General features: G+C 72.4%; 51 protein-coding genes (2 of these 51 cut by a window edge). 26 read left to right on the top strand and 25 right to left on the bottom strand.

The window, feature by feature from the left end:
• Positions 1-1,301 carry the 3' portion of a dihydrolipoamide acetyltransferase family protein gene (locus ACFVDM_RS01045; RefSeq protein ID WP_383631162.1) on the top strand. It extends 115 nt beyond the left edge of the window, so 1,301 of the gene's 1,416 nt are visible here — the last part of the coding sequence; its start codon lies off the left edge, out of view; the stop codon is at positions 1,299-1,301.
• A gap of 140 nt (positions 1,302-1,441) precedes the next feature.
• Positions 1,442-1,975, top strand: coding sequence for a hypothetical protein (locus tag ACFVDM_RS01040; RefSeq protein WP_383631159.1), 534 nt, complete (start codon positions 1,442-1,444; stop codon positions 1,973-1,975).
• A gap of 17 nt (positions 1,976-1,992) precedes the next feature.
• Here ACFVDM_RS01040 and ACFVDM_RS01035 read toward each other — a convergent pair whose 3' ends face one another.
• Positions 1,993-3,003 (bottom strand): peptidoglycan-binding protein, encoded by a 1,011-nt coding sequence (locus ACFVDM_RS01035; protein ID WP_383631156.1) that lies wholly within the window; start codon positions 3,001-3,003, stop codon positions 1,993-1,995.
• 258 nt (positions 3,004-3,261) lie between these two features.
• On the opposite strand from ACFVDM_RS01035, the gene ACFVDM_RS01030 reads away from it, so the two are divergent.
• Both ACFVDM_RS01030 and ACFVDM_RS01025 read left to right on the top strand, forming a co-directional pair.
• Positions 3,262-4,062 (top strand): glycoside hydrolase family 25 protein, encoded by an 801-nt coding sequence (locus ACFVDM_RS01030; RefSeq protein ID WP_383631154.1) that lies wholly within the window; start codon positions 3,262-3,264, stop codon positions 4,060-4,062.
• 79 nt (positions 4,063-4,141) lie between these two features.
• Entirely contained in the window at positions 4,142-4,711 is a 570-nt protein-coding gene (locus ACFVDM_RS01025; protein ID WP_383631151.1) for a hypothetical protein, read from the top strand.
• A 26-nt stretch (positions 4,712-4,737) separates the two neighbouring features.
• Here ACFVDM_RS01025 and ACFVDM_RS01020 read toward each other — a convergent pair whose 3' ends face one another.
• Positions 4,738-5,208: an ATP-binding protein gene (locus ACFVDM_RS01020; RefSeq protein ID WP_383631148.1), complete on the bottom strand. Its 471-nt coding sequence runs from the start codon at positions 5,206-5,208 to the stop codon at positions 4,738-4,740.
• Positions 5,209-5,485: 277 nt separating this feature from the next.
• Between ACFVDM_RS01020 and ACFVDM_RS01015 the strand changes: the two genes are divergently transcribed.
• Positions 5,486-6,316: a DUF5753 domain-containing protein gene (locus tag ACFVDM_RS01015; protein ID WP_383631146.1), complete on the top strand. Its 831-nt coding sequence runs from the start codon at positions 5,486-5,488 to the stop codon at positions 6,314-6,316.
• Entirely contained in the window at positions 6,313-6,492 is a 180-nt protein-coding gene (locus ACFVDM_RS01010; RefSeq protein ID WP_383631143.1) for a DUF397 domain-containing protein, read from the top strand. Before ACFVDM_RS01015 ends, ACFVDM_RS01010 begins: the two co-directional genes overlap by 4 nt.
• A gap of 28 nt (positions 6,493-6,520) precedes the next feature.
• On the opposite strand, the gene ACFVDM_RS01005 is transcribed toward ACFVDM_RS01010, so the two are convergent.
• Positions 6,521-7,015: a hypothetical protein gene (locus ACFVDM_RS01005; protein WP_383631140.1), complete on the bottom strand. Its 495-nt coding sequence runs from the start codon at positions 7,013-7,015 to the stop codon at positions 6,521-6,523.
• Between the two features lie 230 nt (positions 7,016-7,245).
• Here ACFVDM_RS01005 and ACFVDM_RS01000 point away from each other — a divergent pair, with 230 nt between their 5' ends.
• Together ACFVDM_RS01000 and ACFVDM_RS00995 are read left to right on the top strand one after the other, a co-directional pair.
• Entirely contained in the window at positions 7,246-7,608 is a 363-nt protein-coding gene (locus ACFVDM_RS01000) for a YciI family protein (RefSeq protein ID WP_383631137.1), read from the top strand.
• 47 nt (positions 7,609-7,655) lie between these two features.
• Complete coding sequence (locus ACFVDM_RS00995) at positions 7,656-8,921, top strand: RNA polymerase sigma factor (protein WP_383632115.1); 1,266 nt, start codon at positions 7,656-7,658, stop codon at positions 8,919-8,921.
• A gap of 115 nt (positions 8,922-9,036) precedes the next feature.
• Here the strand turns inward: ACFVDM_RS00995 and ACFVDM_RS00990 are convergent, their stop codons facing one another.
• The 3 genes from ACFVDM_RS00990 to ACFVDM_RS00980 form a co-directional block, all read right to left on the bottom strand.
• Positions 9,037-9,762, bottom strand: a complete 726-nt coding sequence (locus ACFVDM_RS00990) for an alpha/beta hydrolase (protein WP_383631134.1) — start codon at positions 9,760-9,762, stop codon at positions 9,037-9,039.
• Positions 9,763-9,858: 96 nt separating this feature from the next.
• Complete coding sequence (locus ACFVDM_RS00985) at positions 9,859-10,593, bottom strand: hypothetical protein (RefSeq protein ID WP_383631131.1); 735 nt, start codon at positions 10,591-10,593, stop codon at positions 9,859-9,861.
• A 124-nt stretch (positions 10,594-10,717) separates the two neighbouring features.
• On the bottom strand, positions 10,718-11,617 hold the full coding sequence (locus tag ACFVDM_RS00980) for a D-alanyl-D-alanine carboxypeptidase family protein (protein WP_383631128.1): 900 nt from the start codon (positions 11,615-11,617) through the stop codon (positions 10,718-10,720).
• 195 nt (positions 11,618-11,812) lie between these two features.
• On the opposite strand from ACFVDM_RS00980, the gene ACFVDM_RS00975 reads away from it, so the two are divergent.
• Together ACFVDM_RS00975 and ACFVDM_RS00970 are read left to right on the top strand one after the other, a co-directional pair.
• Positions 11,813-12,487, top strand: coding sequence for a GntR family transcriptional regulator (locus ACFVDM_RS00975; protein WP_383631125.1), 675 nt, complete (start codon positions 11,813-11,815; stop codon positions 12,485-12,487).
• On the top strand, positions 12,484-13,794 hold the full coding sequence (locus tag ACFVDM_RS00970; RefSeq protein WP_383631122.1) for a nitrate/nitrite transporter: 1,311 nt from the start codon (positions 12,484-12,486) through the stop codon (positions 13,792-13,794). Before ACFVDM_RS00975 ends, ACFVDM_RS00970 begins: the two co-directional genes overlap by 4 nt.
• A gap of 62 nt (positions 13,795-13,856) precedes the next feature.
• Here ACFVDM_RS00970 and ACFVDM_RS00965 read toward each other — a convergent pair whose 3' ends face one another.
• Positions 13,857-14,681: a maleylpyruvate isomerase family mycothiol-dependent enzyme gene (locus ACFVDM_RS00965; protein WP_383631119.1), complete on the bottom strand. Its 825-nt coding sequence runs from the start codon at positions 14,679-14,681 to the stop codon at positions 13,857-13,859.
• Positions 14,682-14,851: 170 nt separating this feature from the next.
• Between ACFVDM_RS00965 and ACFVDM_RS00960 the strand changes: the two genes are divergently transcribed.
• On the top strand, positions 14,852-15,625 hold the full coding sequence (locus ACFVDM_RS00960) for a carbon-nitrogen family hydrolase (RefSeq protein WP_383631116.1): 774 nt from the start codon (positions 14,852-14,854) through the stop codon (positions 15,623-15,625).
• 85 nt (positions 15,626-15,710) lie between these two features.
• Here the strand turns inward: ACFVDM_RS00960 and ACFVDM_RS00955 are convergent, their stop codons facing one another.
• Positions 15,711-16,202, bottom strand: a complete 492-nt coding sequence (locus ACFVDM_RS00955) for an LURP-one-related/scramblase family protein (RefSeq protein WP_383631113.1) — start codon at positions 16,200-16,202, stop codon at positions 15,711-15,713.
• 64 nt (positions 16,203-16,266) lie between these two features.
• On the opposite strand from ACFVDM_RS00955, the gene ACFVDM_RS00950 reads away from it, so the two are divergent.
• Positions 16,267-18,078 (top strand): NHL domain-containing thioredoxin family protein, encoded by a 1,812-nt coding sequence (locus tag ACFVDM_RS00950; RefSeq protein WP_383631110.1) that lies wholly within the window; start codon positions 16,267-16,269, stop codon positions 18,076-18,078.
• Between the two features lie 225 nt (positions 18,079-18,303).
• Here the strand turns inward: ACFVDM_RS00950 and ACFVDM_RS00945 are convergent, their stop codons facing one another.
• From ACFVDM_RS00945 to ACFVDM_RS00930, 4 genes are all read right to left on the bottom strand, one after another.
• Complete coding sequence (locus ACFVDM_RS00945; RefSeq protein WP_383631107.1) at positions 18,304-21,111, bottom strand: BTAD domain-containing putative transcriptional regulator; 2,808 nt, start codon at positions 21,109-21,111, stop codon at positions 18,304-18,306.
• Between the two features lie 112 nt (positions 21,112-21,223).
• The gene (locus ACFVDM_RS00940; protein ID WP_383631104.1) at positions 21,224-21,442 is read right to left on the bottom strand and encodes a DUF6458 family protein; all 219 of its coding nucleotides are present in this window, start codon (positions 21,440-21,442) and stop codon (positions 21,224-21,226) included.
• 104 nt (positions 21,443-21,546) lie between these two features.
• Positions 21,547-22,875 carry a M18 family aminopeptidase gene (locus tag ACFVDM_RS00935; RefSeq protein WP_383631101.1) on the bottom strand — a complete coding sequence of 443 codons (1,329 nt, stop codon included), beginning with the start codon at positions 22,873-22,875 and terminating at the stop codon, positions 21,547-21,549.
• Between the two features lie 143 nt (positions 22,876-23,018).
• Positions 23,019-24,845 (bottom strand): acyl-CoA dehydrogenase, encoded by a 1,827-nt coding sequence (locus ACFVDM_RS00930; RefSeq protein ID WP_383631098.1) that lies wholly within the window; start codon positions 24,843-24,845, stop codon positions 23,019-23,021.
• A 148-nt stretch (positions 24,846-24,993) separates the two neighbouring features.
• On the opposite strand from ACFVDM_RS00930, the gene ACFVDM_RS00925 reads away from it, so the two are divergent.
• From ACFVDM_RS00925 to ACFVDM_RS00915, 3 genes are all read left to right on the top strand, one after another.
• The gene (locus tag ACFVDM_RS00925; protein ID WP_383631095.1) at positions 24,994-25,431 is read left to right on the top strand and encodes an SseB family protein; all 438 of its coding nucleotides are present in this window, start codon (positions 24,994-24,996) and stop codon (positions 25,429-25,431) included.
• Positions 25,432-25,583: 152 nt separating this feature from the next.
• Positions 25,584-26,540 (top strand): pirin family protein, encoded by a 957-nt coding sequence (locus ACFVDM_RS00920; protein ID WP_383631092.1) that lies wholly within the window; start codon positions 25,584-25,586, stop codon positions 26,538-26,540.
• A gap of 98 nt (positions 26,541-26,638) precedes the next feature.
• Positions 26,639-27,733 (top strand): AI-2E family transporter, encoded by a 1,095-nt coding sequence (locus tag ACFVDM_RS00915; RefSeq protein WP_383631089.1) that lies wholly within the window; start codon positions 26,639-26,641, stop codon positions 27,731-27,733.
• Positions 27,734-27,745: 12 nt separating this feature from the next.
• On the opposite strand, the gene ACFVDM_RS00910 is transcribed toward ACFVDM_RS00915, so the two are convergent.
• A complete protein-coding gene (locus ACFVDM_RS00910; protein ID WP_383631086.1) occupies positions 27,746-29,836 on the bottom strand; it encodes a SpoIIE family protein phosphatase in 2,091 nt (696 codons plus the stop codon).
• A gap of 162 nt (positions 29,837-29,998) precedes the next feature.
• On the opposite strand from ACFVDM_RS00910, the gene aspS reads away from it, so the two are divergent.
• From aspS to ACFVDM_RS00890, 4 genes are all read left to right on the top strand, one after another.
• Positions 29,999-31,783: an aspartate--tRNA ligase gene (gene aspS, locus ACFVDM_RS00905; protein ID WP_383631083.1), complete on the top strand. Its 1,785-nt coding sequence runs from the start codon at positions 29,999-30,001 to the stop codon at positions 31,781-31,783.
• Positions 31,784-31,971: 188 nt separating this feature from the next.
• A complete protein-coding gene (locus ACFVDM_RS00900; protein WP_383631080.1) occupies positions 31,972-32,910 on the top strand; it encodes an intradiol ring-cleavage dioxygenase in 939 nt (312 codons plus the stop codon).
• A 310-nt stretch (positions 32,911-33,220) separates the two neighbouring features.
• On the top strand, positions 33,221-34,015 hold the full coding sequence (locus ACFVDM_RS00895; protein ID WP_383631077.1) for a L,D-transpeptidase family protein: 795 nt from the start codon (positions 33,221-33,223) through the stop codon (positions 34,013-34,015).
• Between the two features lie 67 nt (positions 34,016-34,082).
• Complete coding sequence (locus tag ACFVDM_RS00890) at positions 34,083-34,664, top strand: Uma2 family endonuclease (protein WP_383631074.1); 582 nt, start codon at positions 34,083-34,085, stop codon at positions 34,662-34,664.
• A 65-nt stretch (positions 34,665-34,729) separates the two neighbouring features.
• Here ACFVDM_RS00890 and metG read toward each other — a convergent pair whose 3' ends face one another.
• On the bottom strand, positions 34,730-36,334 hold the full coding sequence (gene metG, locus ACFVDM_RS00885; protein ID WP_383631071.1) for a methionine--tRNA ligase: 1,605 nt from the start codon (positions 36,332-36,334) through the stop codon (positions 34,730-34,732).
• A gap of 148 nt (positions 36,335-36,482) precedes the next feature.
• On the opposite strand from metG, the gene ACFVDM_RS00880 reads away from it, so the two are divergent.
• Together ACFVDM_RS00880 and ACFVDM_RS00875 are read left to right on the top strand one after the other, a co-directional pair.
• On the top strand, positions 36,483-37,136 hold the full coding sequence (locus ACFVDM_RS00880) for a response regulator transcription factor (RefSeq protein ID WP_383632112.1): 654 nt from the start codon (positions 36,483-36,485) through the stop codon (positions 37,134-37,136).
• Positions 37,133-38,341 carry a sensor histidine kinase gene (locus ACFVDM_RS00875; protein ID WP_383631068.1) on the top strand — a complete coding sequence of 403 codons (1,209 nt, stop codon included), beginning with the start codon at positions 37,133-37,135 and terminating at the stop codon, positions 38,339-38,341. Before ACFVDM_RS00880 ends, ACFVDM_RS00875 begins: the two co-directional genes overlap by 4 nt.
• On the opposite strand, the gene ACFVDM_RS00870 is transcribed toward ACFVDM_RS00875, so the two are convergent.
• Positions 38,275-39,795 carry a VWA domain-containing protein gene (locus ACFVDM_RS00870; RefSeq protein WP_383631065.1) on the bottom strand — a complete coding sequence of 507 codons (1,521 nt, stop codon included), beginning with the start codon at positions 39,793-39,795 and terminating at the stop codon, positions 38,275-38,277. The two genes, ACFVDM_RS00875 and ACFVDM_RS00870, sit on opposite strands and share 67 nt — an antisense overlap.
• Before the next feature lie 358 nt (positions 39,796-40,153).
• Here ACFVDM_RS00870 and ACFVDM_RS00865 point away from each other — a divergent pair, with 358 nt between their 5' ends.
• Together ACFVDM_RS00865 and ACFVDM_RS00860 are read left to right on the top strand one after the other, a co-directional pair.
• A complete protein-coding gene (locus ACFVDM_RS00865; protein ID WP_383631062.1) occupies positions 40,154-41,815 on the top strand; it encodes a hypothetical protein in 1,662 nt (553 codons plus the stop codon).
• A gap of 72 nt (positions 41,816-41,887) precedes the next feature.
• On the top strand, positions 41,888-42,292 hold the full coding sequence (locus ACFVDM_RS00860) for an RNA-binding S4 domain-containing protein (protein WP_383631059.1): 405 nt from the start codon (positions 41,888-41,890) through the stop codon (positions 42,290-42,292).
• Positions 42,293-42,299: 7 nt separating this feature from the next.
• Here the strand turns inward: ACFVDM_RS00860 and ACFVDM_RS00855 are convergent, their stop codons facing one another.
• The 3 genes from ACFVDM_RS00855 to ACFVDM_RS00845 form a co-directional block, all read right to left on the bottom strand.
• Entirely contained in the window at positions 42,300-44,264 is a 1,965-nt protein-coding gene (locus ACFVDM_RS00855) for an FUSC family protein (protein WP_383631056.1), read from the bottom strand.
• Between the two features lie 120 nt (positions 44,265-44,384).
• Positions 44,385-45,326 carry an NADP-dependent oxidoreductase gene (locus ACFVDM_RS00850; protein ID WP_383632109.1) on the bottom strand — a complete coding sequence of 314 codons (942 nt, stop codon included), beginning with the start codon at positions 45,324-45,326 and terminating at the stop codon, positions 44,385-44,387.
• A gap of 79 nt (positions 45,327-45,405) precedes the next feature.
• On the bottom strand, positions 45,406-46,326 hold the full coding sequence (locus tag ACFVDM_RS00845) for a hypothetical protein (RefSeq protein WP_383631053.1): 921 nt from the start codon (positions 46,324-46,326) through the stop codon (positions 45,406-45,408).
• A gap of 121 nt (positions 46,327-46,447) precedes the next feature.
• Between ACFVDM_RS00845 and ACFVDM_RS00840 the strand changes: the two genes are divergently transcribed.
• Positions 46,448-46,846, top strand: coding sequence for a hypothetical protein (locus ACFVDM_RS00840; protein ID WP_383631050.1), 399 nt, complete (start codon positions 46,448-46,450; stop codon positions 46,844-46,846).
• A gap of 85 nt (positions 46,847-46,931) precedes the next feature.
• On the opposite strand, the gene ACFVDM_RS00835 is transcribed toward ACFVDM_RS00840, so the two are convergent.
• From ACFVDM_RS00835 to ACFVDM_RS00820, 4 genes are all read right to left on the bottom strand, one after another.
• Positions 46,932-47,354 (bottom strand): universal stress protein, encoded by a 423-nt coding sequence (locus ACFVDM_RS00835; protein ID WP_383632106.1) that lies wholly within the window; start codon positions 47,352-47,354, stop codon positions 46,932-46,934.
• Between the two features lie 115 nt (positions 47,355-47,469).
• A complete protein-coding gene (locus ACFVDM_RS00830; RefSeq protein ID WP_383631047.1) occupies positions 47,470-48,123 on the bottom strand; it encodes an FMN reductase in 654 nt (217 codons plus the stop codon).
• A gap of 3 nt (positions 48,124-48,126) precedes the next feature.
• Complete coding sequence (locus tag ACFVDM_RS00825; protein ID WP_383631044.1) at positions 48,127-49,212, bottom strand: LLM class flavin-dependent oxidoreductase; 1,086 nt, start codon at positions 49,210-49,212, stop codon at positions 48,127-48,129.
• A gap of 135 nt (positions 49,213-49,347) precedes the next feature.
• A complete protein-coding gene (locus ACFVDM_RS00820) occupies positions 49,348-51,048 on the bottom strand; it encodes a SulP family inorganic anion transporter (protein ID WP_383631041.1) in 1,701 nt (566 codons plus the stop codon).
• Positions 51,049-51,200: 152 nt separating this feature from the next.
• Here ACFVDM_RS00820 and ACFVDM_RS00815 point away from each other — a divergent pair, with 152 nt between their 5' ends.
• On the top strand, positions 51,201-51,377 hold the full coding sequence (locus ACFVDM_RS00815; protein WP_383632103.1) for a DUF6126 family protein: 177 nt from the start codon (positions 51,201-51,203) through the stop codon (positions 51,375-51,377).
• 249 nt (positions 51,378-51,626) lie between these two features.
• Entirely contained in the window at positions 51,627-52,676 is a 1,050-nt protein-coding gene (trpS, locus tag ACFVDM_RS00810) for a tryptophan--tRNA ligase (RefSeq protein ID WP_383631039.1), read from the top strand.
• Here trpS and ACFVDM_RS00805 read toward each other — a convergent pair.
• From ACFVDM_RS00805 to ACFVDM_RS00795, 3 genes are all read right to left on the bottom strand, one after another.
• Complete coding sequence (locus tag ACFVDM_RS00805; RefSeq protein WP_383631036.1) at positions 52,673-53,311, bottom strand: exonuclease domain-containing protein; 639 nt, start codon at positions 53,309-53,311, stop codon at positions 52,673-52,675. The genes trpS and ACFVDM_RS00805 overlap by 4 nt on opposite strands.
• A gap of 70 nt (positions 53,312-53,381) precedes the next feature.
• Positions 53,382-55,376, bottom strand: a complete 1,995-nt coding sequence (locus ACFVDM_RS00800; RefSeq protein ID WP_383631033.1) for an NAD-binding protein — start codon at positions 55,374-55,376, stop codon at positions 53,382-53,384.
• A 74-nt stretch (positions 55,377-55,450) separates the two neighbouring features.
• On the bottom strand, positions 55,451-55,932 hold the end of the coding sequence (locus ACFVDM_RS00795) for a DNA repair ATPase (RefSeq protein WP_383631030.1). Its footprint extends 4,429 nt past the window's final position; only the last 482 of its 4,911 coding nucleotides appear in the window; its start codon lies beyond the right edge, outside the window; its stop codon occupies positions 55,451-55,453.

Genomic DNA, 55,932 nt, shown 5'->3' with positions numbered 1-55,932 from the left:
ACACCGTCTCCGACGGCCAGGTCGTCTGCGAGGTCGAGACGGCGAAGGCGGCCGTGGAGCTGCCGATCCCGTTCGACGGGGTCGTCCACGAGCTGCGTTTCCCCGAGGGCACCACCGTCGACGTCGGCCAGGTGATCATCGCGGTGGACGTGGCGCCGGGCTCCGGCGACGCGGCCCCGGCCGCCGCGCCGGAGCCGGAGGCGGCCCCGGACGCGGAGGAGCCCAAGGGCCGCCAGCCCGTGCTGGTGGGCTACGGCGTCGCCGAGTCCTCCACCAAGCGGCGCGCCCGCAAGGGCACCGCTCCGGCCACGGGCGCGCCGGCGGCCGCCGCGGCCGCCGTCCAGGGCGAGCTGAACGGGCACGCCGGACGTGTCCCCGACGCCCGTCCGCTGGCCAAGCCGCCGGTCCGCAAGCTGGCCAAGGACCTGGGCATCGACCTGGCGACGGTCACCCCGACCGGTGAGGGCGGCATCATCACCCGCGAGGACGTGCACGCGGCGGCGACGCCCGCGCCCGCCCCGGTGGCGGCCCCGGCCGAGTCCGTCGTGGCGGCGCTCGCGGACGAGGCGGCTCCGGTCGCCGTGCCCGTCGAGGCGGGTGCGCGCGAGACGCGCATCCCCGTCAAGGGCGTCCGCAAGGCGATCGCGCAGGCGATGGTGGGCAGCGCGTTCACCGCGCCGCACGTCACCGAGTTCGTGACCGTCGACGTGACGCGCACGATGAAGCTCGTGGCGGAGCTGAAGGAGGACAGGGACATGGCGGGGGTGCGGGTCAACCCGCTCCTGATCATCGCCAAGGCCCTCCTCGTCGCGATCAAGCGGAACCCGGACGTCAACGCCGCCTGGGACGAGGCGAACCAGGAGATCGTGCGCAAGCACTACGTCAACCTGGGCATCGCCGCCGCCACCCCGCGCGGCCTGATCGTGCCGAACATCAAGGACGCGCACGAGCAGACGCTGCCGCAGCTGGCCGCGTCGCTGGCCGAGCTGGTCTCCACCGCCCGTGAGGGCCGGACGTCCCCCGCCGCGATGGCGGGCGGCACGGTGACCATCACCAACGTCGGCGTCTTCGGCGTCGACACCGGCACCCCGATCCTGAACCCGGGCGAGTCCGCGATCCTCGCGGTGGGCGCGATCAAGCTCCAGCCCTGGGTCCACAAGGGCAAGGTGAAGCCGCGTCAGGTGACCACGCTGGCGCTGTCGTTCGACCACCGCCTGGTCGACGGCGAGCTGGGCTCCAAGGTCCTGGCGGACGTCGCCGCGATCCTGGAGCAGCCGAAGCGGCTGATCACCTGGGCGTAGTGACGCGCCCGGCAGGCGTTTAGCAGGAAAGGGGCGGGTCCGTGCGGTTTTCGCGCGGGCCCGCCCCTTGTGCGTGCGCGGGCCCCTACGCTGCGAAGCGGCCGGGCAGTTCACCCCCGCGACCTGAGGAGAGAGGCCCTGTGACATCGAGTTGCGATCCCGCGTTCGCGTCCGTCGGCGATGTGAGCGCGGCCCTCCTGCTGATCGACTCCCGCCTCAAGGGCGTCTACGACGGAGGGTCGAGCTCCCCCGAGCAGCGGGAGCTGGCCGAGCAGTACCTGACGTCGCTGGGTCCCGAGGGCGCCGCCGAGGTCCTGGACGGGACGTGCACGCTCATCTACATGTTCATGACCTGGCTGCGGCGGACGCACGAGGCGCACGACAAGGACGTCATCGAGTACGTGATCCCCGGTCTGGTGGTCTCGCTGGGCCGGATGCCCCGGAGCGTGAGCCCCGAGGTCATCCCCACGATGGCGGGACTGGTCATCGCGGCCGGCACCGGCCTGAGCCCGAACCTCTGGCGCAAGCAGTACGGGGAGTGGACGAGCGCCGAGATGAATCCGCTGGAGGCCACGGCGTTCCTGCTGGCGGAGCAGATCAACCGGATCACCGACGACCGCGCGTTCGCGACGCGGATGATCGCGGAGGCGCTGGAGCGGGCGGACGGCCTCTGAGCGGCGGGTCCCCGGGACTACTTGTGCAGGCCGGCGCCCTGGGCGTGGATCAGCGCCCGCCAGGTGTCCTCGTCGGCGGTGCCCGTGGCGGGCAGGGCGTGGGAGGACTGGAACTCCTTCAGTGACCGCATGGTCGAGGGGGTGTACGTCCCGGTGTTGTCGGTCTGCACCCCGGCGCGGTGGAGGAGGTACTGCACGGCGGTGACGGCGTCCGCCTGGGTGGTGCGGGAGTCGACCCGGATGATCAGCAGCCGCCAGGTGTCGGGGCCCACCCTGCCGTCCGGGTTCAGCCCGTGGGCGGTCTGGAAGCGGGTGACGGCGGCGGCCGTGGCGGGGCCGTAGTCGGCGTCGACCTTCACGTCGTACGCGTGGGCCCGCAGCAGCAGTTGCACGGTGCGGGCGCCCCAGAGGACATGGCCCTTGCTGATGACCGGCCAGTCCGCCGCGCTCGTCGTCGCGGCGGTGCCGGTGGTGGCCTTCGCGTCGTCGCCGGGTGCCGGTACCGCCCACCACACGAGCCCCCCGACCACCAGCAGGAACAGAGCGGTGACCGCCAGGCCGGGGAGGACGGCGGGGAGCCGGGTCAGGGGGCGGCGGGGGCGCGGCACCTCGGCGGCGGGGGCCGGTGCGGCCGTGGTGGTGGCGTCGGGGCCGGAGTCGTCCAGGGCTTCCGGGGCTTTCGGGTCCTGGGCCTCCGGGGCCGGGGAGGGGGCGCCGGTCGTACGCCGGCGGCCGGGCGCGGCCTCGGCCGCCGCGTCGGCCAGGGCGCACGCCCGCGCGAGGTCGTCCTCGGGGGCGTGCAGCACCTCGTGCAGGCGCTCGACGATCCGGCGCGGGGCGTTGGACGTGTGGCGGGGGTTCAGATAGCGCGACAGCGTGGTCTGGTCGATCCCGAGCCGTTTGGCGAGGGACTGCTGCGTGGGTTTGTCGCGGCCTTCCCGGGCCGACGCCTCCCACCAGGACCTCAGGAGTGCGGCGAGGGCCCGTCCGGGCTGCGTCCCCTGGGCGGTCCCCGTGGTCTCCGTCATGCGTGTCTCCGAAGCGTCCGTGTGCATAGTCGCAGGTCAACGCCGTGCATCAGGAGCATGCCTAGGCGCATCGACGTGCGGGACGCAGATCGTAGTGAAAGCCGCGTTCCGTGCGGCACAGTTGAGGAGCGGACGGCCCGAGAGCCCCGCGACCCCCACCCCGATACCGCCCCTTCGCAGGGGTGCTCCGGCCTGCGCGTTTCGTGACCGGCGGGGAGCCGTGGGGCCCGTTCACCTCAGAAGCAAGGAGTTCCGCGTATGCATCCGACATCACCCGTACGAGTGCGTGCCGCGCTGGCCGGAGCGGTCGTGGGAGCGACGCTGCTGACGCTCGGCGCCCCCGCGCCGGGGGCCCAGGCCGCACCACCCACGTCGTACGCCGTGACCGGTGTGGACACCAGCCACCACAACCACGGGAACAAGAGCGACACCGCGATCGACTGGAAGCGGGTGGCGGGCTCCCACCGTTTCGCGTTCCTCAAGGCCACCCAGGGCGTCTCGGTCAAGGACGGCTGGTTCGCCCGTGATTACGCCGCCGCCTCCCGGACCTCGCTGCTGCGCGCCCCGTACCACTTCTTCGACCCCCGCAGCACGGGCGACGGCGCCGCCCAGGCCCGCCACTTCGTCACGACCGTCCGGGCCGCCGGCTACAAGGGCGGTGCGCCGGGTGAACTCCCGCCGGTCCTCGACGTGGAGAAGCTGCCCGTCAAGGGCGGCAAGGAGGTCTGCCCGAAGGCGCTGCGCGCGGACCAGATCCGGGCCTTCCTCAACGAGACGAAGAGGGCCTTCGGCGTCACCCCGATCGTCTACACCCGCGCGTCCTTCGTGCACGACTGCATGAACGGCAAGGGCCAGGTGTTCGCCGGACACCCCCTCTGGCTCGCCCGCTACGGCAGCGGCGCGAAGGAGCCGCAGCAGGTGCCCGGGGCGGGGCGCGCCTGGACGTTCTGGCAGTACACCGACCGCGCCCGCGTGGCGGGGATCGACGGCCCGGCCGACCGCAACGTCTTCCGGGGCAGCGCGGCGGAACTGAAGGCCCTGGGCACCCGCACCAGCTAGCCACCACGGCTCGGGCGCCGACGTTGCACGATCCCGCCCACCCACCCCATCAACGCCACACCGTCACCGAGGAGTTCCCATGACTACGTCCCTCCCCGCGCACCGCACCGCCGCCCGCCTGCTGGCCGGCCTCGTGGCCGCGACCGCCCTGACCACGTCGGTCGCGGTGGCGTCCGACCGCCCCGCCCTCAAGGCGGACACCCGGGCGTCCCTCGCCAAGCAGATCCTGGCCCAGAAGCAGATCAGCCTCGCCACGGTCCACCCGGGCGGCACGCACGCCGGCTCGACGGTCCGCCAGAACGTCATCGACACGGCCAACGGCAAGGGCGCGCTCACCAGCCCCTGGGGCGACAAGCCCAACCGCCGCGTGGCGCTCGACCCGCGCATGCTGAACGGCCTGCTCAAGCTCCGTACCCAGTACGGCTTCCGCATCTCCGTCTCCGAGATGGTCGGCGGCGACCACAGCACCCGCTCCCGCCACTACGCGGGCATCGCCTTCGACCTCAACTACATCAACGGCCGCCACGTCGGCAGCGGCGCCCCGCACAAGCAGCTCATGGCCGCCTGCAAGAAGCTCGGCGCGACGGAAGTCCTCGGCCCCGGCAACGCCGGTCACAGCCGCCACGTCCACTGCGCCTGGCCCCGCTGACCCCCGGGGCCCCCTTCGGCAGGCCGTCAGCCCACGGGCAGGCGGCCTGCCGCCGCGTCCGCCGCGTGCCCCAGCACCAGTTCGGCGAACACCGTCTTCCCCACGCACCGGGGCTCGACACCCCAGCGGTCCGCGATCGCGTCCACGACCACCAGCCCCCGCCCGAAGCAGTCCGTGTCCCCCGCCTCCCGCACCCCGGGCAGCCGGTCCGCCCGTGGATCCGCCACCTCGATCCGCAGCACGTCCCCCACGACCGCGACCCGCACCTGAAACAGCCGCTCCCGCACCGATCCGTGCAACAGCGCGTTGGTCGCCAACTCCCCGGTCAACAGCGCCGCCTCCCCGGCCCGCGCCCCGTACCCCCACTCCCGCACCAGCCGCGCCACCCGCCTCCGAGCCAACGTGACGCTCCGCGCCGTCGGCGTATACGCGAGCGTGTCCTCGTGAAGCGGGGGGACGGGGTCGGGCGCGGGGATCTTCTCCTGGGCTGCGGTCATGGTCGCGTGCCTCTCTGGGTTGGGCGGTGGCAGTGCTGGGCCCTGCGGGGCAGGGTGGTGCGCTTCCGCCAAGGCGATGCCTCTGGGTGTTGCGCTCTGCACCGAACGTAGCGATCCGGCGACTCCGCCACAATCTCTCGGAGATAATTATCCCCGCAGGAGTGATTGTGGCTGTCCGATCGTCCGATGCAGACTGGTGCGACACGTGGGAGGTTGAACGGTGCGGAAGTCTCAAGCAGCTCTGGGGAATCGGGTTTCCACCGTTCTCGCGCGACAGTTGGGCGGGCAGTTGCTTGCCCTCCGAGAGGCTGCCGGGCTCAATCAAGCGCAGGCCGCAGAGGCTCTCAGCGCCCAGGCGGCGAAGGTTGCCAAGATGGAGCGTGGCTGGGTTCCCTTCCGCGATCCCGACGTTGTTGCCCTGTGCGGTCTGTACGGAGTGGAAAGCCCTCAGGCCGTGCAGTCCCTGCTGCGGCTGGCCAAGCTCGACCGGGAGCGCCGCAAGGCGAAGGGGTGGTGGGTCGGGTCGCTGTCGGCGGGCAATCTTCGGGAGTACATCGCCATGGAGGACGTCGCCGTAAAGGTACGGACGTGGCAACTAGCGCTCGTTCCCGGCCTGTTCCAGACGCCCGAGTACATGAGGGCCTTGGCCGTGGCGGCTGTGTCGCCGGACGAGATCGACGAAGTCGAACGTATCGTTGACGTTCGTGTGCGTCGCCAACGGAGGTTGCGCGGCGCTGAACCCCTCCGCGTGCATGCCGTGGTGTGGGAAGCCGCTCTCCGCCAGATGATCGGCGGACCCCAGGTCATGCGTCAGCAACTTGAGCACCTGCGGGCGCTGGCAGACGAACCGACCATCGATGTCCAGGTGCTCCCCTTCAGGGCAGGGGTACATTCTTGCGGTGGTGGGTCCTTCAATATCCTCACGTTTGCCGAGGAGGGGGCGGTGGACGTCGTGCACATGGATGGGCTGCGTACCACCAACTGGGTGGAGGGCGTCGAGGAGAGCGCTTCGTATGCCGAGCTGTTCGCCCGCACCTGTGCCATGAGCCTGTCGCCGTACGACTCGATGCGATTCATCGAGAGCATCGCCAAGGGGATGAACGAATGACTGACTTCCGCTTCACCAAGTCCAGCTACAGCGAACCGAACGGCGAGTGCGTCGAGGTCGCCCGCAACGTTCTCGCCACCGTCGCCGTCCGCGACTCCAAGCGGACCGACGGTCCCGTCCTCGTCGTCGCCCCCGCTGCCTGGGACGCCTTCCAGGCCGAGATCCGCCAGGGCTGAGCCGCGAGCGGAGGCGCCCCGCCACGCCTCATTGCATGCCGAAAAAGCGCGTCCACCATGTGGGTCGCTCCGTATGCCGGCCCAGTTCGCACGGGCCCTGGTAGTCGGTCTCCAACAGCTCCTCGGGGACGCTGACATAGCCGAGAGCGGCCAGGGCCCGTTCCACGAGGGCAAGGTCCGAAGGGGCGAGCGCCCCCTCCGAGCGGGCGTCCTCCGTACCGAAGTAGGCGCCCGGATTGTCGGCGCAGACCTCGGCCAGGAAGCCGAACTTGCTGACGCAGACGACGATCCGTGTGCCGCAGACGGTCGCCTCGGCCGGGACGTGGACGCGTCCGTACGCGCTGGTGTCCTGTTCGTCCTGGTCGAACGGGCAGGGCGCTCCGAAGTCCTTCTCAAGGCGGCGCACCAGCCTCTCGAACGTGGCGGCGACACGGGCCCGGTCATAACCCTTCGGCCACTCCAGATGGTGGGGGTCGTCCAGTTCCCGCAGAAGATTCAGGAGTTCCGCCTCACTCATCACCATCCGCACATCATGACCTGCGCTGCTCGCGGAGTTCCCTCAGGACAGGGAGACGTACGGTGCCCGAGGTCCTCCGGGAGTGAGGGGCTTATCGTGATCATCCGCAGCCGCACGGGGGGGGCGCGAAGAAAGTTCGGAGAAAGTGTCGGCCCGATGTCGAGGCCCGGCCGTCCGCTCCGACTGAAGGGTGACAGCGCGCCGGAGGGGTGCGCCGGAGCGGGAGGACACCCGAGATGAAGTACATCGCGATGATCTACGGCAACCAGGAGAAGTGGGACTCCTTCCCGGCCGAGGCGTGGCCGGAGGCGATCGCCGCGCAGGAGGCGTTCAACGCGAAGTACCGCGAGAGCGGGGAGCTGTTGGGGGCCTACGGGTTGGCGGACGCGGTCAACGCCAGGCTGGTGCGGCGGAAGGACGGGGTGCCGGCCGTGACGGACGGGCCGTACCTGGAGACGAAGGAGTACATCGCCAGCTTCTACCTGCTGGACTGCGAGAGCCAGGAGCGGGCGGAGGAGATCGCGGCGGACATGCCGTTCGCGTCGGAGGACCCGGTCGAGCTGTGGCCCGTGCTGCACGAGTCCGCGGCGGACGTGTGAGTCAGGCTGGTTGCGCCGAGGACGTCCCTGCCGAGGACCGCCACCGCGTGGAGGGCGGCCCCGCCGAGGACCTTCGCACCGAGGACCTGCTGCGTGAGCTCGCGCCGCAGGTCCTCGGCGCGCTGGTGCGCCGGTACGGCGGCTTCGACGCGTGCGAGGACGCCGTGCAGGAGGCGCTGCTCGCGGCAGCGGTGCAGTGGCCGGTGGAGGGGACGCCGGAGAACCCCCGGGGCTGGCTGGTCACCGTCGCCTCGCGCAGGCTGGTGGACCAGGTCCGCAGCGAGCGGGCGCGGCGGCTCCGCGAGGACCGGTTGGCGCTGGCGACCCCGCAGGCGGAGCTGCTGAGCCGGGCCGCCGACGCGGACGCGGCCACGGACCGGGACGACTCGCTGGCGCTCCTCTTCCTCTGCTGCCACCCCGCCCTGTCCGCACCGAGCCGCATCGCGCTGACGCTGCGGGCGGTCGGGGGCCTGAGCACCGCGCAGATCGCGGCGGCGTTCCTCGTACCGGAGGCGACGATGGCCCAGCGCATCAGCCGGGCCAAGCAGACGATCAAGGCATCCGGGGAACCGCTGCGGATGCCCGGTGCCTCGGACCGTGCGGAGCGGCAGCGGGCCGTGCTGCACGTGCTGTACCTGATCTTCAACGAGGGGTACGTGACGACGGACGGGGACGATCTGACCGCACCGGCCCTGTCCGCCGAGGCGATCCGGCTGACCCGCTGGCTGCACCGGCTGCTGCCCGAGGACACCGAGACCGCCGGGCTGCTGGCGCTGATGCTCCTCACCGACGCCCGCCGCCCCGCCCGCACGGGCCCCGGCGGCGATCCGGTCCCGCTGGCCGAGCAGGACCGGAGCCGCTGGGACCAGGACCTGATCGCCGAGGGCGTCGCCCTGCTCACCGCGACGCTGCCGCGCGGCGAGGTCGGGCCGTACCAGGTGCAGGCGGCCGTCGCCGCCGTCCACGACGAGGCCGCGCACGTGGACGCCACGGACTGGCCGCAGATTTTGCTCCTGTACGGACTCCTGGAGGAGTTGGCGCCGAACCCCATGGTCACGCTCAACAAGGCGGTCGCCGTCGCCATGGTGCACGGGCCGGCGGCCGGGCTCGACCTGATCGCCGGACTGGAGGACGACAAGCGGATGGCCGGCCACCACCGCCTCTTCGCCACCCGCGCCCATCTCCTGGAACTGCTCGGCGACACCGCCTCCGCCGCCGCGCAGTACCGGGACGCCGCCCGCCGGGCCACCAGCGCCCCCGAACGACGCCACCTCACCGCCCGTGCCGCGAGGCCGGCCGCCGAAGTCCGGTGAGCGGGCCATCGGTTCGGGGGTGAGATCGCGTCCCTCCCACGGTGCGGCAGCCATCTTGTGGCAGGAGGCGTGCGCGTAGACGTCGCGCGGCCCCGCCGTCGCGGGAACGGCCGCGCTACGGCCGTTCCGCCTCCGAGGCCCCGCTGTTGCCGGAGAGTTCCAGGAGAAGCCGGGCCGTGCCCTCGGGGTCGACGGTCTGGTGCAGGTGCTCGCCGGGCAGAAGCGCCGTCCGCCAGCCCCGTTCGCGTGCGTCCTCGGCCGTGTCCTCGTACGGCGGCCCGAACAGCAGATAGGAGCAGGGGTGGTCGTCCCAGCCCTCGGGGACCGGTACGTGCTGCTCGTAGTAGGAGAGCGGCAGCCTGGGCTGCTCCTCGGTGATCCGCCGGCGCAGGGCCGGGTCCGGGCCCGGGAACATCGGGGCCACGTCCGCCTCGTCCCACCAGTCCGTCCAGCGCGGCAGCGTCCCGTCCACGGCCAGGGGGCGGAGGAAGTCCAGGAGTTCGGGCGGTGCCACGGGGGTCGGGCCGGTGCGGGCCGGCAGCGCGGCGTCGACGAAGACCGAGGACGCCACCGGGTGGTCCAATTCCGCACGGACGGCCGGGAGGAACAGCCCCGCGTTGCTGTGCGCGACCAGGACGACGGGGTGGTCCGCCGGAATCCCGGCCAGCCCGTCCCGGACGGCCGAGGCGGCCCGGGGCCAGAACGGTGGTCCGCCCGCGCCCACATCCAGCAGGGACGGCACGCGCACCCGGTGCCCCAGGTCCGTCAGCCGTTCGGCCACCGGCTGCCAGGTGGAGGGCCCCACGGAGGGGCTGTGGACAAGGACGAGAACGGGGCGCATGCGGGCATCGTGCCGCCGTGCCGTACCGCGTGCCACCGGATCGGCCGACGGCGAAATCCTCTCGGCCGCCTCGCGAACCCCTCGCCCGGCGGCCGTTCAGCCGGCTGCCGTCTCCGTCCACGGTCCCGGGAGCGCGGTCAGGCTCTCGTCCAGCGCCTCCCGCGTCAGGGCGCGGACGTACAGCCGTCCCGCCTCCACCGCGTCGTCCGTGCGGTCGTGGTGCACCAGGACGTCGGCGCCCGCGTACCAGCGGCCCGCCCTCTCCGTGCCGCCCACGGTCAGCAGCGGTGGTACGAGGGCGAGGGACCGCTCCAGGCGCGCGGTGTCGCCGGGCAGCCCTTCCCGGGTCCAGCCGCCCCAGTCGCCGCACAGGGTGTTCTCCGACAGCACCGTTTCCACGCACGCGGTGGAGAAGCGGTCCGCGTACGGTTCCCAGTTCTCGTACGCCTGCGAGGTCCCGTCGATCACCACGGGCGGGTCGGCCTCCCCGCACCGGTCGAGCGGCACGGCGATCTGGTACAGCCAGAAGCTCTCCACCTGCCAGGTCAGGGCCTCGTCGTCCGCCTCCAGCTCGTCCGGGGGCAGCAGTGTCCTCGCCCCGTGCAGGAGGTCGTGGCGGCGTCCGAACCGGCCGTACCACTCGCGCATCGCCTCCGGCAGCCGTAGTCCGAGCCGGCTTTCGGCGGCGGCGAGTTCGGACTCCGGGAAGCCGTCGTCCGGTCCGGCCGGTGCGCCGAGTCGTGCGGCGAAGCGTTCGACGAACCGCCAGGCCGCCGGGGGTCCGGCGAGGGCGGCGGGCAGTTCGTCGCGGAGGTCGAAGGCCGGGGGCATCCGCCCACCCTAGGGTCTGCCGGTGACGGGGCGGTCGGGCCTCCCCGCACACGACGGGAGGGGCCCCGCGGCGTGCGGGACCCCTCCTGTGACGTGCCGGCCGACCCGTGCCGGGCCGAGCGGGCTACTTCTTGAAGCCGTAGTCCATGAGCTTCTTCGCGTCCGAGGTGCGGGCCGCCTCCGAGGTGGAGGCCAGGACGGTGCCGATGACCGTCTTGCCGTTGCGGGTGGCCGCGAAGACCAGGCAGTACTTGGCCGTCGGGCCGGAACCGGTCTTCAGACCGATCGTGCCGCTGTAGGTGCCGAGCAGCTTGTTGGTGTTGGTCCACGCCATGTAGCGGTAGCCGCCGCTCTTCGTGGTGACCTTCTGCTTCGTCGACTTCGTCTTCACGATCGTGCGGAACGTGGAGTACTTCATCGCACTGCTGGCGAGCTTCGTCAGATCGCGCGGGGTCGAGTAGTTGGACCCGTTCCCTATGCCGTCGAACGAGTCGAAGTGCGTGTTCTTCATGCCGAGCGACTTGGCCGTGCTGTTCATCTTGCCGAGGAACGACTTCACCCGGGCCGCGCGCGTGGTGCCGGAGCCGAACTTGTCGGCCAGCGCGTACGCGGCGTCGCAGCCGGACGGCAGCATCAGGCCGTACAGCAGCTGGCGGACGGTGACCTTGTCGCCCACGATGAGGCGAGCCGAGGAGGCGCCCTTGGCGACGATGTAGTCGCTGTACGCCTTCTGGATCGTGACCTTGGAGTCCAGGTTCAGGCCCTTCTGGGCCAGGACCACCCGGGCGGTCATGATCTTCGTGGTGGAGCCGGTGGAGCGGCGGGTGTCCGCGGCCTTGGTGAAGAGGGTCTTCCCCGTGCCGTTGTTCATCACGAAGCCGCCCTTGGCGACGATCGAGGGAGTCGGCGGCGTGGCGGCCTGTGCCGTGGAGGCGAAGGCGCCGCTCGCGACGACGGCCCCCGCGGTGAGCGCCACCGTGGCGGTGGCGGAAACGCGCCTTATGCCCTTAATGCCGATTTTCAAGTTGAACGCTCCAAACGCCCCTGGAATGCGGCCACATGAGGGTGCCGCGCGCTGATGAGACTTTTGGGGGGCATGAATGGTTGCGGTGCATGAGGGGTGATTTCTCGTGACATCCGGGGGCGGTGCTTCCGGTCGCCGGCGTCCGCATCCTGGAACGGTTCCGTCTTGCGTCCATGTTGTATCTATGCTGTGTGCATGCCTGCCCCAGCCCCGTCCCCCGCCCTGCCGCCCGTGAAGCCGCCGCCCGCCGCCGAGCGGGTCTACACCCACATCAAGGACGCCGTCCTGGACCGCCGCTACGAGGGCGGGACGCTGCTGACCGAAGGCCATCTCGCCGAGGCCGTGGGGGTGTCCCGGACGCCCGTGCGCGAGGCGCTGCTGCGGCTGGAGGTCGAGGGGCTGATCAAGCTCTACCCGAAGAAGGGCGCCCTGGTGCTCGCCGTCTCCGCCCAGGAGATCGCGGACGTCGTGGAGACCCGGCTGCTGGTCGAGGAGTTCGCCGTACGCCGGGCGGTGCCCGCCCCCGCCACGCTGATCGTCCGGCTGGAACAGCTGCTGGAGGAGCAGCGGCAGCTGTCGGAGGCCGGTGACCTGGCCGCCGTGTCCGTGAAGGACCGCTGCTTCCACGCCGAGATCGTCCGCCACGCGGGCAACGAGATCCTCTCCCGCCTCTACGACCAGCTGCGTGACCGCCAGCTGCGGATGGGCGTCGCCGTCATGGAGGCCCACCCCGGCAGGATCGCCGCCAACATCGCCGAGCACGGCGAGCTGCTGGAGGCGATCAGGTCCGGTGACGAGGAGGGCGCCGCCCAGGTCGTCCGCCGCCACGTCGGCCGGGTCAAGGTGCTGGTCCGGGGTGAGGACCGGTGAGTTCCGCCGCCGCCCCCACCCTGTCCCTGCCCGGTGATCCGCCCGGCGGCCGGCGTGCCGCCTGGGTCTGGGGCATCGGCGTCGCCGTCTACTTCGTCGCGATCATCTTCCGCACCAGCCTCGGTGTCGCGGGACTCGACGCGGCCGACCGCTTCCACGTCAACGCCTCGGCGCTGTCCACCTTCTCCATCCTCCAACTGCTCGTCTACGCGGGCATGCAGATACCCGTCGGCCTCATGGTCGACCGGCTGGGCACCAAGAAGGTCCTGGCCCTGGGCGCCGTGCTGTTCACCCTCGGCCAGCTCGGCTTCGCGCTCTCCCCGTCGTACGGCACCGCGCTCGCCTCCCGCGCCCTGCTGGGCTGCGGCGACGCGATGACGTTCATCAGCGTGCTCCGGCTGGGGGCGCGCTGGTTCCCGGCCCGGCGCGGACCGCTGATCGGGCAGGTCGCGGCCCTGTTCGGCATGGCGGGCAACCTCGTCTCGACGCTCGTGATCGCCCGCTCCCTGCACGGCTTCGGCTGGACCCAGACCTTCGTCGGCAGCGCCCTGGCCGGTGTCGTGGTGCTGGTGCTCGTCCTGCTCTTCCTGAAGGACCACCCCGAGGGCTTCGAGCCGCCGCCCGTCGAGCACGCCGGTGTCGCGTACGTCCGCCGGCAGATCGCCGCCTCCTGGCGGGAGCCCGGCACGCGGCTCGGGATGTGGGTGCACTTCACGACGCAGTTCCCGGCCATGGTGTTCCTGCTGCTGTGGGGGCTGCCGTTCCTGGTGGAGGACCAGGGGCTGAGCCGGGGGACGGCGGGGGAGCTGCTGACGCTGGTGGTGCTCTCTAACATGGCGATCGGCCTGGTCTACGGCCAGATCATCGCCCGGCACCACGCGGCGCGGCTGCCGCTGGCCCTGGGGACGGTCGGGACGACCGCGCTCCTGTGGGCGGCGACGATCCTGCACCCCGGGGACCGCGCCCCGATGTGGCTGCTGATCACCCTGTGCGTCGTGCTGGGTGCCTGCGGGCCCGCCTCGATGATCGGCTTCGACTTCGCCCGCCCGGCCAACCCGCCGGAGCGCCAGGGCACGGCCTCGGGCATCGTCAACATGGGCGGTTTCATCGCCTCGATGACCACGCTCTTCGCCGTCGGCGTGCTGCTCGACGCGACCGGTGACGACTACCGCGTCGCGTTCTCCTCGGTCTTCGTCCTGGAGGCGCTCGGTGTCGCGCAGATCCTGCGGCTGCGGCTCAAGGCCGCGCACCGGGAGCGCGAGCACCATGTGATCAGCCGCGTGGAAGCCGTGCACGTACCGGCCTGACCGGTCCAGCGCGTCCGGCGGTGCCCACTCCCCGACGGGGGCGGGCACCGCCGGACGACGCGTTACGGGGTGACCGCGAAGTTCCGCAGGATGGCCTCGGCCAGCTCCTGGTCGCCCTCGGCCTTGACCCGGTCCGCGACCGCGCCCGGCCGCACCCGCCCGCAGGCCAGCCGTACGTACGTCTCCCAGTCCATCGCCAGCGTCACCGCGGGGCCCAGCGACGGTGCGCCGTCCACCGAACCGCGGCCCTCGGCGTCCACCCTGACGGTGCGCAGGAACTCCACCGGACCGTGCACATCCAGCACGACCGCCGAATTGGCCGGGGCGCCCGCGTCCTTGGCCACCACCTTCGGCAGCCCCAGGAGCAGGATGTCCCGGGCGACCGCAGCACCGGGAGAGTCCAGATTGCCGGGCCGGCCCAGCGCGGTCCGCAGATCCTGCTCGTGCACCCACACGTCGAAGGCCCGCATCCGCAGCGCCACTTCGAGCGTCTGCTCGGCCCCGAGCGGCGCCCGCGTCATGGTCTCCGGGGCACGCGTCTCGTTGCGCAGCTGACGGGAGCGCCGAATGATCGTGTACTCCAGCTCGGAGGTCATCTCCGGGCCGGTGTGGTGACGGCGGACGTCGACCTGCATCTCCATGTAGCGGGCGAAGTCGCTCTGCACGTGGTAGAGATCGCGCGGCAGGGTGTGGATCGGACGCGGATCACCGAGCTGTTCGCACTCCATGCCGATGATGTGCGACACGATGTCGCGCACCGACCAGTTGGGGCAGGGCGTGCGGCCGTTCCACTCCCCCTCGGTGAGCGGGCTCACCAGCTCGGCTATCGACTCGATGGAGTGGGTCCAGGCGTCGGCGTAGGTCTGGAGGCTGGGATGGACGGTCACGGGACCCCTCGTGGCGGTTCTGCGGTGCATGGGCTGGCGTGCTGGGTGCGGGCTGCGAGCTGCGATGAGGTTCGGTCGCTAAGTTACGCTGCGATCAGGCACCCCGGCAGTGCTTTCGTGTGACGATCGTAGGCCGGTGTTGACGGCTCGAATGTCAGGACGGTGGTAGTGTGCGCGCCTCCCTCATCCAGATCGCAGTAGACCCGGACGAATCCGTCAGTTCCCGCAGGGACCGCGCGGTTTCCCTCGTCCTCGCGCAGCGGGGCGCGGATCTGGTGGTCCTGCCCGAGCTGTGGCCGGTCGGCGCCTTCGCCTACACCGCCTTCGAGGCCGAGGCCGAGCCGCTGCTGGGCCCCACCCACACCCTGATGGCCGAGGCGGCCGCCGAGGCGGGTGTCTGGCTGCACGCCGGCTCCTTCGTCGAACGCGACCCGGACGGCACGCTCTACAACACCACGCTCGTCTTCACCCCCGAGGGCGCGCGGGCCGCCGCCTACCGCAAGATCCACCGCTTCGGCTTCGACAAGGGCGAGGCCGTCATGATGGGCGCCGGCGAGACGCTGGTGACCGTCTCCCTCCCGGACACCACGCTCGGCCTCGCCACCTGCTACGACCTCCGCTTCCCCGAACTCTTCCGCGGCCTCGTCGACGCCGGCGCCGAAACCCTCGTCGTCGCCGCCGGCTGGCCCGAGCGCCGCCGCGCCCACTGGACCCTGCTCGCCCAGGCCCGCGCCGTCGAGAACCAGGCGTACGTCCTCGCCGTCGGCTCCGCCGGCACCCACGCCGGAATCGAGCAGGCCGGCCACAGCATCGTGGTCGACCCCTGGGGCGAGATCCTGGCCGAGGCGGGTTCCGGTGAGGAGATCCTGACCGTGGAGTTCGACCCGTCGAAGGTCGGTTCCACGCGCGAACAGTTCCCGGCGCTCAAGGACCGGCGGCTGTAGCCGGCCACACCGTCCCGCTCCGCCCGGTCTGCCGAAGGGCCCCTGTTTCACGTGAAACAGGGGCCCTTCGGGCGGTACGGACCGCTCAGTCCTCGTGTTCCTTCTCCGCGAGGACGATGACGCAGACCGCCACCGCGATGAGGAGGGAGGCGTCGGCGTCGTCGCGGACGATGTCGATGCCGTAGGTGTCGCGGACGGTGAGCCAGCGGCGGGAGATCTGGGCAAGGAGTTCGCCATCGTAGTCGACGGCGAACTCGCGGTCGAGGATCTTGCCGCTGACATCGAGCTCGGTGCCGTCGACGAGGGTCACGCGGTAGTGGTTGCGGAGCAGGGAGAGGCGCTTGCGCTTGACCTTGGCCAGTTGTTCGCCGTCGCGCTCGATCAGCATGGTGTCGCGGAGGCTGAGCAGCTTCTGCCGGATCTCCGCGACGATGCGGCCCTGGGAGTCCTTCAGCTCGAAGGTGTCGCGCACCCGCATGGCCTTGCCGTCGACGAGGAAGACCTTGCGGCCGTTCTCGTCCTCGATCCAGTAGTCGTCACCGATGCCGAACAGTCGCTCACGCACAAGAAGTCTCATGGCTCACAGGTTCCCCGAGCCCCTGGGGGAATGCGGGAACGCCACGGTGCTGTTGACTGTTCCCATGGCGACACGTGCACGCGTCCGGGCCCCCGAACTCATCGGCAAGGGCGGCTGGCTCAATACAGGCGATCAGCAGTACACCCTCTCCGACCTGCGGGGACGCATTGTCATCCTCGATTTCTGGACCTTCTGCTGTGTGAACTGTCTGCATGTGCTCGACGAGCTGCGCGCGCTGGAGGAGAAGCACCGCGACACCGTCGTGATCGTGGGCGTGCACTCCCCGAAGTTCGTCCACGAGGCGGAGCACCAGGCGGTCGTCGACGCCGTCGAGCGGTACGAGGTGCACCACCCGGTGCTGGACGATCCCGAGCTGACCACCTGGAAGCAGTACGCGGTCCGCGCCTGGCCCACCCTCGTCGTGATCGACCCCGAGGGCTATGTCGTCGCCCAGCACGCCGGTGAGGGCCACGCCCACGCCATCGAGAAGCTGGTCGAGGAGCTGGAGACCGAGCACGCCGCCAAGGGCACCCTGCGGCGCGGTGACGGGCCCTATGTGGCGCCCGAGCCGGTCGCCACGCATCTGCGCTTCCCGGGCAAGGCGCTGCTCCTGCCCGACGGCGGCTTCCTGGTCTCCGACACCACGCGCCACCGGCTGGTCGAGCTGGACGCGGACGGCGAGACGGTCCGCCGGCACTTCGGCTCGGGCGAGCGCGGCCTCACGGACGGCGGGCCCGAGAAGGTCCGGTTCAGCGAGCCCCAGGGGCTGGCCGTCCTGCCCGACGGGCGGATCGCCGTCGCCGACACCGTGAACCACGCGATCCGCGCCCTCGACCTCGCGACCGGGGAGACGACGACCCTCGCCGGCACCGGCCGCCAGTGGTGGCAGGGCGCGCCCACCAGCGGCCCCGGCCCGGAGACGGACCTCTCCTCGCCGTGGGACGTCGCCTGGTTCGACGGCAGGCTCTGGATCGCCATGGCCGGTGTCCACCAGCTGTGGACGTACGACCCCGAGGACGGCACCGTACGGGTCGCGGCCGGCACCACCAACGAAGGGCTGGTCGACGGGCCGGGCGCCGAGGCCTGGTTCGCCCAGCCCTCCGGGCTCGCCGCGACCCCGGACCGGCTCTGGGTCGCCGACTCGGAGACCTCCGCCGTGCGCTGGGTCGACCGCGACGGAGCCGTGCACACCGCCGTCGGCACCGGCCTCTTCGACTTCGGCCACCGCGACGGGGCCGCGGGCCAGGCGCTGCTCCAGCACCCGCTGGGCGTCACCGCGCTGCCCGACGGATCCGTCGCGATCTGCGACACGTACAACCACGCCCTGCGCCGCTACGACCCCGCGAGCGGCGAGGTCACCACGCTCGCCACGGACCTGCGCGAACCGAGCGACGCCGTGCTCGTCGACGGCGATCTCGTCGTCGTCGAGTCCGCCCGCCACCGGCTGACCCGGCTGCGGCTGCCCGAGGAGGCGGTACGGGTCGCGGACCGGGCCCACCGCACCCAGCGCGCGGCCACCGAGATCGCCCCCGGCACCCTCCGGCTCGACGTCGTCTTCCAGGCGCCCGCCGGACAGAAGCTCGACACCCGCTACGGGCCCTCGACCCGGCTGCTGGTCTCCTCCACCCCGCCGGAGCTGCTGGCCTCGGGCGAGGGCGCGGGCACCGATCTCTTCCGCGAACTGGTCCTCGCCGACGGCGTCACCGAGGGCGTCCTGCACGTCTCGGCGATGGCCGCCTCCTGCGACGACGACCCCGACAACGAGTACCCCGCCTGCCACGTCCACCAGCAGGACTGGGGCGTTCCCGTCACGGTGACCGCGTCGGGCACCGCACGGCTGCCGCTGGTCCTGGCCGGAATGGACGAGGAGGGCTGAGACCGGAGCGCCCGCGACGGGCGGGGGACGCGGGCCGCCCGCGCGTACCCCGTCCGGAGAGGCGGGCCCGCGCACCCGTACCACGGCCGCCCGGCCCGCCGTCGGCCGGAGCGGCGGTCCGTGCGCCCGTGCCCGCCGCCCGCCCCGCCGCGTGCACGCGTTCGGCCGGGCAGGGACGGCCGGAGCAGCGGGCCGTGTCCCCCGCCGCCCGTCCGGGCCCCCGGCTCATCCGTCGGCGGAGAGCCGCCTGACCGCCTTCTCGTACCGTCGTACGTGCTCCGGCGCCGCGGTCACCCGCAACAGCGCCTCCAGCGCCCGCACCGCGCCCTCGTCGTACCCGGACCGCTCGGCCTCCGAGGCCGCCAGATCCAGCAGCCGTGCCCCCTCGGCCTCCTCGCCCAGGGCGAGCCGCGCCTCACCGCTGACCGTCGTCAGCAGCACCCGGCGGGCCGTCTCCTCGGGCTCGGGACCCAGATCGAAGGCGGCACCGGCCGAGTCCAGGGCGTCCTGCGGCTGTCCCGCCGCGAGCTGCATCCGGGCGAGGTGCTGGAGGGCCAGCATCTCGGTGTGGGCGTCGGACTCCTTCCGGGCCAGCTCCAGCGCCCGTCCGCACCCCTCCAGCGCCAGATCGAGCCCGCCCTGCTCGGCCTGGACGAGCGCCAGGTTGATCAGCGCCGTCGCCTCGCCGAGCCGGTCACCGACCTGCCGGGCCAGCCCCGGCGACGGCTCCAGCAGCGCCACCGCCTCCGCCGTCCGGCCCTCCTCCGTCAGCACCCAGCCCAGCAGATTGCGCACCCGGGACTCCGCGTACGGATCCCCGATCGCCTCCGCCGCCGCCAGGGCCAGCTCCAGCATCGGCGCCCAACCGTCCCGCACCCGCCACACGACGTGCGGCCACTGGAGCAGGATGATCCGCCAGGCCCGGTCGTCGAGCCCGGCGCCCCGGGCGGCCGCCGCCGCCAGCGACAGGTCCTCGCGCTCGGCCGCCAGCCAGTCCATCGCCGCGGTCCGGTCGGTGAAGTCCCGCACGGCGGCGGGCCGCCGGAAGTCCCCGGGCAGCACGAAGCACGGCTCGCCGCCCGGTTCGGCGGTGTCCGCCGCGGCGAGCGCGGTGGCGATGTAGTGGTCGAGCACGCCCAGCAGCGCCCCGGGCCCGGCCGCCGGATCCAGCTCCCGCGCGTACAGCCGCACCAGATCGTGCAGTATCCAGCGCCCCGGCCCCGCCTCGCTGACCAGATGGGCGGTGGCGAGCCGCTCCAGCGCGGCGGCGGCGGCCACCGGATCGGTGCCGGCCAGCGCGGCGGCCGTGTACGGATCGAAGTGGCTGCCCGGGTGGTGGCCCAGCCGGGCCAGCTGGTGCACGGCCTCCGGCGGCAGATGCTGCACGGTCAGCCGCAGCGCGGCGGAGACCCCGGTGTCCTCCACGTCGAGATAGCTCAGCCGGCTCCGCTCGTCGGCCAGTTCGTCCGCCATCCCGGCCAGCGTCCACTGCGGGCGCCCCGCCAGCCGGGCCGCCGTGACCCGCAGGGCGAGCGGCAGCCCGCCGCACAGCTCGGCGAGCCGCCGGGCCGCCACCAGCTCCGCGCGCACCCGCTCCTCGCCCAGCACCCCGGCCAGCAGCGCGGTGCCGTCCAGGGGTTCGAGCACGTCCAGCGGGACGGGCACGGCGGCCTCGGAGGCGATCAGCCCCTCCAGCCGGTGCCGGCTGGTGATCAGCGTGACGCAGTCCGCACCGCCCGGCAGCAACTGCCTGACCTGGGCGGAGTCCCGGACGTTGTCCAGCACCACGAGCAGGCTGAGCCGGTCGGTCAGGGAGCGGAAGAGCGCCGCCGCGCCGGCCACGGACTCCGGGACCCGGCGCGGCGCGACCCCGAGCGCCAGCAGGAACTCCCGCAGCACCTCCAGCGGCGTCGGCTCGCCCGTGTCGCCGAATCCGCGCAGATCCGCGAAGAGCCGCCCGTCGGGGAAGGCGGCGGGGGAGCGGCGCGCCCAGTGCAGCGCCAGCGCGGTCTTGCCCACCCCGGCCGGCCCGGTGACCAGACAGACGGGCGCCTCGCCCGCGGCGGCCCGGGAGAGCGCGGTCAGTTCGGCGGCGCGCCCGTGGAAGCCCCGGGGGGCCCGGGGCAGCAGATCGGCGGGGTGCGCCGGGACCGGTGCGGGGAGGACGGGCCCGGTGGCGGGGCGGGGCGGGACCGGGCCGCGCCGGTCCCGTGCCCCGGGCACCGCGGCGGGTACCGGTGGCGGCTCCGCCGGAGCGGCCGCCTCCGCCGGATCCGCGGCGGCCGGAGGTTCCGGTTCACCGCGCAGGATCTGCGCGTACGCGTCGGCCAGCTCGCGCCCCGGATCGATGCCCAGCTCGTCGGCGAGCAGCCGGCGGGTGCGGTGGAACCAGTCCAGGGCCTCCGACTGGCGTCCCGAGCGGTACAGCGCCGTCATCAGGGAGGCGGCCAGGGTCTCCCGCATCGGATGGGCGACGGACTCCGCCCGCAGCACGGCCGCCGCCCGGTGGTGCTCGCCCTGCTCGCCGTAGGCACGGGCCAGCTGCTCCACGGTCGCCAGCCGGGACTCCTCCAGCGCCTGCACGGCCGCCTGGAGCGGGGCGCTGGGGTACGTACCGGTGAGCGCCGGGCCCTGCCACAGGGACAGGGCCTCCCTCAGCATGAGGACCGTGTCGGCCGGGGTGCGCTGCTCCCGGGCCAGCATCAGCAGTTCCTCGAAGCGGTGCGAGTCCAGGAGCGTCTCGGGCACCCGCAGCACGTAGGCGTCGCCCAGCGTGGCCAGCTCCACCCCGTACGCCTCGGCGTCCGCGCCGACCAGCAGCGCGCGCAGCCGCGAGACATGGCCCTGGATGACGGTGCGGGCGTGCAGCGGGGGCGCGTCGTCCCACAGGCAGTCCGTCAGCCGGGCCATGGAGACCGGGGTGTTGGCGCCGAGCAGCAGCGCGGCCAGCAGGCTGCGGCGTTTGGCGGGGCCGAGCGGCAGCGGCCCGGTCAGCGTGTCGACGCAGACCGGGCCGAGCAACCGGAACTCCACGGGCGGCTCCCTGACAGGCCTTGCGCGCCCGGTTCCGGGTCACGGACAAGTGCCCAGAATATCGGGGATCACCGGACATCGGAGCACACGGGTCGGCCGCTCCGGGGCCGGATCACAGCCGGCGGTCGTCCTCGGACACCACCGTGGTGGAGGGCGGTACGACCATGCGCCTGCGCCGCATCACCGACGCGTAGACGAACACCCCGACGACCCCGACGATCATCAGGATCCAGCCGACCAGTCCGACGTTGACGCTGTCCAGTTCCCAGTCCGTCGCGAAGGCCAGGATCGCCCCCACGCCGATGAGAATGATGCATCCTCCGAGTCCCATTGATTCCGCCTCCTCGACGGTCCGGAGGCTCCGGACCGTGTATGCGGCGGGTACCCGGCCCGGCCGATGCCATGCGGCGGGGGGCCGGGCCGCGGGACGGGCGGTCAGCCCTCCAGGAAGGCGGTCAGCGCGTTCGCCAGGTGGACCGGGTCCTCGGCGCCGCACAGCTCACGGGCGCTGTGCATGGACAGGATGGCCACACCGATGTCGACCGTCTGGATGCCGTGGCGGGCGGCGGTGATCGGGCCGATCGTCGTGCCGCACGGCATCGAGTTGTTGGAGACGAACGTCTGCCACGGCACGTCCGCCCGCTCGCACGCCTCGGCGAACACGGCCCGGCCGCTGCCGTCGGTGGCGTACCGCATGTTGACGTTGACCTTCAGGATCGGTCCGCCGTTGACGACCGGGTGGTGCGTCGGGTCGTGGCGCTCCCCGTAGTTGGGGTGGATGGCGTGACCGGTGTCCGAGGAGAGGCAGACGGTGCCGGCGAAGGCGCGCGCCCGGTCCTCGTAGCTGCCGCCGCGGGCGAACACGGAGCGCTCCAGGACCGTGCCGAGCAGCGGGCCGTCCGCGCCGGTGTCGGACTGCGAGCCGTTCTCCTCGTGGTCGAAGGCGGCCAGCACCGGGATGTAGGGCAGCTCGGCGTCGGGCAGACCGGCGACGGCGGCGAGCGCGGCGGTCGCGGCGTGCACCGACAGCAGGTTGTCCATCCGGGGACCGGCGACCAGCTCGCGGTCGCGGCCCAGGTAGGAGGGGGCCTCGACGGGGTGCGGCATCAGGTCCCAGCCGGTGATGTCCTCGGCGTCGACGCCCGCCTCGTCGGCGACGAAGCGGATGAGGTCGCCCTCGGCCACGTCACCGAGGCCCCAGATGGGCTGCATGTGCTTCTGGCGGTCGAGCTTGAGCCCGTCGGGATTGACCGAGCGGTCCAGGTGCACGGCGAGCTGCGGGACGCGCAGCAGCGGCCGGGCGATGTTCACGAGCCGGTGCGTGCCTCCCCCAGAGCCTTCGGCCTGGGAGGTGCCCCCTCGCAGCGTGATGCGCCCGGCGAGCCCGAGGTCGCGGTCCAGCCAGGTGTTGAGCAGCGTGCCCCCGTAGATCTCCACGGCGACCTGCCGCCAGCCGTACGCGCCGGTGTCGGGCAGCGGCTTCACGCGCAGGTTCGGCGAGTCCGTGTGCGCGCCGACGATCCGGAACGGGGTGTGGGCCCCGGCGCCCTCCGGCACGTACCAGGCCACGATCGCGCCACCGCGCAGGACGTACTTCCCACCCGTCGTGCCGTCCCAGGCGGCCGTCTCCTCGACCTGGCGGAATCCGGCCTTCTCCAGCCGCGCGGCGGCGGTCGCCACGGCGTGGTACGGGGACGGCGAGGCCATCAGGAAGGCCATCAGGTCATCGGTGTGCGTGCGGTCGAAGCGGGGGGAAGTGCTCATGTTCTTCACTGTAACGAGAAGCCGGTGTCCGGTATCCGGCGACCGGGGTCACGAGCCGGTCACCGTCCGGTCGTCGTGCGGCACCACGCACGGCACCGTCACCCGGACGCCGGTCCGGGTGACGGTGCGTGGGGGCGGGAAGGCTAGAACGCGGCCTCGTCCAGCTCCATCAGGGAGTTGTCGACGGACTCCGCGAGGGCGCGCTCGGTGCTCACGCCCGGCAGGACGTTCGCGGCGAAGAACTTCGCGGCGGCGATCTTGCCCTGGTAGAAGGGGACGTCCTTCGCGGTGGCGGACGGCAGCTTCTCGGCGGCCACGGCCGCGCCCTTGAGCAGCAGGTAGCCGACGACGACATCGCCGGAGGCCAGCAGCAGACGGGTCGAGTTGAGGCCGACCTTGTAGATGTTCTTGACGTCCTCGCCGGTGGCGGTGAGGTCGGTGATCATCGTGCCGACGATCGCCTCCAGGTCCACGGCCGCCTTCGCGAGCTGGTCCAGCGCACCGCCCAGCTCGGCGTGGCCCTGGTGGCCCGAGAGGAACTTCTTGATCTCCTCGGAGAGCGTGTTGAGCGAGGCGCCCTGGTCGCGGACGATCTTCCGGAAGAAGAAGTCCTGGCCCTGGATGGCCGTGGTGCCCTCGTACAGCGTGTCGATCTTGGCGTCACGGATGTACTGCTCGATCGGGTACTCCTGGAGGTACCCGGAGCCGCCGAAGGTCTGAAGCGACTGGGCCAGCTGCTCGTACGACTTCTCCGAGCCGTAGCCCTTCACGATGGGGAGCAGCAGGTCGTTGAGGCCGTGCAGCGCCTTGGCGTCCTCGCCCGCGGCCTCCTTCTCCTGGATCGCGTCCTGGACGGAGGCGGTGTAGAGGACGAGGGAGCGCATGCCCTCGGCGTACGCCTTCTGCGTCATGAGCGAGCGGCGCACGTCGGGGTGGTGGGTGATGGTGACCTTGGGGGCCGTCTTGTCCATGAACTGCGACAGGTCGCTGCCCTGGACGCGCTCCTTGGCGTACTCCAGCGCGTTGAGGTAGCCGGTGGAGAGGGTGGCGATGGCCTTCGTGCCGACCATCATCCGGGCGAACTCGATGATGCGGAACATCTGGCGGATGCCGTCGTGCTTGTCGCCGATCAGCCAGCCCTTGGCGGGGTGCTGGTCGCCGAACGTCATCTCGCAGGTGTTGGAGGCCTTGAGGCCCATCTTGTGCTCGACGTTGGTCGCGTAGACGCCGTTGCGCTCGCCCAGCTCGCCGGTGGTCCAGTCGAAGTGGAACTTCGGGACCATGAAGAGGGAGAGGCCCTTGGTGCCCGGTCCGGCGCCCTCGGGGCGGGCCAGCACGTAGTGGATGATGTTCTCGGACATGTCGTGCTCGCCCGAGGTGATGAAGCGCTTCACGCCCTCGATGTGCCAGGAGCCGTCCTCCTGCTCGACGGCCTTGGTGCGGCCGGCGCCGACGTCGGAGCCGGCGTCCGGCTCGGTCAGCACCATCGTCGAGCCCCACTGCTTCTCGACGGCGATCTCGGCGATCTTCTTCTGCGCCTCGTTGCCCTCCTCGAAGAGGATGCCGGCGAAGGCCGGGCCCGACGAGTACATCCACACGGCCGGGTTGGCGCCGAGCAGCAGCTCCGCGTAGCCCCAGATCAGGGAGCGGGGCGACGTCGTGCCGCCGATCTCCTCGGGCAGGCCCAGGCGCCAGTACTCGGAGTCCATGAAGGCCTGGTACGACTTCTTGAAGGTGTCCGGGACCGGCGCGGTGTGGGTCTCCGGGTCGAAGACCGGGGGGTTGCGGTCGGCGTCGGCGTAGGACTCCGCCAGCTCGTTCTCCGCGAGGCGGGTGACCTCTTCGAGGATGCTCTTCGCCGTCTCGACGTCCATCTCCGCGAACGGTCCGGTGCCGTACAGCTTGTCGCGCCCGAGGACCTCGAAGAGGTTGAACTCGATGTCGCGGAGATTCGACTTGTAGTGCCCCATGGGAAGGCTCCGTAATCAATAGCAGTGGCGCGCAGCGCCCCGTACAGGGGTGGCCCGGACGTATCAGCTGACCTCTATGATGATGCTACCCGTCAGTAATAAGACGCAACCCCTCTTGGGCCAGATGTGTCCGATTACTCTTTGTCCCATGTACGGCTACGACCAGAACCAGGGCGCACAGCAGCCGATGGGCGGCTACGGCGAGCAGCCGCTGTACCCCGAGCCCTCGCCGCCTTCGCTGGGGGACGCGGTCCGGGCCTTCACCACCGGTTCGCTGGCCGCCGAGGACTTCCAGCAGATCTTCGCGACCTCGAAGGTCTACTGCCCGCGGGGTGACAATCCGGGGTTCCTGGCGCTGCACAACACGCAGCAGCCGGTGATCCCGATGTTCACCACGCTCAAGGAGCTGCGGCTGTACGCGGGCAAGGAGTCCAAGTACTTCGTGATCACCGGGGCCGAGGTGATCGACCTGCTGCCCACCGGCTACGGCTTCGTCCTGGACATGGAGGGTGAGCACCGCATGGTCTTCGACGCCAAGGCCGTGGAGCAGATGGTCGACTTCGCGATGCGTCGGATGTACGGCTGACCACCGCCCTCCCGCGCCTCCGGAAGGGGTCCGTGCCGCCCGGCACGGACCCCTTCCGCGTGTCCGGGGGCGGTCCGGGAATGAACCCCGCCTTGCAGGATGTTCACCATTCAACTAAATTGGATCCCGAACGATCCCCGGAGGTGGCTCCCATGCCCGCAGTGACTGTCGAGAACCCGCTGACCCTGCCCAAGGTCGCCGCGTCGGCCGACGCGACCGCACGCCCCGTGCTCGCCGTCACCACGGCGCCGAGCGGCTTCGAGGGCGAGGGCTTCCCGGTCCGCCGCGCCTTCGCGGGGATCAACTACAAGTACCTCGACCCGTTCATCATGATGGACCAGATGGGCGAGGTGGAGTACGCGGCCGGCGAGCCGAAGGGGACCCCCTGGCACCCGCACCGCGGCTTCGAGACCGTGACGTACCTGATCGACGGAACCTTCGTCCACCAGGACTCCAACGGTGGCGGCGGCACCATCCAGAACGGCGACACCCAGTGGATGACGGCCGGTTCCGGCCTGCTCCACATCGAGGCGCCGCCGGAGTCCCTCGTCCAGTCCGGCGGCCTCTTCCACGGCCTCCAGCTCTGGGTGAACCTGCCCAAGGCCGACAAGATGATGGACCCCCGGTACCAGGACATCCGCGGCGGCCAGGTCCAGCTCCTCGCCTCCCCCGACGGCGGCGCGCTGCTCCGGGTGATCGCGGGCGAGATCGACGGCCACGAGGGCCCGGGGATCACCCACACCCCCATCACGATGATCCACGCCACCGTGCGCCCCGGCGCCGAGGTGACGCTGCCGTGGCGCGAGGAGTTCAACGGCCTCGCGTACGTGCTCGCCGGACGGGGCACCGTCGGCGAGGAGCGCCGGCCGGTCCACATGGGCCAGACCGCGGTCTTCGGCGCCGGCTCCTCGCTGACCGTCCGCGCGGACGAGAAGCAGGACGGCCACACCCCGGACCTGGAGGTCGTGCTGCTCGGCGGCCGCCCGATCCGCGAGCCGATGGCGCACTACGGGCCGTTCGTGATGAACAGCCAGGCCGAACTGAAGCAGGCCTTCGAGGACTTCCAGGCCGGCCGCCTCGGCACCGTGCCCGCCGTCCACGGCATGTGAGTCCCGCTCGTACGGGTGACGGGCCGCCGTATGACGGCCCGTCACCCGTACGGCGGCGCGGGCGGGACACCACCCGCACGGCGTGATCGGGTGGGAGGGTGCAGACCCAGAAGCCCCTCCTGCCCGAGGCCGCCCGGCGGACGGCCGCCTGGTGCGGTGTCGTCCTCCTGGTCGCCGGTGTGGCCGGTGTCGCCGTCTTCCTGTGCATCGTCCTGAAGACCGCGGTCACCCCGGTCCTTCTCGCCCTCCTCGGCACCGCGCTCCTGGGCCCCGTCAACCGCCGGCTCACCGCGCGGGGGGTGAACCGCTCGGTGGCCGCCGGCATCACCTGCGTGCTGCTGCTCGCGGTCGGCGGCGGCGCGGTCTACATCGTCGTCGCGGCGCTCATCGAGACCGGCGACCAGATCGTCGCCTCGCTCAAGGACGCCGGACAGTGGGTCATCGACCACTTCGGCCTCGAGGACGGCGCGAACGTGGACGCGCTCGCCGACAACGCCAAGAAGCTCGTCGAGAAGTTCGGCGCCAGCGCGGCGGGCGGGCTGCTCTCCGGAATCAGCCTGGTCGGCTCCTTCCTCGCCACCGCCGTCCTCTCCCTCCTGCTGACCTTCTTCTTCCTCCGCGACTCCGACCGGGCCGCGAACCTCGCCCACACCGTCGCCCCCCGGGGCACCGGAGACCTGGTCGAGGCGATGGGACGGCGCGCCTTCGAGGCGGTCGAGGGCTTCATGCGCGGGACGACGTTCATCGCGCTCATCGACGCCGTCTGCATCACGATCGGGCTGCTGATCCTGCGGGTGCCCGGGGCGGTCGGGCTCGGCGCGCTCGTCTTCGTCGGCGCCTACATCCCGTATCTGGGCGCCTTCCTCTCCGGTGCCGTCGCCGTCCTGGTGGCACTGGCCGACCGCGGCTTCGCGATCGCCCTCTGGGCGCTCGGGGTGGTGCTGGCCGTGCAGGTGCTGGAGGGCCACGTCCTGCAGCCGATGATCCAGAGCCGGACCGTGCAGATGCACCCCGCGATGATCATGATCGCGCTGACCGCCGGCGCGAGCGTCGCCGGGCTGCTGGGGATGCTCCTGGCCGTCCCCGTCTGCGCCGCCGCCTTCGGGATCATCGGCGAACTGCGCGCGGGCCCGCCCGCGCCCCCCGAGGAGCCGCCCGTCGCGCCCGGCGAACCCGAGCCCCGCACCCCGTAGCCCCCGGGAGTGTCACCCGGGCGGCAGCTCGTCCTCGTACAGCTCGAACCAGATCGACTTCCCCGCGCCGCGGGGGTCCACCCCCCACGCGTCGGCCAGCATCTCCATCAGGACCAGCCCCCGGCCGCTGGAGGCCATCTCGCCCGGCCGCCGCTTGTGCGGCAGCTCGTCGCTGCCGTCAGAGACCTCGACCCGCAGCCGCCGCTCCCCGTGCTCGCCGACCGCCTGCGCCACCATCAGGGCGTCGCCGTCCGTGTGGACCAGCACGTTCGTCACCATCTCGGACACCATGAGCACCGCCGAGTCGATCTGCTCCGCGTCCGCCCAGTCGTGCAGCATCTCGCGCAGCAGCTGCCGGGCCGCGGCGATGCGCTCCGGTTCGGCCTGGGCGATGCTCAGCGCGGTGCGCCGGGGGGCGGCCGGAAGCGCGGTGGTGGGCTCGCGCCGCAGGAGCAGGACCGCCACGTCGTCCTCGCGCCGGTCGGCGAGCGGGCCCGTCGTGTAGTGCGAATCGGGACCGTGGACCGCCTGCACCAGCGCGTCGGCGAGCTTCTCCAGGTCCTCGGTCCGCCGCTCCAGGATCGGCCGCAGCCGCACCCAGCCGGTGGCCAGGTCGTGCCCGCCGGTCTCGATCAGCCCGTCCGTGCACAACATGATCGTTTCGCCGGGTTCCAGGGTGACCCGGGTCGTCGGATAGTCCTCGTCCGCCTCGACGCCCAGCGGCAGCCCGCCCTCGGTCTGCCGGATGACGGCCGTGCCGTCGGCGGTCACGACCACCGGATCGGGGTGCCCGGCCCGCGCGATGTCCAGGACGCCCGTCTCCGGGTCCGCCTCCGCGTACAGACAGGTCGCGAAGCGGGCGCCCCGCACGGGGTCCTCGGACGCGTCCGTGAGGCCGGACAGGAAGCGCGAGGCACGGGCGAGCACCGCGTCGGGGCGGTGGCCCTCGGAGGCGTACGCGCGCAGGGCGATCCGCAGCTGGCCCATCAGCCCCGCCGCGCGGACGTCGTGCCCCTGGACATCGCCGATGACCAGGGCGATCCGGCCGTTCGGCAGGGGGATAAGGTCGTACCAGTCGCCGCCGACCTGGAGCCCGCCGCCGGTCGGGACGTAGCGCGCCGCCACCGTCATCCCGGGGATGTCCGGCCCGAGCGAGGGCATCATCGAGCGCTGGAGCCCCAGCGACAGCTCCCGCTCGGACTCCGCGGCCTCCGCCCTGGCCAGGGCCTGGGCGAGCATCCGGGCCACGGTCGTCAGCACCGAGCGCTCGTCCGGCGAGAACGCCACCGGATGGCGGAACCCGGCCATCCAGGTGCCCATGGTGCGCCCGGCCACGATCAACGGCAGAAAGGCCCAGGACCGCCGTCCGAACCGCTGCGCCAGCGGCCAGGTCGCCGGATAGCGGCCGCGGTAGTCCTCCGGCGAGGCCAGATAGATCGCCCGCCCCGTCCGCACGACCTCGGCGGCCGGGTAGTCGGTCTCCAGCGGCATGTTCGTGAAGGGGCCCTCGTCGCCCATGTTGTGCCCGTGGTGGCCGATGATCGTCAGCCGCTCGCCCTCGACCCCGAAGACCGCCAGCCCGTCCGGTGAGAAACCGGGCATGGAGAGCGCCGAGGCGACCCGCAGCACCTCCGCCGTGGACCGGGCCTCGGCCAGCGCCCGCCCCGCGTCCAGCAGGAACGCCTCGCGCGAACGCCGCCAGTCGCCGGTGATCGGGGTGCGCACCCCGGCCGCGCCCGGCTCCGGGTCCGCCACCTCCTGGAGGGTGCCGACCAGGACGAATCCCTCCTCGTCGGCCGCGTCCGGCAGCAGCGGCTTGGAGCGGCTGCGCACGGTGCGCAGCACCCGGCCGTGTCCGTCCACGATCCGCAGCCGGGCCTCGGCGAGGGTGCCCTCGGCGACCGCGAGGTTCACCACCCCGTTGATCTCGTTCCAGTCGACGGGGTGAAAGCGCGAGCGCACCTCGGAATCGCGGAAGGTGCTGTACTCGGCGGGCAGCTCCAGCAGCCGGGCGGCCTCCGCGTCGAGCGTGACGATGCCCGCCCGGTTGTCCCAGCGCCAGAGACCGGTCGCGGTCGCGGCCAGGACGTCCTCGGTGCGCATTGCCCCACTTTATGAAGATGTGCACCCCGGACGCCACCGAAGGGCCGGAGGGCGGGGGCCCGGACGATCTTGGCGCGGGCAATGACAATGAAACGGTCCGGTCGCGGGCGGTAGCCTGGGGAGGCTGAATCCACCCCAACCGCGAAGACTGGATGAACGACGATGCATCGGTACAGGTCCCACACCTGCGGCGAGCTCCGCGCCTCTGACGTCGGCACCGACGTCCGGCTGAGCGGCTGGCTGCACAATCGCCGAGACCTGGGCGGCATCCTCTTCATCGATCTGCGCGACCACTACGGTCTGGTGCAGCTCGTCGCCCGTCCCGGCACCCCCGCCAACGAGGCGCTGTCGAAGCTGACCAAGGAGACCGTCGTCCGCGTCGACGGCACGGTCTCCGCCCGTGGCGCCGACAACGTCAACCCGGAGCTGCCCACCGGCGAGATCGAGATCGAGGTCTCCGAGGTCGAGGTGCTGGGCGAGGCCGCCCCGCTGCCCTTCACGATCAACGCCGAGGACGGGGTCAACGAGGAGCGCCGCCTGGAGTACCGCTTCCTCGACCTGCGCCGCGAGCGCATGCACCGCAACATCATGCTGCGCTCGGCCGTCATCGCCTCCATCCGCTCCAAGATGGTCGCCCTCGGCTTCAACGAGATGGCGACGCCGATCCTCACCGCGACCTCCCCCGAGGGCGCCCGTGACTTCGTCGTCCCGTCCCGGCTGAACCCGGGCAAGTTCTACGCGCTCCCGCAGGCGCCGCAGCAGTTCAAGCAGCTGCTGATGATCTCCGGCTTCGACCGGTACTTCCAGATCGCGCCCTGCTTCCGCGACGAGGACGCCCGCGCCGACCGTTCGCCGGGCGAGTTCTACCAGCTCGACGTCGAGATGTCCTTCGTCGAGCAGGAGGACGTCTTCCGGCCGATCGAGAAGCTCATGACCGAGCTGTTCGAGGAGTTCGGCAACGGCCGCCACGTCACCTCGCCGTTCCCGCGCATCCCGTTCCGCGAGTCGATGCTGAAGTACGGCAACGACAAGCCGGACCTGCGCGCCAAGCTGGAGCTGGTCGACATCTCCGACGTCTTCGCGGACTCGGAGTTCAAGGCCTTCGCCGGCAAGCACGTCCGCGCCCTGCCGGTGCCGGACACCGCCGGTCAGTCGCGGAAGTTCTTCGACGGTCTCGGTGAGTACGCGGTCGAGCACGGCGCCAAGGGCCTGGCCTGGGTGCGCGTGGGCGAGGACGGCACGCTGGCCGGTCCGATCGCCAAGTTCCTCACCGAGGCGGACATCAAGACGCTCACCGAGCGGCTCTCCCTCGTCCCCGGCCACGCGGTGTTCTTCGGGGCCGGCGAGTTCGACGAGGTCTCCAAGATCATGTCGGCCGTCCGCGTCGAGGCCGCCAAGCGCGCCGGCCACTTCGAGGAGGGCGTCTTCCGCTTCTGCTGGATCGTCGACTTCCCGATGTACGAGAAGGACGAGGACACCGGGAAGATCGACTTCTCGCACAACCCCTTCTCGATGCCCCAGGGCGGTCTGAAGGACCTGGAGGAGAAGGACCCGCTGGACATCCTCGCCTGGCAGTACGACATCGTCTGCAACGGCATCGAGCTGTCCTCCGGCGCCATCCGGAACCACGAGCCCGAGCTGATGATCAAGGCCTTCGAGATCGCCGGCTACGACCGCGACACCGTCGAGCGCGAGTTCGCCGGCATGCTCAAGGCCTTCCGCCTCGGCGCCCCGCCGCACGGTGGCATCGCCCCGGGCGTCGACCGCATCGTGATGCTGCTGGCCGACGAGCCCAACATCCGCGAGACGATCGCCTTCCCGCTGAACGGCAACGCGCAGGACCTGATGATGGGCGCGCCCACGGTGCTGGAGGAGGCCCGTCTGCGCGAGCTGAACATCCAGCTCCGCAAGCCTGCCGCCGGCACGAAGGACGCCGCCGACAAGTAAAGAACGATGCGCCCTTCGGGTGCATCTGCCGTGTTTCACGTGAAACGGCCCCCGCGACGGAGCGCACGCTCCCGGCGGGGGCCGTTCCGCGTCCCGTCCGGAAGCGGGCCGGTCACTGCTGTCCCTCCCACAGGAACGCACAGCCCGCGCCCATGTCCCTGCCAGCTCGGCGGCCTAGCCTCCCCCGCATGACGGACAGACAAGAACCCGCGCACAAGCAGGACTTGACCCGCCGACGGATGATCCTGGCCGGTGGAGCGGCCGTCGCGGCGGCCGGGATCGGCGCCGGGGCGGTCGCGAACGCCTCGGCCGGGGAGAGCGGCGGCCGGGGGAAGAACCCGGCCGGCCAGGGCGAGGCCTGCTACCGGCTCACCTCGGAGACCACCGAGGGCCCGTACTACATCGACGCCGACAAGATCCGGAAGGACATCACGGAGGGCAAGGAGGGCATCCCGATGACCCTCCGGCTCAAGGTGATCGACTCCGACACCTGCAAGCCGGTCGCGAAGGCCGCCGTGGACATCTGGCACTGCGACGCGCTGGGCCTGTACTCGGGGTACGAGAGCATGAGCCAGGGCGGCGGCCCCGGTGGCCCCGGCGGTGGCGGCACCCCGCCGAGCGGTGCCCCCACGGACGCCCCGACCGGGATGCCCACGGACGCGCCCACCGGCACCCCTCCGTCCGGCGGCCCCGGAGGCGGCGGGCACAGCGAGCCGACCGACGACAAGCGCTACCTGCGCGGCACCCAGCTCACCGACAAGCACGGCCATGTGGAGTTCCGGACGATCTTCCCGGGCTGGTACCAGGGCCGGGCCGTACACATCCACACCAAGGTCCACGTCGGCGGGACGATGACCGACGCGGGCTACGAGGGCGGGCACACCTGCCACACCGGCCAGTTCTTCTTCGCGGAGCAGGCGGTGCTCGACTCGGCGGAGGTCGCGCCGTACTCGACCAGCACCACCACCCGCACCACCCTGACCGAGGACACCATCTACGACCGGAGCGGGGTCACCGGCGGGCTGATGAAGCTCTCGTACCGCAGGAAGCACATGGACCGGGGCGTCGTCGGCTCGATCACCATGGGCGTCGATCCGGACGAGACCCACGACGGCACGGGGATGTGAGCCGCCGGGACTGACCGCAGACCTCCCCACCAGCCTCCTCAGGCCTCCGTCCCCCCGCGGAGGCGAAGGGCCCGGCCACCGGACCGTCCACCCCGGTGCCGGGCCCTTCGCGCACGGTCCGCCGTCCGCCGCCCGTGCGCGGGCATACACATACGACGAATCACCCGAACGACGAGACCCGGATGGCCCCGGCCACGGATTGGCGGTCTCCGGCGGCGGCAAAGACTGCCTGGGACGACCCCGGCCCGGACCCGCGGCCCGTGCCCGCGACGGCCCGGCGGCCGCCCGCCCCACCGCTGAGGAGCTCTCCGTGCCCGTGTCCCGTCCACGCGTTCAGCTGCGTCTCCCGTACGTCGTCTGCGCCACCGTCCTGCTGCTGCTGGCCGGGTACGGGTCGGGCGCCTTCCGCGGGCCGGACGGCGGGGCCGCCACCCGGGCCGACGGGGCCGCGGGCGTACCGGGCCCGCCCGGTGCCGCCGCCTCCGCCCGTCCGCCGCGCCCGGCCCCGCCGCGCGAGATCCCCGGGCTCGGGCCCCTGACCAGGGCGCGGATCCCGGACGGAGCGCGCCAGGCCTTCGTCGTCACCGGCGAGTCCCCGGACTCCAACCGCTCCACGGCCGTCCTCTACACCCGGGACGACCCGGCCCTCGGCTGGCAGGCCGCCCTGGCCCCTTGGCCCGCCCACAACGCCCTGAACGGCTGGACCCCCGAGCACTACGAGGGCGATCTGCGCTCCCCCGTCGGCGTCTTCTCCCTCACCGCCGCCGGCGGCCGCCTCGAACCCCCGGCGACCACCTTCCCGTACGACCTCAGCCCCGACTTCACGGCCTCCGGCGACGGCTTCCACGGCGAACCGCTGGAGGGCTCCTTCGACTACGTCATCGCCATCGACTACAACCGCCTCCCGGGCACCTCGCCCCTCGACCACACCCGCCCCCTCGGCGACGAACGCGGCGGCGGCATCTGGATCCACGTCGACCACGGCGGCCCCACCCAGGGCTGCGTCTCGGTCACCGAGGACCGCATGAAACAGCTCCTCACCGTCCTCGACCCGGCGAAGGAGCCCGTCATCGTGATGGGGGACGCGGCGTCGCTGAGCGCCTGAAAGCCCCGCTCGCAGGGCCCTTCGGCCCGTAATCTGGTCACCGCCCGACCACTTCCAGGAGGCGGACATGAGCGTGGCCGACGAGAGGTTGCTGTCCCAGGAGATCTTCGAGGACCTCGCCCGCCATGCGGTACGTGCGGAGGAATCGCTGCGTCTGGAATTCGTGAACGGGAGACTCGGGGTCAAGGCTGTTCCGGACGGGAGCCATGGACGGATCATCGTCTGGCTCACCCAGCAGTGCGTGCAGGCGGATTCCAGCCTCTGGCTCTACGCCGGGCAGGGGCTGCGGATCGAGAGGCACCACAGGGGGAACGCCCGGCCCGACGGGGCGCTCGCCCGCAGTGGCACCTTCGTCGGCCAGGGCGAATGGGCCAGCCCGGACGGCGTTCTGATGGTCGTCGAGGTGACCTCCTACGACGAGGACACGGACCGCCGGGACCGGGTCGAGAAGCCGCGGGCGTACGCCGAGACCGGCATTCCCGTCTATCTGCTCATCGACCGCGAGACCTGCGAGGTCAAGGTGCACTCGCAGCCCGACGGGGTGCGGTACGAGACGGTGGTGACCGTGCCGTTCGGCAAGAGCGTCCTGCTCCCCGACCCGGTGGGCATCGAGCTGGACACCGAACCGCTCAAGGACTGGACGCGCTGATCCGGGAGACGCGAAGAGGGGCGGGACCGTCGTGCGGTCCTGCCCCTCTCGTGCGGATGATCCCGTTACGCGGGCTTCTCCTCCAGGCGCGGGAACAGCACCGCGCCCTTCGTGACCGTGGCGCCGGCGGGGAGCAGGCCCCAGGTGCCGGCGTCCTGGACGTGCTGGTCGGACAGGGCGCCCAGGGACTCCTCGGCGCCGAGGGACTCCCACAGCTTCTGGGAGGTCTCCGGCATGACGGCGTTGAGCAGGACCGCGACACCGCGCAGGGACTCGGCGGCCGTGTACAGGATCGTCGCCAGGCGGGCGCGGCCCTCCGGCGAGTCGTCCTTGGCGACCTTCCACGGCTCCTGTTCCGTGATGTAGCCGTTGACCTGCTTCACGAAGTCGAAGACCGCCAGGATGCCGCCCTGGAAGTCCAGCTCCTCGCCGATCTTGCGGTCGGCCGTGGCGACGGCCTTCGCCAGTCCGTCGCGGACCGCCTGCTCGGCCTCGCCCGCGGCCGTGGCCTCGGGGAGCGCGCCGCCGAAGTACTTGCCGACCATGGCCGCGACGCGCGAGGCGAGGTTGCCGTAGTCGTTGGCCAGCTCGGAGGTGTAGCGGGCGCTGAAGTCCTCCCAGGAGAACGAGCCGTCGCTGCCGTACGCGATGGCCCGCAGGAAGTACCAGCGGTAGGCGTCCACGCCGAAGTGCGAGGTCAGGTCCTGCGGCTTGATGCCGGTCAGGTTGGACTTCGACATCTTCTCGCCGCCGACCATCAGCCAGCCGTTGGCGACGACCTTGCCGGGCAGCGGCAGGCCCTGCGCCATCAGCATGGCCGGCCAGATGACCGAGTGGAAGCGCAGGATGTCCTTGCCGATCAGGTGCACGTTCGCCGGGAACGTACCGTCGAACTTCTCCTGGTTGGCGCCGTAGCCGACGGCCGTCGCGTAGTTCAGCAGCGCGTCGACCCACACGTAGATGACGTGCTTGTCGTCCCACGGGACCGGGACGCCCCAGTCGAACGTCGAGCGGGAGATCGACAGGTCCTGGAGGCCCTGCTTGACGAAGTTCACGATCTCGTTGCGCGCGGACTCCGGCTGGATGAAGTCCGGGTTGGCCGCGTAGAACTCCATGAGCTTCGGGCCGTACTCACTGAGCTTGAAGAAGTAGTTCTCCTCCTTGAGGATCTCCACCGGCTTCTTGTGGATCGGGCACAGCTTGACGCCGTCCTCGTCCTCGATCAGATCGCCGGGGAGCTTGTACTCCTCGCAGCCCACGCAGTACGGGCCCTCGTAGCCGCCCTTGTAGATCTCGCCCTTGTCGTACAGGTCCTGCACGAACTCCTGCACACGGTCCGTGTGCCGCTTCTCCGTCGTCCGGATGAAGTCGTCGTTCGCGATGTTCAGGTGCTCCCAGAGGGGCTTCCAGGACTCCTCGACGAGCTTGTCGCACCACTCCTGCGGCGTGACGCCGTTCGTCTCGGCCGTGCGCATGATCTTCTGACCGTGCTCGTCCGTGCCGGTGAGGTACCACACCTTCTCGCCGCGCTGGCGGTGCCAGCGGGTGAGCACGTCGCCTGCGACGGTCGTATAGGCGTGGCCCAGGTGAGGAGCGTCGTTTACGTAGTAGATGGGGGTCGAGACGTAGAACGCCGTCGCCGCCTGCTTCTCGGATCCAGTGGCCGCCATGGTCGAAATCCTAACGGTCCGGGGGAGAACCGCTCGCACGGATAAACCCCGCCCCGGGGACGGAGACCTTTGCGAAACATCCCTTCCCGTAGCAAAGACGCATCCTGGGAGGGAGTGGACACGCATGCACGAGGCAGGGGACATCACGATGCGGGTACTGGTCGCCGAGGACGAGGAGATTCTGGCGGAGCTGGTCGCCACCGGGCTGCGACGGGCCGGGTTCGCCGTCGACACCGTGTACAGCGGCGACGCCGCCCAGGCCTACCTGGGCCTGCACGACTACGACGTCGTCGTCCTGGACCGCGATCTGCCCCGGGTGCACGGCGACGACGTCGCCCGCCAGCTGGTCGCCTCCGGCTCCCGCACCAGGATCCTGATGCTCACCGCCGCCGGCAGCATGGAGGACCGGGTCTCCGGCCTCGACCTGGGCGCCGACGACTACCTGGGCAAGCCCTTCGAGTTCCCCGAGCTGGTCTCCCGCGTCCGCGCCCTGCGGCGGCGCAGCGCCCGCCCCGTACCGCCGCAGCTGGCCCGGCACGGCATCCGGCTCGACACCGTGCGCCGCACCGCGAGCCGGGACGGCCGCGAGCTGGACCTCTCGCCGAAGGAGTTCACCGTGCTCCAGCTGCTGCTGGAGGCCGACGGCGGGACGGTCAGCGCCGAGGAACTGCTGGAACGGGCCTGGGACGCCAACGCCGACCCCTTCACCGGGGCCGTCCGCGTCTGCATGAGCAAGCTCCGCGCCAAGCTCGGCGAACCGAACGTCATCCGCACCGTGCAGGGCGTGGGGTACGCCCTGTGAAGCGCCCGCCCCTGCCGCGCCTCACCATCAGGACCAGGATCGCGCTCGTGTACGGCGGGGTCTTCCTGGTGCTCGGTACGGCGCTGCTCGCGACCGTCAATCTGGCCTCCCGCTCCGGAACGGACTCCCAGGCCCGCGCCATCGCCCGCAGCGCCGCCGTCGTCCAGCCCGGCTACGCGGTCAACGGCCCCCTCGTCACCCGCCGCAGCCTCGGCCCACCGACCGTCTACGACCTCACCGACCACGTCAGCGACGCGGCCGGGGACCAGCTCCTGTACTGGTCGATCGCCGCGCTGCTGGTGATGACGGCCTGCGCGGTCGCGGTCGGCTGGTGGACCGCCGGGCGGGTCCTGCGGCCCGTGCACGCGATGACGGCCAAGGCCCGCCGGCTCTCCGCGCACACCCTCCACGAGCGGATCGCCTCCCAGGGCCCCGACGACGAGCTGAAGGAGCTGGGCGAGACCCTCGACGCCCTGCTCGCCCGGCTGGAGAAGGCCTTCGACGGGCAGCGGCGGTTCATCGCCAACGCCTCGCACGAACTGCGCACCCCGCTGGCCACCCAGCGGGCCGCGATCCAGATCGGTCTGGACGACCCGACCCCGGAGGACCTGGTCCGCACCCGGCAGACGCTGCTGGACAACAACCGGCGCAGCGAACGGCTCATCGAGGGGCTGCTGCTCCTCGCGCGCAGCGAGCGGGGGCTCGGCGAGAGCGAGCGGGAGGCCGTGGACCTGGTGCGGGTGGTGGCGGAGGAGGCGGCCTGCCGTCCGGGTGTGACGGTCGACGCGTCCCCCTGCGAGGTGCGCGGGAACCGGGTGCTGCTGGCCCGGCTGGTGGCCAATCTGGTGGCCAACGCGACGACGTACAACGTGCCCGGCGGGCGGGTGGAGGTGTCCCTGACGCAGGTCGGCGCGGGGGTGCTGCTGGAGGTGCGCAACACCGGGCCGGTGGTGGACGCGGCGGACGTCCCCGGGCTCTTCGAGCCGTTCCGGCGCGGTGAGGGGCGGGACCGGATGGGGCCGGGCTCGGGGCTCGGCCTGTCGATCGTGCGCTCCATCGCGGTCGCGCACGGCGGTACGGTCACGGCGGTGCCGGGCCCGCAGGGCGGGCTCGCCGTGACCGTACGCCTGCCGGTCGGTCAGGCGCCGGCGTCGGGCTCGCGGGCGGCGAACCAGGCGGCCGGGGCGGCCAGGACCTCGCGGTAGAACGCGGCGTCCGCGACCTCGCGGGGCGCGGGGCCGGCGTGGAAGAAGCCGGCGTTCGGGGCGTCCAGCTTCCGCAGGAAGTCGAAGCCCTTGGCGTCCTGCTCGCCGAAGGCGACGAACTGGAAGAACAGCGGCAGCCGGGCCGCGTCCGTCAGCGCCTGGCGGGCGGCCTGCTTGACGTCCGGCGGGCCGTCGGTCTGGAAGACGACCAGCGCCGGGCCGGTCCGTCCGGACGCCTCGTAGTGCGAGACGACCTCCTCGACGGCGCGGTGGTAGTTCGTCCGGCCGAGGCGGCCGAGGCCGGCGTTCAGCTCGTCGATCCGGCCCGCGTGGCTGTCCAGCTCCACCGTGCCGGTGCCGTCGATGTCGGTCGAGAAGAACACGACCTGGACGGTGGCGGCCTCGTCGAGGTGCGCGGCCAGGGCCATCGTGCGGTCGCCCAGGTGCTGGGCGCTGCCGTCCTTGTAGAACGGGCGCATCGAGCCGGAGCGGTCGAGCACCAGGTAGACGGCGGCCCGCGTACCGGTCAGGCCGTGGGCCTTCAGCCCGGCCTGGGCGGCCTTGTACATCCCGGCCAGCTCGGGCGCGCGCGCCTTGACCTTGGCCGGCGTGAGCGCGGACTTGCCGGCGGGGGCGGCGGGCGCGGGGGCCTCGGTGGTGGCGGCCGGGGCGGGCGCCTCGGCGGGGGCCGGTTCCGGCTCCGGGGTGGTGGCCGGCGTCGGCTCCGGTTCCGGGGCGGTGGCCTCGGGCTCGGTGGCGGGGGCGGGTTCCTCGGCGGCGGGCTCTGCGGCGGGTTCTTCGGCGGCGGCAGCCGGCTCGGCCTCGGTCGGCTTCGGCTTCGCCTCGGCCTCGGGCTTGTCGTCGGCCTCGGGCTTCCCCGAGGCCTCCGCTTCCACCGTGGTCTCGGTGGTCTCGGCGGTCTCGGCCGTGTTGCCGGCCTCAGTGACCGCCGCAGTCTCGGCCGTGTCGCCGGTCTCAGCAGCCTCCGCGACCTCGGCCACTTCCGTGGCCTCCGCTGCCTCAACAGTCTCCGGCTCAGCAGCCTTCGCGGCCTCCGGCTCCGCAGCGTCAGCAGTCTCCGGCTCAGCGGCCTTCGAGGCGGCCTCCGGCTCCGTGGTCTCCGGCGCCGACGTGCGCTCGGTCTGGGCCGGGACCGTGGGGGCGGGCTTCGGGGCGGGGGCGGCCGGGTTGTCGAAGGCGGCGGCCACCAGGTCGGATGCCGCGTCCCGCGATGACGTGGAGCGCTCCGGCGACGCGGGCGCGGGCACCGTGGCCCGGGCCGCGGCCGGGGCGGGCTCGGAAGCGGCCTCGTCCGCCGGCTCCGGCGCGCCCGCGGACTCCGGCTCCGTGGCCAGGGTGCGCTCGCTCTGGGACGGGACCGTGGCCGTCGTCGGCTCGTCCTGCTCCGTGCGGTCACGGCCGAACACCTTGCGCAGCAAGCTCCGAATGCCCATGGGCGAGGCCTTTCGCATGAGTTGGGTGCGATGAATGTCCGTACTGCGGGAATTGATCCCTGGCCAGGGCGGATACGTAAGGTTAGCGGCCGGATCCGGCCCTCCGGTGGTGCGGCCCGCCCTGCGGGGGAACCGAGCCGCAACCGATCCCGGACCGATCCCTGACCGACTCCGGACCGATTCCGGACCGAGTCCTGTGCGGGTGGTGTGCGGACCTTGTGGGTGTCGTCGACATGTGTCCGTTGTCTGCCGCAAGGTGCTCGTTCCTGTTGCTAGCGTGATCGAACGGTGTGTCTGACGATCAGTCAGGCACACCGATTTCTTTGGTCCTCCCATGTGCGACAAGAAGGGCTCTCCCATGCGGAACCCATCCCGCCGAATACGGCTCGCGGCCTGTGCCGCGGCGGCCGGGGCGATGCTTTCCGGCCTGGTGCCGGCCGCCCACGCCTCGGCTCCCGCCGCCGGCCCGGCCGCCGCGGCCCCGGCCGCCGACGACCCCGTACCGGATCACGAGAGCATGCCCGACGACGGGTTCGACGACGAACCCGAGGGCGAGCAGGACGATTCGGCCGGACCCGGCACCGCCGCGGCGAGTCGAGGAGCGCTGGCGGCGGCCGCTCCGGCGCCCGGCCGGCCCGCCGACTTCGCCCTGGCCAAGGGCGCGGATCTGTCCGGGCTGGTCGCGAAGCTGACGGCGAGCCTTCCGAGCCAGGGCCTCACCGAGTTGATGACCCAGGCCAACCGCGATTCGCCCGGCTGCGGCGCGGCCACCGTCTACGGCCCCGACCTCACCGCCGACCAGCGCTTCTGCTGGAAGTCCGACGACGCCACCTCCACCGAGTGGGTGCCGCAGGCCATTTCGGGCGTTTCGGACGCCCAGGAGGACGAGGACTGGGGCACGTCGGACGCCGAGCCCGTCGCCGTGGCCGGGTACGACGCGAAGAACCCGGGCCGCAGCGACTACGCCTCCGGCCGAGACAACTGCCTCCAGGCCTCCGCGTCCGACGCCTGCAACGAGAAGGGCGTCCGGGTCACCTTCTTCAACCAGAAGACCCGGATGTACCGCCATGTCCTGCTGGCCTGGCCGTACATGAACTCCAAGGACCACATCTCCTTCGACGCCCTGCACGCCTCCGAGGGCAGCTGCACCTCCACCGTCACCCCGAGCTGCGCCGCGCAGAACGGCATCCACGCGGGCGGCATGGTCTGGTACGGCAACTACCTGTACGTCGCCGACACCGCCAACGGCATGCGGGTCTTCGACTTCCGCCGGATCCTGGACCTCAACCCGGACAACGACGCGGCCGTCAACGACCCGACCCCGGACGGGCTCGTCAGCGACGTCCAGGACAAGAAGCGGATCGGCCGGCAGAGCAACGTCTGGTACGCGTACGGCTACCGCTATGTGATGCCGCAGGTCGCCACGGTGAACTTCACCGCCGCCAAGAACGGCGGCCCGACCTCCGGCAACCAGTGCTACAACACCGGCCGCCCGAAGGCCTCGTACCTCTCGCTGGACCGTACCGGCACCGACCACATGATCATCGGGGAGTACTGCAACACCAACAACGGCGGTGACCCCGGCCGGGTCGCCACCTACCCGATGGCCTCGCTCGCCGCCGCGGTCGAGGGCGCGACCGGCACCGCCGTGAGCGCCGACGAGGCGTACGGGCTTCCGGTCGGCGCCACGTTCAACGGCGAGGCACTGTGGCACAAGTTCCAGGGCGCGATGCGCTACGAGGGCTCCTGGTACTTCCACCGCAGCAACGCCTCCTCCCACGGCCTGCTGCTCCAGGCCACCGTGGGCACCGTCGACGGAGCCGCCCGGCTCGTCGGCAACACGAAGACGCTGAAGTCGACCATCGGACCCGAGGACCTGTACCTCGCCCACGGGCGCGGCGACAACCTGCCGCCGAGGCTCTGGTCGCTGAGCGAGCACGCCACCACCGCCGACTGCTCCGCCTGTGCCCGTGAGGTGTACAGCTACCCGATGGCGGACGTGGTCTCCTCCTTCGGCTGACGGCTGACGGCTGACGGCTGACGGCCGCCCGCCGCTCACCGGAGGCCGCCGGCCCGCACTACAGTCGGGGCCATGGTTTCCGGTGAGGCGCCGCAGGCGGCGGGCAGTGTGCGGGTCGATGTCTGGATCTGGTCGGTCCGGCTCACGAAGACCCGCGCACAGGCGGCCGCCGCCTGCCGCGCCGGACATGTGAAGGTCGCCGGCGAACGGGCCAAGCCCGCCCAGGCGGTGCGCGTCGGGGACGAGGTACGGCTGCGGCACGCGGGCCGGGACCGGATCGTCGTGGTGTCGAAGATCGTCAAGAAGCGGGTGGGGCCGCCGGCCGCCGCCGAGTGCTTCATCGACAACAGCCCGCCCCCGCCGCCCCGCGAGGCCGCGATCCAGATTCCGGTACGGGACCGGGGCGCGGGCCGGCCGACCAAGCGGGACCGCCGCGAGATGGACCGGCTGAGGGGCGGCGGAGGCCCCGCCGACTGACCGCCCGCTACGGCGCGGGCGAGGCGATCGCCCGCGCCGCCGCCACCTCCTGGCGCAGCGGCGCCAGCACCCCCTGCTCGTCCCCGGGGAGTTCGGCGCGCACCTCCACCAGGACCTCGCTGGCCCGCAGCCCCTCGGCCAGTTCGCGCAACTGGGTGGCGACCGCGGACACCTCCGCCGGTTCCGGTTCCGGTGCCCCGTGGTCGACGCGGACCCGTGCGGCGGTCGTGGCGTCCACGATGCGTTCCACGGCCACCACCAGCGGCCACCAGGCGGCGGCGCGCGGTCCGGTGGGCGGCGGTTCGGTCAGGGCACGCTGGAACTCGGAGCGCACGGACGACAGATCACGGTAGAGACGGCGCCGGGCCCGGACCCGTTCCGCCTTGTCGCCGCCCGGTTCGAAGGCGTACGCGACATAGCCGGCGGTGTCCGCCACCGCGTCGGCCAGCCGGTGCCCGATCCGGGTGTGCCAGCTCTCCGGCCAGAGCAGATATCCGGCCACCAGCACGATCGCGCAGCCGATCAGGCTGTCCAGCAGCCGCGGCCAGACCAGGTCGACGCCCTGGTGGTTGAGCAGGTCCGACAGCAGCAGGATGACCGGGGTGACGGCCGCCGTCTGGAAGGCGTAGCCCTTCGCGGTGAGCGCCGGGATCAGCGCCGCGAGCACCATCATCACCGGCACGTCCCACCACCCGATCGGCACCTCCGCGAGCACCGGGGCCGCGACGACGAGCCCGGCCGCCGTGCCCACGGCGCGCAGCACCGCGCGGGAGAACACCGAACCGAAGTCCGGCTTGAGGACGAAGGTGACGGTGAGCGCCACCCAGTACGAGCGGGGCACGGCGATCAGCGACGTCAGCGCCTGGGCCAACCCGATGCAGAGCGCGAGGCGCAGCCCGTACCGCCAGGACGTCCCCGAGAGCAGCACCGTGCGGGTGGCGCGCCGGATCCGGACACCGAGCGCGGCCGGCCGGCCCAGCCGGTCGTCGACGTTGAACGGGTCGGGGTCGGTCTTGTGGACGACCACGGCGGCGTGCCGCAGGGCGCCGTCCACGGCCCGGGTGGCGGGCGAGCCCGGGGCGGGCAGGTCGGGTTCGCCGCCTCCGGTGCGGCCGGCGGCCATGTCCGCGGCCAGGGCGCGCACGGCCGCCGGGATCGCGTCCGGCAGCCGGATCCCGCGCACATGCACGGCGGGCGCGGCCTCGACCAGCGGGATCACCACGTTGAGCTGGGAGAGCAGCCGGACCCCCGTGCCGCTGCGGCCGTGGTAGCGGCTGCGGTGGGCGAGGATCAGGTCGTACGAGGTGTTCAGGGACTCGGTGACCGCCTGCCGCTTCTTCTCGTACGCCGGGCCGCCCGCGGCGGCCAGCAGATCGGCGACCGCCAGATAGGTGGACACGACGGCGGCCCGCTCGGGACGTTTGCTCCGCAGCGGCCAGGCCAGCAGCGTGAGGGCCAGGACGAACAGCCCGCCCACGGTCAGCAGCAGCGGGGCCACCCACCACGGGTCCGGCATCGGCAGACCCGCGCCGACCACCGCGTTGAGCAGGAGCAGCAGACCGGACACGGAGGCGACCGCGCCGATCGTCGACATCATCCCGGAGACCAGGCCGATGAGCGTGAGCACCAGGACGGCCGTCCAGCCCGTCCCGTACACCAGGGTGCCGGTCATGATGCCGAGGGCGCCGAACACCTGCGGCACGGCGATGTTGAGGACCCGCATCCGGTACGCGTCGGCCGTGTCGCCGATGACCCCGGAGAGCGCGCCCATGGAGACCAGCGCCCCGTAGACCGGCCGGTCCGCGGCGAAGCCGACGGCGAGCGGGGCGGCCAGGGCGACGGCGGCGCGGCCGACGGCGGCCCAGGGCACGGGGGTGGGGCGGGGGCGCAGTCCGTAGCGCAGCCAGACCGGCGGCGTGCCCCGGCGCTGCGCCGGGGTGGTGGACGGCGTTCCCTCGGCCCCGGTGGTCACCGCATCCCCCTCGTCCGTGCTCCGTGTGCGGCGGTCCCGTGTGCCGCAGGTCCTGTCCGCGGTGGACCCGTGTGCCGCGGGTCCCGCGTTCAACGGGTCCGTGGGCACCGGATCCCGCGTTCAGCAGGTCCCATGTTCCCGCAGGACGAAGACGGTCTTGCCGCGTGCCCCGCCGCTCCGCCCCCGGCCCAGCTCCCGCGGGGCCTCCGCCAGCGGGAGTTCGGCCTCGATGGGGACGCGCAGCACGCCCTCGGCGGCCCCCGCGGCCAGGACGCCGAGCAGGACCGGGTTCGGTTCGAGGCGGAAATCGACGGGCCGGACCCCTTCGGCGGAGGCCGCGACGCCCCGGGTGGAGAGCGCGATGCCGCCGGGCCGGACCGTCGCGGCGTACGCGGCGAACGCGGCGGGCGTCGCGGAGGCCAGGTCGACCAGCGCGTCCACCCCGTCCGGGCAGGCCTCCCGGATCGCCCCGGCGACCCCGCCCCGGGTGGTGTCGACGGTGACGGCGGCGCCCAGCGAACCCATCCTGGCCCGTTCGTCCCCGCGCACCACGGCGATCACCCGGACATCGCGGGCGCGGGCGAGCTGGGTGAGGCAGCTGCCGACGCCGCCCGCCGCGCCCACCACCAGCAGGCTCTCGTGGCCGCGCGGCGCCACCGCCTCCAGGATCTGCGCGGCGGCCATCCCTGCGGACGGCAGCGCGGCCGCGATGCGGGCGTCGAGCCCGCGCGGGACGAGGGCGATCGCGGAGTCCTGGGGGACGCACACGTAGTCGCTGTAGGTGCCCGCGCCCGCCGCCGGTCCGCCGGACCGGCCGAAGACGTGGTCGCCGACCCGGAAGCGGTTGTCCCCCGGGCCGATCATGTCCACCCGGCCCGCGTAGTCCACCCCGACGACCAGGGGAGGGGCGGGCGGCGGGCGGTGGCCGGGCGGCTCGCGGTCGGGCGGGTTGAGCGCGGCGTACTCGACGCGCACCCGGACCTCGCCCCGGGCCGGATCGGGTTTGGGGAGTTCGACGAGGGCGGGATCGGCGCTGGGCGTGCTCACGGCGATGGCGCGCATGCGGAAGACCTTCCAGTCGCCCCCGGCAGTCACCTCCTCCACTGTTGCCCGGCCGGGTCCGGTGCGCACCTCGGCGGTGTCAGGCCCCGGCCGGCGCGGTCGAGGAGGCGGGGGCGGCCGGGGCGGGGGGCGTCGGCCCGTACCGGATCCGGGTCGCCAGCGCGCAGACCGCGCAGGCCAGTCCGACGCCGAGGACGATCCACACCGTGGTGCGCAGCGAGGCGGTCAGCGCGTCGTAGACGGCCGCCGCCGCGTCCCGTTCGGTGCCGTTCACCTCCGCGAGGATCCGGTCGCGGGCCAGGGCGAGGGCCCCGCGCAGCACCAGCGCGCCCAGCGCGTAGCCGGCCCCGGCGACGGCGGTGGCGGCGAGCAGGGCGCGGACCCGGCCGCGCCGGGCCGGTCCGCCGCGCAGCCATGCCGTCACGAGACCGAGCAGGGTGAGCACCAGGGTGCCGACGGCCGGCCACACACTGGCGGCGCGCAGCCAGCGGAAGCTCTGGCGCAGTTGGTCGGCGCGGTCGGCGGAGATGAGCCGGATGTCGGTGTGCTCGACGGGGATCTGGTCGGCGAAGGGGACCCCGTTGTCGACGAGGTTCTGCCGCACCTTCTCGGTGACGGGCGCCAGATCGATGGTGACGCTCTCGCCGGTCTGTCCGTCGAGCGCGGCGGTGACGGCCTCGTGGGCGGTGCGGTTGGCGGCGTTCCACGCGGCCTGGAAGGCCTCGGTGGTGGTGAAGGACTCGACGGCCTGGTGGAGGAAGTCGCGGACGGGGTCCTGGAGCGGGCCCACGTCGATCTGCTTCATCGCCTCGTCGGTGATCAGATCCGCGACCGTGTTCCGCACATCGGGGTCGGAGGCCAGCGGCGCCACCGCCGCCACGTACCGGTCGGTGTCGTCGATCTCCAGATCGACCCAGGCGGAGAGCGCGCTCAGCGGCACCAGGACGGCGAGCAGCACCAGGAAGGCCGCCGAGAGCACCGCCGAGAAGTAGGTCCGCACCCCACCAGGGAATCCCGGATGCCCGGGGCGTGCCGGGGGCCGTAGTCCATCCGAGTTGCCGGGGGACCCGGCCGGGTGTGCCCTGGAGGGAAAGCGGGGGCGACGGAAGGAGCTCTCAGCCATGGCCACACATGCTTCGGTGCCGGCGCGCGGAGCGCACGCGCGTCCCCGGCACCGTTCGACGCTCAGCTGGGCGGTGCCCGTCACCCTCGGGGTGATCCTCGGCTGGTACGCCACCTCCATCGTCCGCGGCGGCGGGGTGCTCACCGGTACGCAGCTCGCGCTCGGCCTGGTCTCGGGCGCCGTGCTCGCGGTGCTCTGCTTCGGGCTCGGCCGGGTGCAGAGGCGTCTGCCGCGGGAACTGAGCGCGGGTGCCTACGGCGCGCTGTTCGGCGGCTCGATCGGCTTCCTGTACAGCCTGTCCGGCAAGAGCGTGCTGGCGGCCTCGGTGCTGGGGCTGCTGACGGGAGCGGCGATGCTGCTGGCTTCGTACTACATGTTCTACACGCGGGAGGACTGAGCCCTCCCGCGACCGCGTCCGCGCGTCCGGCCCGTGCCCCCGCGGGGACGCGGGCCGGACGCGTGCCGGGGACCGGAGGCGGATGTCAGTCGCGGACGACGGTCACCGGGCAGGGCGCGTGCTGGGTGACGTGCAGACTGACCGAGCCCAGCAGCGTGGCCTTGAAGCCGCTGTAGCCGCGCGCCCCCACGACCAGCAGGTTGGCGCCCTTGGCCCGGTCGAGGAGGGCCTGCGCGGGGTTGCCGATCACGATGACCTTGGTGACGGCGGCGGCGCCCTCCGCGCCGAGGGCCTCCTCCAGGGCCTCGTTGAGCGAGACCGTGGCGACGGCCTGCGGGTCGAAGTCCTCCGGCATGCCCGGCATCATCGACGCCCAGCTCGTCGTCGGGTACTCCCAGCTGTTGACGGCCTCGACCGTGTCCCCGGTCAGCTCCGCCTGGCGCACGGCCCAGTGCAGCGCCTTGATCGACGACTCGGAGCCGTCCACGCCCACCACGATCCTGCCCATCTCTGCCTCCAGCTCGGTTGTGGCTCGCATGTGCGGGCGTGGTGCGGACACCCGCACCACGCGCCTTCCCGACTCACTGTAGTCAAAACGGACAAAACCACAGTGTTCGGGGTGATCAGGCCGGCCGGAGCCCGGCCAGCTGCTGCTCGAAGGGGATCACCTCGTCGTCCAGGCCCGGGGCCTTGGAGGCGCCGGAGACCGCCCCGCCGCCGGAGACCGCCCGCGCCAGCTCGCCGCCCGCGCGCCGGATCCGGGCCGGCAGGCCTTCGGTGTAGTCGTCGCCCGAGGCGCCCCAGTCCTCCGAGGCGGCGTACACGGACGTCGGCAGCGTGACCGCCCGCAGATAGGCGAAGAGCGGGCGCATCGCGTGCTCCAGCACCAGCGAGTGGCGGGCCGTGCCGCCGGTCGCGGCGACGACCACCGGCTTGCCGGTCAGCGCGGTGTTCTCGACGAGGTCGAAGAACGACTTGAACAGTCCGCTGTACGAGGCGGTGAAGACCGGCGAGACCGCGATCAGCCCGTCGGCCCCGGTCACGGCCGCGATCGCCTCGGCCAGGGTCTCCGGGGGGAAACCGCTGACCAGGTGGGACGCGATGTCGTGGGCCAGGTCGCGCAGTTCGATCACCCGGACCTCGACGGCCCGGTCCTGGTCGGCCTCCAGCCGTTCCCGGGTCGCGGCGGCCAGCCGGTCGGCGAGCAGCCGGGTCGAGGAGGGGTTGCTCAGCCCGGCCGAGACGGCGACGATCCTCAGCGGTTCGGTGGCGAACACGGTTCAGCTCTCCTTCGGGGTGGTGGCGGTGACGGCCGGGTGGAGCGGCGCGGACTCGGGGACCCCGGCCGGCCGCAGCGCGGCGAACTCCTTGCGCAGCACCGGGACGACCTCCTCGCCGAGCAGGTCGAGCTGCTCAAGGACGGTCTTGAGCGGCAGCCCGGCGTGGTCCATCAGGAACAGCTGGCGCTGGTAGTCGCCCACGGCGTCCCGGAAGGACAGGGTCCGCTCGATGACCTCCTGCGGGGAGCCGACGGTCAGCGGGGTCTGCCGGGTGAAGTCCTCCATCGAGGGGCCGTGCCCGTAGACCGGCGCGTTGTCGAAGTACGGGCGGAACTCCCGTACCGCGTCCTGGGAGTTCTTGCGCATGAACACCTGGCCGCCGAGGCCGACGATCGCCTGCTCGGCCGTGCCGTGGCCGTAGTGCGCGTAGCGCTGCCGGTAGAGCTGGACCATCTTCTTCGTGTGCTCCATGGGCCAGAAGATGTTGTTGTGGAAGAAGCCGTCGCCGTAGTACGCGGCCTGCTCGGCGATCTCCGGGGAGCGGATGGAGCCGTGCCAGACGAACGGCGGGACGCCGTCCAGCGGGCGGGGGGTCGCGGTGAAGGACTGGAGCGGGGTGCGGAACTTGCCCTCCCAGTCGACGACGTCCTCGCGCCACAGCCGGTGCAGCAGGGCGTAGTTCTCGATGGCGAGCGGGATGCCCTGGCGGATGTCCTTGCCGAACCAGGGGTAGACCGGTCCGGTGTTGCCGCGGCCCATCATCAGGTCGACGCGGCCGTCCGCGAGGTGCTGGAGCGTGGCGTAGTCCTCGGCGATCTTCACCGGGTCGTTGGTGGTGATCAGGGTCGTCGAGGTGGAGAGGATCAGCCGCTCGGTGCGGGCGGCGATGTAGCCGAGGGTGGTGGTCGGCGAGGACGGGACGAACGGCGGGTTGTGGTGCTCGCCGGTCGCGAAGACGTCGAGTCCGACCTCCTCGGCCTTCTGCGCGATGGCCAGGGTCGCCTTGATCCGCTCGTTCTCGGTGGGGGTCCGCCCGGTCGTCGGGTCGGTGGTGACGTCTCCGACGGTGAAGATCCCGAACTGCATGGCGCCCGCCTCCTTGGTGCTCGCCGCTGTGGCCGAAGTCGTTGTGACCGAAGCCGGGGACGGCCGGGTGGCCGATCCCTTGTTGTTGAACGTTGAACTATCTGGACACACCCTACAACGGAGTGCCCCGCCGTCCTATTCCGGCGCGTCCGCATCCGCCGCGCGCCGTTCCGCCACCCAGCGCTCGGCCCGCTCCACCGCCTCGTCCTGCGCCCCGAAGATCTCCTCCCGGGCGGGCACCACCCGGTCGTCGCCCAGCTCCGCGGTGAGCCCGGTGCGCCGCAGCACCGCCAGCAGCCGGGGCTGGACGCCCGCCAGATAGAGCCGCCCGCCGTGCGCCTCCAACTCCTCCGCGTACCGGCTCAGCAGCTTCACCACCGCCGAGGAAGGCACCTCCGGGGCGGTGCGCAGCGTCAGGACGACCGCCGAGCCGCGCGCCCGCGACACATCGGGCCACTGGGCGTCGATCCGGGGCGCCTCGGCGAACAGGCTCGCCCCGCCGTAGAAGAGGACCCGCACCTCACCCGGTCCGACCCGGTCGGGCGGATCGGTGAACCGCCAGCTGCCGGGGCCGGGGCCGCGCTCCAGACCGCGCAGCCCGCTCTGCCGGGCCGCCTGCACGCAGTACAGCAGCAGCGAGAGCAGCGCCCCGATCACGATCGCCTGCTGGAGCGGGAGCTGGGTGGTGGCGACGAAGGTGACCACCATCGCGGCGGCCGGCAGCGGGGACGTACGGACCACCAGCAGGATGTCCTTGCGGCGGCCCCAGATCAGCTCGCAGCCGATCACGATGATCAGCCCGCCGATGACGGGCATCGGGATCCGCTCGGCCAGCGAGCCCAGCGTGAGCACCAGCAGCGCCAGCCACACCCCGGCGAAGATCCCCGTCCACCGGGTGCGGGCCCCCGCGCTCACGGCGACCCCGGTCCGCGACATCGAGCCGCCGGCGGGCAGCGCGCCGAAGAGGCCGCCGCCGATGTTGCCCAGACCCTGGGCGACGAAGTCGCCGTCCACGGACGACTTCGAGCCGTCGGGGTTGCGGACCGTCGGGCCGATCGAGGCCGCCTGGGCGAGCGCGACCAGCGCCACGGCGAAGGCCCCGGGCAGCAGCGTGCCGACCGTGGACAGGTCGGGGGCGGTGAAGTGCGGCAGCGAGGCCGGGATGTGCGCGATGTCCCGGGCCAGCTTCACATCGACGGAGAGCAGCCCGACGCCGAGGCCGACCGCGACCAGCGCGATCAGGATCGCCACCGGTTCCAGCCGCCGCACCAGCCGGACCAGTGCCCAGACGGCGACCGTCACCAGGGCGGTCAGGGTGGTGGTGAGCCTCCAGTCGCCGATGTGCACGAGCCAGTCGCCCACCTGGGTGAGGCGGTTGTGGCCACGTGGCTTGTAGCCGGTGGCGTCGTCCAGCGAGCCGGTGATGATCTGCAGGGCGATCCCCGTCGAGAACCCGGTCATCACCGCGTTCGAGACGAAGCTCATCACCGCCCCGAGCCGCAGCAGCCCCAGCACCACCATGACCAGCCCCGCGAGCACGGAGACGGTCGCGATGTTCCCCGCGTCCAGGGGATCCAGATCCGCCCCCGACAGCACGCTCTGCGAGGTCAGCGCGATGGCCGAGGTCAGGGTGGTGACCATCAGCACGGTACGGGCGAAGAACGAGCCGAGGATCGTGGGCACGACGCCCGCGTAGATGCCGCTGACCGGACTGAAACCGCCGATCGCCGCGTAGGCCATGCCCTCGGGGATGGAGAAGAGCCCCGTGACCAGACCGGCCGACACATCGGAGGGTGTGGGCCGCCCCAGCCCCGGTTTCCTGCCCGCCTCGCTCATGGCACCCCAGTAGAACCCGGTCGGGTGAGTCCCGCACCTCGTCGCTCCGCCCGCCCGCCCGCCCCGCGGTGCGTACCCTGGAGAGCGGTGGCCGCACGGGCCCCACCGGACGGAGGCGGACCATGAGCGGCACCGGAACGACGGGCGCGGACATCCCCCGTGCTGCGGACACCCCCCGTGCCGCCGACGACACCCGCGCCGCCGGCGGCACCGAACGCTGGAAGGAGCGCGGCGTCGCCCTGCGCGTCGGCGTCTACGTCTTCGCCACGCACCTGTTCGCCGGGTTCATCTGGATCCTCTTCTACGTGGGCGAGCACGCGAAGAAGTAGGCGGAGCCGCCCCGCCCCGCGCACCCGCCGTGGAAATCGGCCGCACCGCCCCCGCACCCGCCCCTATGCTGGGCCCATGACCTTCCTCCCCTGCCGTCGCTGGTGGCGCTCCTCCTAGGAGCGGCCACCTCTTCAGCACGGGACCAGGGCCGTTCGAAAGGACGGCCCTTCTCCATGTCTTCTTCCGGTACGGCTCCGAGCCGGAAGGGCCGTCCTCCCCGCATCCGCCACCGCGAGGAGAGACCCGCCATGACCACGACCCACGCCCCGGACACCGTCCCGGACACCGCCCCGCTCGACGAGCGTGTCCGGCGCGACCCCGCACGCTTCCGGGTGATGACCGGAGACCGGCCCACCGGGGCCCTGCACCTCGGCCACTACTTCGGCACCCTGCACAACCGGGTGCGGCTCCAGGAACTCGGGGTGGAGGTGTTCGTCCTGGTCGCCGACTACCAGGTGCTCACCGACCGGGACACCGCCGAGCGGCTCACCGAGAACACGGAGGGCCTGCTGCTCGACTATCTGGCGGCCGGGATCGATCCGGAGCGCTCGGTGGTCTTCCACCACAGCGCCGTCCCCGCGCTCAACCAGCTGATGCTGCCCTTCCTCAGCCTGGTCTCGGTCGCCGAACTCGGCCGCAACCCCACGGTCAAGGACGAGATCACCCACTCCCGGCAGGCCTCCGTCAGCGGGCTGATGTACACCTATCCGGTCCACCAGGCGGCCGACATCCTCTTCTGCAAGGGCAATCTGGTGCCGGTCGGCCAGGACCAGCTGCCCCATCTGGAGCTCACCCGCACGATCGCCCGGCGGTTCGACGAACGGTACGGACCGGTCTTCCCGGAACCCGAGGCGCTGCTCTCCGAGGCACCGCTGCTGCTGGGCACCGACGGCACGAAGATGAGCAAGAGCCGGGGCAACTCGATTCCGCTCGGCGCCGACGCGGACGAGACCGCCCGGCTGATCAGAAGGGCGACCACGGACGCGGAGCGGCACATCACCTACGACCCCGCCCGCCGCCCCGGGGTGTCCGGACTGCTCCTGCTCGCCGCCCTCTGCCTGGACCGCACCCCGCACGCGGTGGCCGAGGAGATCGGGAACGGCGGCGCGGCGGCGCTCAAACGGACCGTCACCGAGGCCGTCAACACCCGGCTGGCCCCGATGCGGGCCCGCCGCGCCGAACTGGCCCGGGACATGGGGTACGTACGGTCCGTGCTCCGGGCCGGCAACGCCCGCGCGAACGCGTACGCGGAGGCCACGCTGAAGGAGGTGCGGGAGGCGATGGGCGGGCTGGTCTAGGAACCGGTCGGGGACGTGTCCGCCGGGAAGGTCCCGGTCGGGGACGTCTCCGCCGGGTCGGGCTCCGGACGGGGCCAGGCGTCCCGGGCCGCCAGGTCCAGGATCAGGGCGGCGATGTTCCACGCGTCGTCCGCGCCGCTGTGGTGGCGGCCCTCCAGGGGCAGCCCCGCGACGCGCAGTGCCTCGGCCATGCCGGGGCGTTTGCGCAGCCCGTGGGCGGCGGTGAAGGGGATCTTGGCGTTGGTGTGGCGGCGGCCGAACGGATACGGGGTGCCGGTCGCGCGGCACTGGCGCTCGAACTGCTTGCGGTCGTAGTCGCCCCAGCTCGCCCAGGGCCGGACCCCGGCCCCGTGCTCGGCCGCCAGCAGCCGGCAGGCCTCGGCGAAGGGGACGCCGGTGGCCACCTCCGCCGGGGTGAGGCCGGTCAGCCCGGTGCAGAAGGCGCTGACGGAGGAGCGGGCGGGCCGGACCAGGACGCGGTGGCGGGCGAGCCGCGCACCGGCCCGCAGATCCACGACGGTCAGCCCGATCTCGATGATCTCGCTCACCGCACCGGGCGGCGGTTGGCCGTCCCAGCAGGTGGCCTCGATGTCCACGACGTTGAGGAGGTCCCCCGGGCCGCTGTCCATGTCCATGCGGGGCAGCGTAGGAGGCGGGACACGGGCCGGGCATCCCCATTTCGGGGGCCCGACCGGCCCGCCGCCGTCAGTGCCGGGTCAGCGAGGCGCGTCTGCGCAGCAGTTCGGCGAGACCGCGCCGGGTCGCCGCGATGACGACCCGGTCGGTGGGCTGGAGGACATAGCCCGGGTGCAGGTTCCAGACGAGGCCGCCCGGGGATTCCTGGGCCGTACCGGGCGGCTGCGGCGACAGATCGGGGCGGCGGTCGGCGGGCGGGGCCACGTCCAGGGCCAGCACCCGCCAGGCCCCGGCCCGGAACGCCTGCTCGACCGTCCGGCCCTCCAGCTGCGGATGTCCCGCGACCTCGACCGCGGCGAACAGCATCACCTTGCGCTCCACCGGCACCGCGCCCAGGATCTGCCGGCCCATCATCGCCACGGCGAAGGAGGGCGCCGCCAGATGGGAGACCGAGCGGGAGCGGGTCAGAGCCTGCGGATGGGCGGTGCGCAGGGTGCGGTAGACGGCGGTGGCGAACTCGTCGTCGAACAGCCGCAGCGTCACCCGCAGATCCGGCTTGACCGAGCGCGCGTACAGCGCGGCCTCCAGATTGGTGGTGTCGACGCTGGTCAGGGCCAGCAGCGCGCGCGAGCGCTGGATCTTCGCCGCCTCCAGGACGCCCTCCTGGGTGACGTCCCCGATGACCACCGGCACGTGCAGCCGCCGCGCCACCGGAATGCCGCGCGCGTCCGGGTCGTCCTCCACGCACACCACGGGGATGCCCAGTTCGCGCAGTTGCACCAGGACCCGGGTGCCGATCTTGCCCAGTCCCAGCAGCACCACGTGCCCGGAGAGTCCGCGCGGCGGGCGGCGCAGCGACGAGGCCGTCCGCAGCGAGCCGAAGGCCTCCAGCACCCCGGCCACCAGCAGCGGGAGCAGCATCAGCCCCGCCACCCCGGAGAGCAGCTGGATGATCTGGCGGGCGGTCGGGTCGCCGATCGCCGGATCGCCCATCGCGAACAGGTCGAGCAGGGTGAGATAGGCGGCGTGCAGCGGATCGTCCCCGGTGGTGAACGTGGACGCCACCGCCAGGCCCAGCACGGCCGTGCCCACCCCCAGCGCCGACCAGCGCAGCCGGCGCGAGAACACCTGGCTCAGCGGCGCGCCCCGCCCCCGCATCCGGCGCCGCCGCCCGGCCGGTCCGGCCTGGCTGACGGCCTCCAGGACCACGGTCCCGCGCCCGGTCGCGGCGGCCACCTGCGCCTGGTCGGGCAGCAGTCGGGGGCCCTCCTCGCCGCTGCTGTCGGAGCCCTCCGCGCCGGCCGGGTCGTGGGTCGTGGAGGAGAGCAGGGCCAGGGTGCACAGGCCCGGGTCGGCGACCTGGCCGCCGGGCGGCGGGGTGCGCTCGGCGGCCCTCAGCAGCAGGCCCTCCGCCTGGATGACCTTGCTGGAACCGGCGAGCGCGGTCGCCGCCAGCGCGGGCGCGGCGGTGTCCGCGTCGGACAGGACCGTGGTGGAGGCGTCCAGCACGGTCTGGTCGATGCCGGGCGAGGCGACGGCGGCGGCCTGGTCGAGCAGGTTCTCCAGATGCTGGCCCAGCTTGCGGTTGTAGAGCCGGATCACCAGCCGGACACGGGGGTTGAGCCGTCGGGCGGTGAGCGCGGCCCGGATGTTGCGCTCGTCGTCGTCGTAGACGAGGGCCAGGGCGGCGGCCGAGTCGACGCCCGCCTCCTCGAAGGCCTCGTCGGACGGCTCCGCGGCCTGGAGGATCCGGACCGCCTCCACCCCGGCGTTGGTGTCGTTGTCCCCGTTCCCGCCGCCGTTGCCGAAACTTCCGGAGCGGTTCATCGCGGACGACATCCGGCCGAACAGCGCGGCGGCCCGGCCGCGTCCGGTCAGCGGCAGTTCCGGGCGGTCCCGTCGGCCGGGCTCCGGCGGCACGACCAGGGTGACCCGCTCCCCGTAGACGTACCGCAGCTCGACCGCGAGCCGCTGGGCGAGCGCGTCGTCGCCGCAGACGACCATGTGGCCGGAGAACGGGGAGCGTTGGGGCTGCTGCGGAAGTGGAGGCACGTGTCCCAGCATGCCCTGGTCCTTTCGCGTGGGCGGAACGGTCGGCGGTCCCCGGGTGTGCCGGGCACCCGGCACGGGGTCAACGTTCAGCGGTCCTCGTACGTCCCCGGATCCGGGCGGGCGAGGAGCCGGCGCGGATCGGCGGCGCGGCCGATGGCGCTCTCCACGGCCGCGATCCGGTCCGCGAGGAGGCCGAGCGCGGCCACCGCCCGGGTCATCGGGTCGCCCTCGGGCCCGCCGAGCGCCTGGGCGCGGACGTACGAGGCGGTGACGGCGGCCCGGCGTGCGGCCTGTTCGGCGTCGAGCGTGCCGCGCAGCGCGCCGAGCTTCAGCAGCGCAGCCTCGGCGCCCGAGGTGAGCGTCTGGGCCTCGCCCGCGTAGTGGTCCTCGACGACGGCGTTGAGCTCCGCGTCGTTCATCACGGGCATGATCCGCTCGGCGATCCGGTTCATGTTGCGGTACGAACCCTGGAGCCGGAACGGCGGTTCGGTGCGGCTGGCGTCGGTCTGCGCGGCCGAGGCGATGTACGCGGCGTTGACCGCGAGCACCGTCTCCCGGGCCGTCAGCA

The sequence above is a fragment of the Streptomyces sp. NPDC057682 genome (genome assembly GCF_042799575.1).
Taxonomy (GTDB): domain Bacteria; phylum Actinomycetota; class Actinomycetes; order Streptomycetales; family Streptomycetaceae; genus Streptomyces.
This window is presented reverse-complemented; position numbering and strand designations above follow the sequence as displayed.

Excerpts from the sequence above, each read along its gene's own strand:
- ACFVDM_RS01020 (WP_383631148.1), bottom strand. The coding sequence starts at position 5,208 with ATGACCGCAGCCCAGGAGAAGATCCCCGCGCCCGACCCCGTCCCCCCG.
- ACFVDM_RS01035 (WP_383631156.1), bottom strand. The coding sequence starts at position 3,003 with ATGACGGAGACCACGGGGACCGCCCAGGGGACGCAGCCCGGACGGGCC.
- ACFVDM_RS00990 (WP_383631134.1), bottom strand. The coding sequence starts at position 9,762 with ATGCGCCCCGTTCTCGTCCTTGTCCACAGCCCCTCCGTGGGGCCCTCC.
- ACFVDM_RS00920 (WP_383631092.1), top strand. The coding sequence starts at position 25,584 with ATGCCCGCAGTGACTGTCGAGAACCCGCTGACCCTGCCCAAGGTCGCC.
- ACFVDM_RS00825 (WP_383631044.1), bottom strand. The coding sequence starts at position 49,212 with ATGCAGTTCGGGATCTTCACCGTCGGAGACGTCACCACCGACCCGACG.
- ACFVDM_RS00940 (WP_383631104.1), bottom strand. The coding sequence starts at position 21,442 with ATGGGACTCGGAGGATGCATCATTCTCATCGGCGTGGGGGCGATCCTG.
- aspS (WP_383631083.1), top strand. The coding sequence starts at position 29,999 with ATGCATCGGTACAGGTCCCACACCTGCGGCGAGCTCCGCGCCTCTGAC.
- ACFVDM_RS00930 (WP_383631098.1), bottom strand. The coding sequence starts at position 24,845 with ATGGGGCACTACAAGTCGAATCTCCGCGACATCGAGTTCAACCTCTTC.
- ACFVDM_RS00870 (WP_383631065.1), bottom strand. The coding sequence starts at position 39,795 with ATGGGCATTCGGAGCTTGCTGCGCAAGGTGTTCGGCCGTGACCGCACG.
- ACFVDM_RS00985 (WP_383631131.1), bottom strand. The coding sequence starts at position 10,593 with ATGCCCCCGGCCTTCGACCTCCGCGACGAACTGCCCGCCGCCCTCGCC.
- ACFVDM_RS00925 (WP_383631095.1), top strand. The coding sequence starts at position 24,994 with ATGTACGGCTACGACCAGAACCAGGGCGCACAGCAGCCGATGGGCGGC.
- ACFVDM_RS00935 (WP_383631101.1), bottom strand. The coding sequence starts at position 22,875 with ATGAGCACTTCCCCCCGCTTCGACCGCACGCACACCGATGACCTGATG.
- ACFVDM_RS00880 (WP_383632112.1), top strand. The coding sequence starts at position 36,483 with ATGCGGGTACTGGTCGCCGAGGACGAGGAGATTCTGGCGGAGCTGGTC.
- ACFVDM_RS01005 (WP_383631140.1), bottom strand. The coding sequence starts at position 7,015 with ATGGTGATGAGTGAGGCGGAACTCCTGAATCTTCTGCGGGAACTGGAC.
- ACFVDM_RS00975 (WP_383631125.1), top strand. The coding sequence starts at position 11,813 with ATGCCTGCCCCAGCCCCGTCCCCCGCCCTGCCGCCCGTGAAGCCGCCG.
- ACFVDM_RS00890 (WP_383631074.1), top strand. The coding sequence starts at position 34,083 with ATGAGCGTGGCCGACGAGAGGTTGCTGTCCCAGGAGATCTTCGAGGAC.
- ACFVDM_RS00800 (WP_383631033.1), bottom strand. The coding sequence starts at position 55,376 with ATGCTGGGACACGTGCCTCCACTTCCGCAGCAGCCCCAACGCTCCCCG.
- ACFVDM_RS00840 (WP_383631050.1), top strand. The coding sequence starts at position 46,448 with ATGGCCACACATGCTTCGGTGCCGGCGCGCGGAGCGCACGCGCGTCCC.
- trpS (WP_383631039.1), top strand. The coding sequence starts at position 51,627 with ATGACCACGACCCACGCCCCGGACACCGTCCCGGACACCGCCCCGCTC.
- ACFVDM_RS00950 (WP_383631110.1), top strand. The coding sequence starts at position 16,267 with ATGGCGACACGTGCACGCGTCCGGGCCCCCGAACTCATCGGCAAGGGC.
- ACFVDM_RS00805 (WP_383631036.1), bottom strand. The coding sequence starts at position 53,311 with ATGGACATGGACAGCGGCCCGGGGGACCTCCTCAACGTCGTGGACATC.
- ACFVDM_RS00865 (WP_383631062.1), top strand. The coding sequence starts at position 40,154 with ATGCGGAACCCATCCCGCCGAATACGGCTCGCGGCCTGTGCCGCGGCG.
- ACFVDM_RS00910 (WP_383631086.1), bottom strand. The coding sequence starts at position 29,836 with ATGCGCACCGAGGACGTCCTGGCCGCGACCGCGACCGGTCTCTGGCGC.
- ACFVDM_RS00900 (WP_383631080.1), top strand. The coding sequence starts at position 31,972 with ATGACGGACAGACAAGAACCCGCGCACAAGCAGGACTTGACCCGCCGA.
- ACFVDM_RS00860 (WP_383631059.1), top strand. The coding sequence starts at position 41,888 with ATGGTTTCCGGTGAGGCGCCGCAGGCGGCGGGCAGTGTGCGGGTCGAT.
- ACFVDM_RS01000 (WP_383631137.1), top strand. The coding sequence starts at position 7,246 with ATGAAGTACATCGCGATGATCTACGGCAACCAGGAGAAGTGGGACTCC.
- ACFVDM_RS00820 (WP_383631041.1), bottom strand. The coding sequence starts at position 51,048 with ATGAGCGAGGCGGGCAGGAAACCGGGGCTGGGGCGGCCCACACCCTCC.
- metG (WP_383631071.1), bottom strand. The coding sequence starts at position 36,334 with ATGGCGGCCACTGGATCCGAGAAGCAGGCGGCGACGGCGTTCTACGTC.
- ACFVDM_RS01010 (WP_383631143.1), top strand. The coding sequence starts at position 6,313 with ATGACTGACTTCCGCTTCACCAAGTCCAGCTACAGCGAACCGAACGGC.
- ACFVDM_RS00850 (WP_383632109.1), bottom strand. The coding sequence starts at position 45,326 with ATGCGCGCCATCGCCGTGAGCACGCCCAGCGCCGATCCCGCCCTCGTC.
- ACFVDM_RS00955 (WP_383631113.1), bottom strand. The coding sequence starts at position 16,202 with ATGAGACTTCTTGTGCGTGAGCGACTGTTCGGCATCGGTGACGACTAC.
- ACFVDM_RS01025 (WP_383631151.1), top strand. The coding sequence starts at position 4,142 with ATGACTACGTCCCTCCCCGCGCACCGCACCGCCGCCCGCCTGCTGGCC.
- ACFVDM_RS01030 (WP_383631154.1), top strand. The coding sequence starts at position 3,262 with ATGCATCCGACATCACCCGTACGAGTGCGTGCCGCGCTGGCCGGAGCG.
- ACFVDM_RS00835 (WP_383632106.1), bottom strand. The coding sequence starts at position 47,354 with ATGGGCAGGATCGTGGTGGGCGTGGACGGCTCCGAGTCGTCGATCAAG.